General features: G+C 62.2%; 51 protein-coding genes, 1 other RNA gene and 1 riboswitch (1 of these 53 running past the window's edge). Of the genes, 26 read left to right on the top strand and 26 right to left on the bottom strand.

Annotated elements, in window-relative coordinates; translation table 11 throughout:
- The 4 genes from PQR40_RS32160 to PQR40_RS32145 form a co-directional block, all read right to left on the bottom strand.
- Positions 1–1,020, bottom strand: partial view of an ABC transporter ATP-binding protein gene (locus PQR40_RS32160; protein ID WP_408238340.1) — the 5' portion only. The gene continues 96 nt to the left of window position 1, outside the view; only the first 1,020 of its 1,116 coding nucleotides appear in the window; its start codon is at positions 1,018–1,020; its stop codon lies beyond the left edge, outside the window.
- A gap of 203 nt (positions 1,021–1,223) precedes the next feature.
- Positions 1,224–2,081: a carbohydrate ABC transporter permease gene (locus PQR40_RS32155; RefSeq protein ID WP_408238337.1), complete on the bottom strand. Its 858-nt coding sequence runs from the start codon at positions 2,079–2,081 to the stop codon at positions 1,224–1,226.
- Complete coding sequence (locus tag PQR40_RS32150; RefSeq protein ID WP_408238334.1) at positions 2,071–3,012, bottom strand: carbohydrate ABC transporter permease; 942 nt, start codon at positions 3,010–3,012, stop codon at positions 2,071–2,073. The genes PQR40_RS32155 and PQR40_RS32150 overlap by 11 nt, the downstream gene beginning before the upstream one ends.
- Positions 3,013–3,209: 197 nt before the next feature.
- On the bottom strand, positions 3,210–4,457 hold the full coding sequence (locus PQR40_RS32145) for an ABC transporter substrate-binding protein (protein ID WP_408238331.1): 1,248 nt from the start codon (positions 4,455–4,457) through the stop codon (positions 3,210–3,212).
- A 531-nt stretch (positions 4,458–4,988) separates the two neighbouring features.
- On the opposite strand from PQR40_RS32145, the gene zwf reads away from it, so the two are divergent.
- From zwf to PQR40_RS32125, 4 genes are all read left to right on the top strand, one after another.
- A complete protein-coding gene (zwf, locus tag PQR40_RS32140) occupies positions 4,989–6,452 on the top strand; it encodes a glucose-6-phosphate dehydrogenase (RefSeq protein ID WP_408332934.1) in 1,464 nt (487 codons plus the stop codon).
- 196 nt (positions 6,453–6,648) lie between these two features.
- Positions 6,649–7,371: a 6-phosphogluconolactonase gene (pgl, locus tag PQR40_RS32135; protein ID WP_408332937.1), complete on the top strand. Its 723-nt coding sequence runs from the start codon at positions 6,649–6,651 to the stop codon at positions 7,369–7,371.
- Complete coding sequence (locus tag PQR40_RS32130) at positions 7,349–9,265, top strand: bifunctional transcriptional regulator/glucokinase (RefSeq protein ID WP_408238322.1); 1,917 nt, start codon at positions 7,349–7,351, stop codon at positions 9,263–9,265. Before pgl ends, PQR40_RS32130 begins: the two co-directional genes overlap by 23 nt.
- Before the next feature lie 327 nt (positions 9,266–9,592).
- Positions 9,593–9,901, top strand: a complete 309-nt coding sequence (locus PQR40_RS32125) for a hypothetical protein (protein WP_408510645.1) — start codon at positions 9,593–9,595, stop codon at positions 9,899–9,901.
- A gap of 164 nt (positions 9,902–10,065) precedes the next feature.
- Here PQR40_RS32125 and PQR40_RS32120 read toward each other — a convergent pair whose 3' ends face one another.
- On the bottom strand, positions 10,066–10,455 hold the full coding sequence (locus tag PQR40_RS32120) for a hypothetical protein (RefSeq protein ID WP_408237548.1): 390 nt from the start codon (positions 10,453–10,455) through the stop codon (positions 10,066–10,068).
- On the opposite strand from PQR40_RS32120, the gene PQR40_RS32115 reads away from it, so the two are divergent.
- Positions 10,438–11,364, top strand: a complete 927-nt coding sequence (locus PQR40_RS32115; protein WP_408237545.1) for a bestrophin family protein — start codon at positions 10,438–10,440, stop codon at positions 11,362–11,364. The genes PQR40_RS32120 and PQR40_RS32115 overlap by 18 nt on opposite strands.
- Positions 11,365–11,472: 108 nt before the next feature.
- On the opposite strand, the gene PQR40_RS32110 is transcribed toward PQR40_RS32115, so the two are convergent.
- From PQR40_RS32110 to apbC, 5 genes are all read right to left on the bottom strand, one after another.
- Complete coding sequence (locus PQR40_RS32110; protein ID WP_408510644.1) at positions 11,473–12,207, bottom strand: lysozyme inhibitor LprI family protein; 735 nt, start codon at positions 12,205–12,207, stop codon at positions 11,473–11,475.
- 8 nt (positions 12,208–12,215) lie between these two features.
- Positions 12,216–14,501, bottom strand: coding sequence for an Orn/Lys/Arg family decarboxylase (locus tag PQR40_RS32105; protein WP_408237539.1), 2,286 nt, complete (start codon positions 14,499–14,501; stop codon positions 12,216–12,218).
- An 83-nt stretch (positions 14,502–14,584) separates the two neighbouring features.
- Positions 14,585–15,154 carry a dCTP deaminase gene (gene dcd / locus PQR40_RS32100; RefSeq protein WP_325044312.1) on the bottom strand — a complete coding sequence of 190 codons (570 nt, stop codon included), beginning with the start codon at positions 15,152–15,154 and terminating at the stop codon, positions 14,585–14,587.
- 387 nt (positions 15,155–15,541) lie between these two features.
- The gene (locus tag PQR40_RS32095) at positions 15,542–16,075 is read right to left on the bottom strand and encodes a superoxide dismutase family protein (protein WP_408237536.1); all 534 of its coding nucleotides are present in this window, start codon (positions 16,073–16,075) and stop codon (positions 15,542–15,544) included.
- A 130-nt stretch (positions 16,076–16,205) separates the two neighbouring features.
- Positions 16,206–17,294 carry an iron-sulfur cluster carrier protein ApbC gene (apbC, locus tag PQR40_RS32090; protein WP_408510643.1) on the bottom strand — a complete coding sequence of 363 codons (1,089 nt, stop codon included), beginning with the start codon at positions 17,292–17,294 and terminating at the stop codon, positions 16,206–16,208.
- A gap of 331 nt (positions 17,295–17,625) precedes the next feature.
- Between apbC and PQR40_RS32085 the strand changes: the two genes are divergently transcribed.
- Both PQR40_RS32085 and metG read left to right on the top strand, forming a co-directional pair.
- The gene (locus PQR40_RS32085) at positions 17,626–18,279 is read left to right on the top strand and encodes a YiaD family glycine zipper/OmpA-like lipoprotein (RefSeq protein ID WP_408237530.1); all 654 of its coding nucleotides are present in this window, start codon (positions 17,626–17,628) and stop codon (positions 18,277–18,279) included.
- 388 nt (positions 18,280–18,667) lie between these two features.
- On the top strand, positions 18,668–20,803 hold the full coding sequence (gene metG / locus PQR40_RS32080) for a methionine--tRNA ligase (protein ID WP_408510642.1): 2,136 nt from the start codon (positions 18,668–18,670) through the stop codon (positions 20,801–20,803).
- A gap of 110 nt (positions 20,804–20,913) precedes the next feature.
- Here the strand turns inward: metG and PQR40_RS32075 are convergent, their stop codons facing one another.
- The gene (locus PQR40_RS32075; RefSeq protein WP_408510641.1) at positions 20,914–25,347 is read right to left on the bottom strand and encodes a translocation/assembly module TamB domain-containing protein; all 4,434 of its coding nucleotides are present in this window, start codon (positions 25,345–25,347) and stop codon (positions 20,914–20,916) included.
- A 28-nt stretch (positions 25,348–25,375) separates the two neighbouring features.
- Positions 25,376–27,214, bottom strand: a complete 1,839-nt coding sequence (locus PQR40_RS32070; RefSeq protein WP_408237521.1) for an autotransporter assembly complex protein TamA — start codon at positions 27,212–27,214, stop codon at positions 25,376–25,378.
- Positions 27,215–27,623: 409 nt separating this feature from the next.
- On the opposite strand from PQR40_RS32070, the gene PQR40_RS32065 reads away from it, so the two are divergent.
- The 4 genes from PQR40_RS32065 to panD all read left to right on the top strand — a co-directional run bounded on the left by PQR40_RS32065 (position 27,624) and on the right by panD (position 30,144).
- On the top strand, positions 27,624–27,809 hold the full coding sequence (locus PQR40_RS32065) for a DUF3460 family protein (protein WP_408237518.1): 186 nt from the start codon (positions 27,624–27,626) through the stop codon (positions 27,807–27,809).
- A gap of 4 nt (positions 27,810–27,813) precedes the next feature.
- Positions 27,814–28,686, top strand: a complete 873-nt coding sequence (locus PQR40_RS32060) for a segregation and condensation protein A (protein ID WP_408237515.1) — start codon at positions 27,814–27,816, stop codon at positions 28,684–28,686.
- Positions 28,687–28,874: 188 nt separating this feature from the next.
- Positions 28,875–29,708, top strand: coding sequence for a pantoate--beta-alanine ligase (panC, locus tag PQR40_RS32055; RefSeq protein WP_408237512.1), 834 nt, complete (start codon positions 28,875–28,877; stop codon positions 29,706–29,708).
- Positions 29,709–29,757: 49 nt separating this feature from the next.
- The gene (gene panD / locus PQR40_RS32050) at positions 29,758–30,144 is read left to right on the top strand and encodes an aspartate 1-decarboxylase (protein WP_408394209.1); all 387 of its coding nucleotides are present in this window, start codon (positions 29,758–29,760) and stop codon (positions 30,142–30,144) included.
- Positions 30,145–30,203: 59 nt separating this feature from the next.
- On the opposite strand, the gene PQR40_RS32045 is transcribed toward panD, so the two are convergent.
- Positions 30,204–30,842: a ParA family protein gene (locus PQR40_RS32045; RefSeq protein WP_408237506.1), complete on the bottom strand. Its 639-nt coding sequence runs from the start codon at positions 30,840–30,842 to the stop codon at positions 30,204–30,206.
- A gap of 211 nt (positions 30,843–31,053) precedes the next feature.
- Between PQR40_RS32045 and PQR40_RS32040 the strand changes: the two genes are divergently transcribed.
- Positions 31,054–31,473 (top strand): PaaI family thioesterase, encoded by a 420-nt coding sequence (locus tag PQR40_RS32040; RefSeq protein ID WP_408394211.1) that lies wholly within the window; start codon positions 31,054–31,056, stop codon positions 31,471–31,473.
- A gap of 140 nt (positions 31,474–31,613) precedes the next feature.
- On the opposite strand, the gene PQR40_RS32035 is transcribed toward PQR40_RS32040, so the two are convergent.
- Together PQR40_RS32035 and PQR40_RS32030 are read right to left on the bottom strand one after the other, a co-directional pair.
- A complete protein-coding gene (locus tag PQR40_RS32035) occupies positions 31,614–32,030 on the bottom strand; it encodes a DoxX family protein (RefSeq protein ID WP_408332961.1) in 417 nt (138 codons plus the stop codon).
- Between the two features lie 141 nt (positions 32,031–32,171).
- Entirely contained in the window at positions 32,172–33,632 is a 1,461-nt protein-coding gene (locus tag PQR40_RS32030; protein ID WP_408394241.1) for a cobyric acid synthase, read from the bottom strand.
- A gap of 229 nt (positions 33,633–33,861) precedes the next feature.
- On the opposite strand from PQR40_RS32030, the gene cobU reads away from it, so the two are divergent.
- From cobU to PQR40_RS32010, 4 genes are read left to right on the top strand one after another with little or no spacing between them, the layout of a single operon-like run.
- Entirely contained in the window at positions 33,862–34,416 is a 555-nt protein-coding gene (cobU, locus tag PQR40_RS32025; protein ID WP_408237497.1) for a bifunctional adenosylcobinamide kinase/adenosylcobinamide-phosphate guanylyltransferase, read from the top strand.
- A complete protein-coding gene (gene cbiB, locus PQR40_RS32020) occupies positions 34,416–35,351 on the top strand; it encodes an adenosylcobinamide-phosphate synthase CbiB (RefSeq protein ID WP_408394213.1) in 936 nt (311 codons plus the stop codon). Before cobU ends, cbiB begins: the two co-directional genes overlap by 1 nt.
- The gene (gene cobD, locus PQR40_RS32015) at positions 35,344–36,381 is read left to right on the top strand and encodes a threonine-phosphate decarboxylase CobD (protein ID WP_408394215.1); all 1,038 of its coding nucleotides are present in this window, start codon (positions 35,344–35,346) and stop codon (positions 36,379–36,381) included. Before cbiB ends, cobD begins: the two co-directional genes overlap by 8 nt.
- Positions 36,378–37,289, top strand: coding sequence for a cobalamin-binding protein (locus PQR40_RS32010; RefSeq protein ID WP_408237489.1), 912 nt, complete (start codon positions 36,378–36,380; stop codon positions 37,287–37,289). Before cobD ends, PQR40_RS32010 begins: the two co-directional genes overlap by 4 nt.
- A gap of 12 nt (positions 37,290–37,301) precedes the next feature.
- Here PQR40_RS32010 and cobC read toward each other — a convergent pair whose 3' ends face one another.
- The 6 genes from cobC to PQR40_RS31980 are packed head-to-tail and all read right to left on the bottom strand — an operon-like array spanning position 37,302 to position 43,627.
- The gene (cobC, locus tag PQR40_RS32005) at positions 37,302–37,892 is read right to left on the bottom strand and encodes an alpha-ribazole phosphatase (protein ID WP_408237486.1); all 591 of its coding nucleotides are present in this window, start codon (positions 37,890–37,892) and stop codon (positions 37,302–37,304) included.
- Positions 37,877–38,653 carry an adenosylcobinamide-GDP ribazoletransferase gene (locus tag PQR40_RS32000; protein WP_408510640.1) on the bottom strand — a complete coding sequence of 259 codons (777 nt, stop codon included), beginning with the start codon at positions 38,651–38,653 and terminating at the stop codon, positions 37,877–37,879. Before PQR40_RS32000 ends, cobC begins: the two co-directional genes overlap by 16 nt.
- A 60-nt stretch (positions 38,654–38,713) precedes the next feature.
- Positions 38,714–39,775, bottom strand: a complete 1,062-nt coding sequence (cobT, locus tag PQR40_RS31995; RefSeq protein ID WP_408237480.1) for a nicotinate-nucleotide--dimethylbenzimidazole phosphoribosyltransferase — start codon at positions 39,773–39,775, stop codon at positions 38,714–38,716.
- A 37-nt stretch (positions 39,776–39,812) separates the two neighbouring features.
- Positions 39,813–40,652 (bottom strand): ABC transporter ATP-binding protein, encoded by an 840-nt coding sequence (locus PQR40_RS31990; RefSeq protein WP_408237477.1) that lies wholly within the window; start codon positions 40,650–40,652, stop codon positions 39,813–39,815.
- Complete coding sequence (locus PQR40_RS31985) at positions 40,649–41,704, bottom strand: FecCD family ABC transporter permease (RefSeq protein ID WP_408237474.1); 1,056 nt, start codon at positions 41,702–41,704, stop codon at positions 40,649–40,651. The genes PQR40_RS31990 and PQR40_RS31985 overlap by 4 nt, the downstream gene beginning before the upstream one ends.
- Before the next feature lie 27 nt (positions 41,705–41,731).
- A complete protein-coding gene (locus PQR40_RS31980) occupies positions 41,732–43,627 on the bottom strand; it encodes a TonB-dependent receptor domain-containing protein (RefSeq protein ID WP_408237471.1) in 1,896 nt (631 codons plus the stop codon).
- Between the two features lie 91 nt (positions 43,628–43,718).
- Positions 43,719–43,975: riboswitch (cobalamin riboswitch) on the bottom strand.
- Positions 43,976–44,182: 207 nt separating this feature from the next.
- Between PQR40_RS31980 and PQR40_RS31975 the strand changes: the two genes are divergently transcribed.
- The 5 genes from PQR40_RS31975 to PQR40_RS31955 all read left to right on the top strand — a co-directional run bounded on the left by PQR40_RS31975 (position 44,183) and on the right by PQR40_RS31955 (position 46,629).
- A complete protein-coding gene (locus PQR40_RS31975; RefSeq protein ID WP_408237468.1) occupies positions 44,183–44,542 on the top strand; it encodes an ATPase in 360 nt (119 codons plus the stop codon).
- The gene (locus tag PQR40_RS31970) at positions 44,539–44,853 is read left to right on the top strand and encodes a cell division protein ZapA (protein ID WP_064269037.1); all 315 of its coding nucleotides are present in this window, start codon (positions 44,539–44,541) and stop codon (positions 44,851–44,853) included. The genes PQR40_RS31975 and PQR40_RS31970 overlap by 4 nt, the downstream gene beginning before the upstream one ends.
- A 110-nt stretch (positions 44,854–44,963) precedes the next feature.
- Positions 44,964–45,145, top strand: a non-coding RNA gene (gene ssrS / locus PQR40_RS31965) — 6S RNA.
- A gap of 95 nt (positions 45,146–45,240) precedes the next feature.
- Entirely contained in the window at positions 45,241–45,699 is a 459-nt protein-coding gene (locus PQR40_RS31960; protein ID WP_408237465.1) for an EVE domain-containing protein, read from the top strand.
- A gap of 198 nt (positions 45,700–45,897) precedes the next feature.
- Complete coding sequence (locus PQR40_RS31955) at positions 45,898–46,629, top strand: SIMPL domain-containing protein (RefSeq protein WP_408510639.1); 732 nt, start codon at positions 45,898–45,900, stop codon at positions 46,627–46,629.
- Between the two features lie 101 nt (positions 46,630–46,730).
- On the opposite strand, the gene lgt is transcribed toward PQR40_RS31955, so the two are convergent.
- Together lgt and PQR40_RS31945 are read right to left on the bottom strand one after the other, a co-directional pair.
- A complete protein-coding gene (lgt, locus tag PQR40_RS31950; RefSeq protein WP_408394227.1) occupies positions 46,731–47,636 on the bottom strand; it encodes a prolipoprotein diacylglyceryl transferase in 906 nt (301 codons plus the stop codon).
- 133 nt (positions 47,637–47,769) lie between these two features.
- On the bottom strand, positions 47,770–48,753 hold the full coding sequence (locus PQR40_RS31945; protein ID WP_408510638.1) for a LysR family transcriptional regulator: 984 nt from the start codon (positions 48,751–48,753) through the stop codon (positions 47,770–47,772).
- Positions 48,754–48,968: 215 nt separating this feature from the next.
- Here PQR40_RS31945 and ilvD point away from each other — a divergent pair, with 215 nt between their 5' ends.
- Both ilvD and PQR40_RS31935 read left to right on the top strand, forming a co-directional pair.
- A complete protein-coding gene (gene ilvD, locus PQR40_RS31940; RefSeq protein WP_408394231.1) occupies positions 48,969–50,642 on the top strand; it encodes a dihydroxy-acid dehydratase in 1,674 nt (557 codons plus the stop codon).
- A 169-nt stretch (positions 50,643–50,811) separates the two neighbouring features.
- Entirely contained in the window at positions 50,812–51,153 is a 342-nt protein-coding gene (locus tag PQR40_RS31935; RefSeq protein WP_408394233.1) for a c-type cytochrome, read from the top strand.
- 87 nt (positions 51,154–51,240) lie between these two features.
- Here PQR40_RS31935 and PQR40_RS31930 read toward each other — a convergent pair whose 3' ends face one another.
- The 3 genes from PQR40_RS31930 to PQR40_RS31920 form a co-directional block, all read right to left on the bottom strand.
- The gene (locus PQR40_RS31930) at positions 51,241–51,924 is read right to left on the bottom strand and encodes a DUF2486 family protein (protein ID WP_408237447.1); all 684 of its coding nucleotides are present in this window, start codon (positions 51,922–51,924) and stop codon (positions 51,241–51,243) included.
- Positions 51,925–52,017: 93 nt separating this feature from the next.
- On the bottom strand, positions 52,018–52,434 hold the full coding sequence (locus PQR40_RS31925; RefSeq protein WP_408394235.1) for a DNA polymerase III subunit chi: 417 nt from the start codon (positions 52,432–52,434) through the stop codon (positions 52,018–52,020).
- 52 nt (positions 52,435–52,486) lie between these two features.
- Positions 52,487–54,013, bottom strand: a complete 1,527-nt coding sequence (locus tag PQR40_RS31920) for a leucyl aminopeptidase (protein ID WP_408394237.1) — start codon at positions 54,011–54,013, stop codon at positions 52,487–52,489.
- Between the two features lie 137 nt (positions 54,014–54,150).
- On the opposite strand from PQR40_RS31920, the gene lptF reads away from it, so the two are divergent.
- Genes lptF through PQR40_RS31905 form a run of 3 tightly spaced genes read left to right on the top strand, consistent with a single transcriptional unit; the run spans position 54,151 to position 56,792 of the window.
- On the top strand, positions 54,151–55,248 hold the full coding sequence (lptF, locus tag PQR40_RS31915; RefSeq protein WP_408237439.1) for an LPS export ABC transporter permease LptF: 1,098 nt from the start codon (positions 54,151–54,153) through the stop codon (positions 55,246–55,248).
- 3 nt (positions 55,249–55,251) lie between these two features.
- Positions 55,252–56,400, top strand: coding sequence for an LPS export ABC transporter permease LptG (lptG, locus tag PQR40_RS31910; protein WP_408237436.1), 1,149 nt, complete (start codon positions 55,252–55,254; stop codon positions 56,398–56,400).
- Positions 56,401–56,411: 11 nt separating this feature from the next.
- A complete protein-coding gene (locus PQR40_RS31905) occupies positions 56,412–56,792 on the top strand; it encodes a sirohydrochlorin chelatase (RefSeq protein WP_408394239.1) in 381 nt (126 codons plus the stop codon).
- Positions 56,793–57,671 lie beyond the last annotated feature (879 nt).

Raw genomic sequence — 57,671 nt, 5'->3', positions numbered from 1 at the left:
CGGGTGCACGCGACTCACAATGCGCTTGCCATTGACCTGCGCGAACACCAGCGTGTCCGGTCCGGTCGGCTCGATCACATCGACCTTGACTTCGATCGGCTGCAGATTCGCATTGTCGCCATGTGCGCCGCGCGCATCGGTAATCCGTTCCGGGCGCAGGCCCAGGATCACTTCGCGCCCCACGTGCGACTTCACCTTCGCGGAGTCGAACGGCAGGTTCAGCACGCCGCGCGAGCCGCCCGTATCCAGTTCGATGCCGACGCCCGAACCCTGCTCCACCAGCTTGCCCTGGATGAAGTTCATCGGCGGCGCGCCGATGAAGCCGGCTACAAACAGGTTCGCCGGCGAGTCGTAAATCTCTTGCGGCGCGCCGAACTGCTGGACGATGCCGTCTTTCATCACCGCGATGCGGTCGCCGAGCGTCATCGCTTCGATCTGATCGTGCGTCACGTAGACGATCGTCGTGCCGAGGCGTTGATGCAGCAGCTTGATTTCCGAACGCATCTCGATACGCAGCTTCGCGTCGAGGTTCGACAGCGGTTCGTCGAACAGGAACATCACCGGATCGCGCGCGAGTGCACGGCCCATAGCCACACGCTGACGCTGACCGCCGGAGAGCTGGCCCGGCTTGCGGTCCAGCAAATGCGTGATCTGCAGCGTGTTCGACACGCGATCGACGATCTGCGCCTGCTCCTGCTTCGGCACCTTGCGGATACCCAGGCCGAACGAGATGTTCTCGCGCACCGTCATGGACGGATACAGCGCGTACGACTGGAACACCATCGCGATGTCGCGATCTTTCGGCGACAGGTTGTTCACCGTCTTGCCGTCGATCTGAATCTCGCCCTTGGTCACGGTTTCGAGGCCGGCGATCATATTGAGCAGCGTCGACTTCCCGCAGCCCGAGCCGCCAACGAGAATCAGGAACTGGCCGTCTTCGATGTCGATATTGACACCCTTCAGAACCGGCACCCCGTTCGGGTAAGTCTTGTACACGTCACGGATGGAAAGGCTTGCCATGCTGTGAATCCTCTTGTCTCTGGTACTACTTGAAAGAGCCCCAAACCTGGCACTTCGTGCCAGGCCCCCTCGAGGGGGCTGAGAAAACTTGGGGCGGCCCGGCGTTTTCTCAGGAACATCTTGTCGGATGACGGCGGCGTTTCGTGCACTTCGTACGCCTCATGCAGAAAGCGCCGCCGCGATGCGTAGGGTCTAGCCCGGGTTTAGCCCTTCACTGCGCCCGCCGTCAGGCCGCGCACGAAATAGCGTCCGGCGACGATGTAGACGAGCAAGGTCGGCAATGCGGCGATGATCGCACCGGCCATGTCCACGTTGTATTCCTTCACGCCGGTCGAGGTGTTCACGAGGTTGTTCAGCGCCACCGTGATCGGCATCGAATCGACGCCAGAGAACACAATCCCGAACAGGAAGTCATTCCAGATCTGCGTGAATTGCCAGATCAGGCACACCATGAAAATCGGCAGCGACACCGGCATCAGAATCTTCGTGAAGATCGTGAAGAAACCTGCGCCGTCGATCCGTGCGGCTTTCACGAGTTCAGCCGGAATGCTCACGTAGAAGTTGCGGAAGAACATCGTCGTGAAAGCGATACCGTAGATCACGTGCACCACCACCAGACCGGTGGTCGTATTCGACAAACCGAGCATGCCTTCGAAGCGCGCCATCGGCAACAGGATCGCCTGAAACGGAATGAAGCAGCCGACCAGGATCATCGTGAAGATCGGATCCGCGCCGCGGAAACGCCAGTGCGTGAGGACATAACCGTTGAACGCGCCGATGATCGACGAGATCAGCACGGCCGGAATCACCATCCGCACCGAGTTCATGAAGAACGGCTGCATGCCGTCACAACGCACCCCCGTACAGGCACCGCTCCATGCCTTGATCCACGGGTCGATGGTCCAGTGGGTCGGCGGCGTGAGCAGGTTGCCGGTGCGCAGCTGAGCGATGTCCTTGAACGACGTGGACAGCATCACGTACAGCGGAAACAGGAAATACAAGGCGAACAGAATCAAGGCCGCATAAATGACGGCACGGCTGATCGTCATCTTAGGCTGCATTGCGGGTGCTCCTCGATTCCAGATACATCAGCGGCACGAGCACGGCCACAACGGTAGCGAGCATCATCATCGACGATGCCGCGCCGACGCCCAACTGCCCGCGATTGAACGAAAACGTGTACATGAAAATAGCCGGCAGCGATGAAGACGTACCCGGACCGCCCGCGGTCAACGCGACGACCAGATCGAAGGTCTTGATCGTGATGTGGCAGAGAATCAGCAGCACGGAGAAGAACACCGGGCGCATGCTCGGAATCACGATCTTGCGGTAGATGGTGGGCAAGCCTGCGCCATCCATCTGCGCGGCCTTGAAGATTTCACCGTCGACACCACGCAAGCCCGCGAGAAACAGCGCCATCACGAAGCCGGTGGATTGCCACACCGCCGCGATCACGACGCAGAAAATCGCCTTGTCGGGGTCGCCGAGCCAGCTGAACGAGAAGCTCGTCCAGCCCCAGTCGTGAAACACTTTCTCAAGGCCGACGCTCGGCGTCATGATCCATTGCCACGCCGTACCCGTCACGATGAACGAGAGCGCCATCGGGTACAGGAATACGGCGCGCAGCGCGCCTTCATTGCGAATCTGCTGATCGAGCAGGATCGCGAGGAACAGGCCGAGGCCGATACAGATACCGATAAAAGGAATGCCGAACCAGCCGAGGTTGGCAGCCGAGGTCCAGAACACATCGTTATCGAACAGTTCGCGATAACGATCAAGACCGACAAAGTCATAACGTGGCATCAGTCGCGAATTCGACAGCGACAGATAGCCAGTAATAGCAATGAAACCATACACGAAGATCAGGCTGATCACGACGCTGGGTGCGAGCACCAGCTTCGGAATCCAGCGATCGGCAAGGGCCGCCATCGGCGACGTGCGGCGGGTCACGGAAGCCGTGGATTTCCCGTTTCCGCTGATAGAAGCAGTCACTACTCGACTCCTGCTGAAACTGTACCGCCGGGGCGCTCACGCATGAAAAACGCGAGACCGGAACGGCGTAGGTATGACTCGATGAAACCAGGGGTGAAGTCTCTCGCCCTAAGTAACGCAACGGCTGCAAGCAATCTGAAGAGCGCGCCCAGCGCCCACGAGGGGAACCGCCAGGCGCGCCACTTCGCTTACTTCACTTACTTGGTCTTCGCTGCCTTCGCGAGCGCCGCAACCGCGGTCTTCGAATCTTCCTGCGAGTTCATGAACTTCGTGACCACGTCCGAGATCGCACCGGCAGCTGCATCCGGTTGCGCCATGCCGTGTGCCAGCGAAGGCACATAGCCGCCCGACTTGATCGCCACTTGTTCATCCGCGTACGACTTCTTCGCGCAGTCGTCGAACTTGGCCATCGACACGCCCAGACGAACCGGGATCGAACCCTTGTTCAGGCTGAACTGTTCCTGGAAGTCCGGCGACATGATCGTCTTCGCAAGTGCCAATTGACCCGGCGTTGCAGTCTTCTGGCCCTTCTGCTGGAAGAACACGAACGAGTCGACGTTGAACGTGTAAGCCTTCTCCGTGCCCGGAACAGCAGCACAGATGTAGTCCGAGCCTGCCTTCTTGCCGGCGTTGGCGAACTCGCCCTTCGCCCAGTCGCCCATGAACTGCATGCCGGCCTTGCCGTTGATGACCATGGCCGTTGCCAGGTTCCAGTCACGGCCCGTGCGGCCCGCGTCGAAGTAACCCTGGATCTTGCGTACCGTGTCGAACACGCCGACCATCTGATCCGACGTCAGTGTCTTTTCGTCGAGGTCGACCAGCGCCTTCTTGTAGAAGCCCGCGCCTTGCGACAGCACGACGTCTTCCCACAGCGTCAGGTCTTGCCACGGCTGACCGCCCATCGCGATCGGCTGAATACCGGCGGCCTTCATCTTGTCGGCCACAGCGAAGAACTCAGGCCACGTGGTCGGCGCCTTGCCGCCTGCCTTGTCCAATGCAGCCTTGTTGATGTACAGCCAGTTCACGCGGTGCACCGAGAACGGCGCTGCCACATAGTGGCCGTCTGCGTGCATGATCTTGTCGATTTCAGGCGGCAAGTTTTTCTTCCAGTCGCCGGCAGAGGCGTCGATCGGTACCAGCACGCCTTGCTGCGCCCAGTCCTGGATCAGCGGACCCTTGATCTGCGCAGCGCTCGGCGCGTTGCCCGAGATCACCTGCGTCTTGAGTGCCGTCATGGCAGCCGCACCTGCGCCGCCCGCAACCGCGAAGTCCTTCCAGGTGTAACCCTGCTTCGTCATGTCGTCCTTGAGGACACCGACGGCTTTCGATTCGCCGCCCGAAGTCCACCAGTGCAACACTTCGATCGACTCGGCGGCTTGCACAGCCGAGACGCCACACATCAGACCCGCGGCGCACAAAGCGCCCATGATCGCGCGAAATTTCATTGCTTATCTCCTCCAGACACCTGAACAAAAAACAAATGGCCCCTGATGTCGCCAGGGTGCTGTGGTTGGTTCAAACAGGCAAAACACTGGGCGATCGAACACGGTCGGGCACATGCTTAAGGCATGTGCCGGCGGACCGATATCCGGCCGCTGGAAGCTCAAGAGATGAGTGGTTCGGGATGCAACTGACTGTCTCCTCTTTTGATTTTTGCCTGCCCGCGTCGCGCGCGGCAGACTCGAGGTGCCTCACACGTTAACCCTGACACCAGATCAGCCTTCCGGCTTTCCGTAAGGACCGCCGGGGGCATGCTGGCACGTGCCCGCACGCAATGTCCGTTAACATGCAGGGAGCGCCTGCCGATTCGGGAAAACACGCATCCAGCCTTGCAACGCACGCTTTTTTCATCGAATTAGCGCTACCTCTTGATTTGGATTGTAGTTAAACTACAATTCAGTGTCAAAAATTATTTTATCGGACTACGGTCGCCCTTTTCGATCACCACGGCGACCCCAGGATATCGACGGAGACTCATGCAAACCGATTCAAGTTTCACCTTCGTCCTCTTCGGCGGAACCGGCGATCTGTCGATGCGCAAGATCCTGCCCGCACTGTTTGAAGCGCACCGTGCAGGTGGCATGCTGGCCGACAGCGGCAAGATCGTCGCAGTGGCGCGGCATATAGCCGATCGTGCTGCCTACATTGACTGGGTCAATGAGCATGTCAAGCCGCACGTGTCGAAGAACGGCGTGGATGAAACAGCATGGGCGAGCTTCCTCGACCGTATCGAGTTCGTGAAGATCGATCTCGGCAAACCCGAAGACTTCACGCTGCTGCGCGACGCCTTGAGCGGCAGGCCTGGCATCCGCGTGTTCTATCTGGCAACGGGTCCGTCGCTGTTCGTGCCGATCTGCCATGCGCTGGCCTCCGTTGGGCTCAACGAAAATTCGCGCATCGTGCTGGAAAAACCACTCGGCTACGACCTCAAGTCGTCCAATGCAATTAATGATGCAGTGGGCGAAATCTTCGCTGAAGAACAGATCTACCGGATCGATCACTACCTCGGTAAGGAGCCGGTGCAGAACCTGCTCGCGCTGCGTTTCGGCAATGTACTGTTCGAACCGTTGTGGCGCCGTGAATGGGTGGAAAGCATTCAGATCACAATTGCGGAAGAACTCGGCGTGGAGGCGCGCGGCGACTTCTACGACAACACCGGCGCCTTGCGCGACATGGTGCAGAACCATTTGCTGCAGCTGCTTTCCATCGTGGCGATGGAACCGCCGCATTCGATGGATTCCGACTCGGTACGTGACGAAAAGCTGCGCGTGCTGCGCGCGTTGAAACCGATCGATCCGCGCGATATCGGCAAGGTCGCCGTGCGCGGCCAGTATCATGCGGGCGTGATCCGCGGCAGCGCGGTGCCGGCGTATGCAACCGAGCCTGGCGTGAAGCAGGACAGCACGACCGAAACCTTCGTTGCGGTGAAGGTGGAAATCGAAAACTGGCGCTGGGCCGGCGTGCCGTTCTTCCTGCGCACGGGCAAGCGCCTCGCGGATCGGGTCGCTGAGATCGTGGTGAATTTTCGTGCAGTGCCGCATTCGGCACTTGGCGCGTCCGCATTGCGTGGCGGTGCGAACCGTCTCGTGATCCGTTTGCAGCCGAACGAAACCATTCGCCTCTACTGTCTCGCAAAGCAGCCGGGCGAAGGGATGAACCTCGCGAGCGTCCACCTCGACCTCGCCTTCGACCGGTTCTTTCGCGAAGGGCAGATGGAGGCATATCAGCGTCTGTTGCTCGACGTCATCAACGGCCGCCTCGCGTTGTTTGTGCGGCGCGACGAGCAGGAAGCGGCATGGCGTTGGGTCGAACCGATCCTCAACGAATGGGCTGCTTCCAACAAGCCGCCCAAGCCGTATGCAGCAGGCACATGGGGACCGGCTGCCGCGAGCGCGATGTTGGCGCAACACGGCACCTGCTGGCTCGAAGAAGAGAATTGAATCAACTGAATTACGGCGTCGTACCATGCCCGATCCCGATCGAAGCACGGCAGTGCGCCTGCAAGACCCACCGACGAACTGAACGGAATGGCGCCGGTATCACGAAGGCGCCTGCAAGTCATCCCGCTTGCAGGCGTCGCGTGAGAGCAGCACGGCATGTTCCGCAGATCTAACAAGAAAGCAGCACGGAGGAGAAGTGATCGAGCTTCACGCTTTCGACGATCAACGCGCCCAATCCGACGCGTTGGCGAAAGCGGTTGGCGACGCGTTACATGCGTCGCTCGCCGCACAGGCGGCCACGGCCGCAGCGGGCACGTTAACCACTAGCGCGCACCCGGCAATGCTTGCCGTGTCCGGCGGCACCAGTCCGCGTCCGTTCCTGCAGACGTTGTCCACACAATCGCTCGACTGGGCACGCATTGTCGTGACGCTGGTCGACGACCGTTGGGTGCCGGAAGCGGACGGCGCGAGCAATTCGCAACTCGTGCACGACACGCTGTTGCAAAACACTGCGACGAACGCCGCTTTCTGGCCGCTGGTCGACACGACGCAAGACCTGAACGCGCACGTTGCCGCGCTGAACGCCGACCCGCGCTTTAGCGCCGTGCCGGACGTCGCGATTCTCGGCATGGGCGAAGACGGCCACACCGCGTCGATTTTCGCGGACGCGCCCGAATGGGACTACGCGATCACCACCCCCGAGCGCTTCGTTGCCGTGCATCCCGGCAGCGCGCCGCATGCGCGCGTGAGCTGGTCGCTCTCGGCCTTGAAAGAAGTGAAGCACCTGTTTTTGCTGATCGCAGGACCGCGAAAGATGGACGTGCTGAATGCCGCCGCCGCTTCGCTACAAAAAAATGCCATCTCGCAGTTGGCAAACGACAAGGGAGTGAGACTCGATGTCTACTGGTGTGCAAACTAAGGCTGTTCCGGGCGCGGGCCAGCACGCCGATGGACCGAGGCTGCTCGCCGACATCGGCGGCACCAATGCGCGCTTCGCGCTCGAAACCAGCCCTGGCGAGATCAGCTCGGTGCAGGTCTATCCGTGCGCGGACTATCCGGGCGTTGCCGAAGTCATCAAGAAGTATCTGAAGGACACCAAGATCGGCCGCGTGAATCATGCGGCGATTGCGATTGCGAATCCGGTCGACGGCGATCAGGTCAGCATGACCAACCACGACTGGGGCTTTTCGATCGAAGCCACGCGCCGCGCGCTCGGCTTCGACACGCTGCTGGTGGTGAACGACTTTACCGCGCTGGCCATGGCCCTCCCCGGCCTGACCGACGCGCAGCGCGTGCAGGTAGGTGGCGGCTCGCGTCGTCCGAACAGCGTGATCGGCCTGCTCGGCCCGGGCACCGGCATGGGCGTGTCCGGCCTGATTCCGGCCGACGACCGCTGGATCGCGCTCGGCAGCGAAGGCGGCCATGCCACCTTCGCACCGGCCGACGAACGCGAAGACATCGTGCTGCAATACGCACGCAAGAAGTGGTCGCACGTCTCGTTCGAACGCGTGGCCGCAGGCCCTGGCATCGAAGTGATTTACCGTGCGCTGGCGGGCCGCGACAAGAAGCGTGTGGCGGCGAACGTCGACACGATCGAGATCGTCAAGCGCGCGATGGAAGGCGAACCGCTCGCGGCCGAATCCGTCGACGTGTTCTGCGGGATTCTCGGCACCTTCGCCGGCAATATCGCGGTGACGCTCGGCGCATTGGGCGGCATCTACATTGGCGGCGGCGTCGTGCCGCGACTCGGCGAGTTCTTTGCGCGTTCGTCGTTTCGCAAACGGTTCGAGGCGAAGGGCCGCTTCGAGGCGTATTTGCAGAGCGTACCGACTTACGTGATTACCGCTGAATACCCGGCGTTTCTGGGTGTTTCGGCAATTCTCGCGGAGCAGTTGTCGAACCGCACGGGCGGCAGCTCATCGGCCGTGTTCGAGCGGATTCGCCAGATGCGCGACGCGTTGACGCCGGCCGAGCGCCGCGTGGCCGATCTCGCGCTGAATCATCCGCGTTCGATCATCAACGATCCGATTGTCGACATCGCGCGCAAGGCCGACGTGAGCCAGCCGACGGTGATCCGCTTTTGCCGCTCGCTCGGCTGCCAGGGCTTGTCGGATTTCAAACTGAAGCTGGCGACGGGTTTGACCGGCACGATTCCGGTGAGTCATAGCCAGGTGCATCTGGGCGACACCGCGACGGACTTCGGCGCGAAGGTGCTCGACAACACCGTGTCCGCGATTTTGCAATTGCGCGAGCATTTGAATTTCGACCAGGTCGAGCGGGCCATCGATCTGCTGAACAGCGCGCGGCGGATTGAGTTTTATGGACTCGGCAATTCGAACATTGTCGCGCAGGACGCGCATTACAAGTTCTTCCGGTTTGGCATTCCGACGATTGCTTATGGCGATCTGTATATGCAGGCGGCCTCGGCTGCGTTGCTCGGCAAGGGCGATGTGATTGTGGCGGTGTCCAAGTCGGGACGTGCGCCTGAGCTGCTGCGTGTGCTGGATGTCGCCATGCAGGCGGGCGCCAAGGTGATTGCTATTACGTCCAGCAATACGCCTTTGGCCAAGCGGGCTACTGTCGCTTTGGAGACCGACCACATCGAGATTCGCGAGTCGCAGTTGTCGATGATTTCGCGGATCCTGCATCTCGTCATGATTGATATTCTTGCCGTTGGGGTGGCGATTCGACGCGCCGTGCCTAGCGCGGATGTGGCTGAGACGGTCGCTAAGGCGCGACAGGGCGCGGATGATGATGCTACTGCTGTGCTCGATTGGTTGAGTCATGGGGCGGCTTCTTCGGCACGGGATTAGGTTTTTTTGGGGGCCTTCGCGGCGGCCTGGTTGTTGGGTTGTTGGGTTGCCGCGGTGGGCTTTTGCTTTCGGCTTTTTTGACTGCTCGGCGCTTGTTTGTCTGTATGCCTGCGGCGTTGGCCTTTCCTTCGTCTGGCTACTTTGGCCTTTCCTTGATTTGTTATTGGTCTATTAGCGTTCGCCCCTGTGCGGGGCAGGCACTTACTTTCTTTGCCGCCGCAAAGAAAGATAAGCAAAGAAAGCGGCTCACACCGCTAATTCTTAAGCGGGTCCCCCGCGCAGCCACGGTAGTGGTGCATCTGGAATCAGTGTTCTCGCACACTCCACGTGAGTGACAAGGCAGTCATACTTACGGCGGCGCTGCGCGCGCCGCAGCAGTACTTCAGCAACCACGCGCTTTTGCCCACGCTCAGCGGCATTTCATCAAACCACACGCTTTTGCTCACGCCCAACGGCATTTCATCAAACCGCCCGCTGCGATTGACGCTCAGCGGTGGCTCATCAATTGGCATGCCGTTGTCGACGCTCAGTGGAAACTCCGCAAACTACAAACTGCCGTCGCAGCCCACAGCCGCTTCCTACACGAAGACCGGCGTCCTGGGGGACAGGGAAGCGCAAGCGCCGCTGGCCGCTTGATGTGCCGGCCGACGCTCCCTCACGAAACCATCCGGCATTTTCGGCGCCTCGCCGAGGCGAGGCGAAGCCGATGGCTCCCACCATGCCCAAACGAAGCCCATGTTTCCCGATGGCCCCTTCCGGCGAGCGCGTAGTGCGAGGCGGGAAGCATGACTGCCTTGTCACTAACGTGGAGTGTGCGAGAACACTGATTCCAGATGCACCACTACCGTGGCTGCGCGGGGGACCCGCTTAAGAATTAGCGGGGTGAGCCGCTTTCTCTTGCTTACTTCTCTTTGCGGCGGCAAAGAGAAGTAAGTGCCGCCCCGCACAGGGGCAACGCTAATACACCAATAACAAAACAAGGAAAGGCCAACGCCGCAGGCATACAGCGCCACGCAGGCAAACAAGTCAAGCAAAATCCAAAGAAGCCAGATCAAGAAAAAACCCATCGCCGTAGGCAACCAAACGAACAAACCCCGAGCACGCAAACCAAAACCCAAAAAAGCGATAATAGAACCCCACCCGCCGAAGGCAAAAACCAGAAGCAACCCCTGATGATCATCCGCCCACATCTCCATTGGTTCCGCATGCTGCTGGCCTGGCGGGGTTCTGTCCTCCCGCAGCTCCTGCCGCGTTTATTCCTGATCTTCTGCATTGCGATCGTCGCCGTAGCTGCCCATGACCATCTGCTGCCGGTCTCGCTCAACATCAACACCACCGCCCCGTTCTCATTGGTCGGCATCGCCTTAGCCGTCTTTCTGGGCTTCAGGAACAACGCCAGCTACGACCGCTGGTGGGAAGCCCGCAAACTGTGGGGCCAACTGCTGAACGACGCTCGTTCGCTGACCCGTCAAGCAGTAACGCTGCCAAACAAGCCACTGCCCAGAACAGAAATCGAGGCATTCACAGCGGTCCTCTGCGCCCTCCCCCATGCGTTACGTCACCAGCTCCGCAAGAGCGATCCGAGTCAGGATCTCGCCGCACGGCTCCCGAAACCATTATTCGACCGCGTCATGGCGTCGCGCTATAAACCGGCGACGCTGGTGCTCTGGCTAGGTGAATGGGTGCAGCGCCACGCACAAGCAGGCGCAATCGATCCCATGGCAGTACTCGCCTTCGATCGAAACCTGAATGGACTGTCGGATATCATTGGCGGTTGCGAGCGCATCGCGTCGACGCCGCTGCCTTTCGCATACTCGGTGATGATTCACCGCACGGTGTATTTCTTCTGCGCGTCGCTGCCGTTCGGACTGGTCGACAGTATCGGAATCTTTACCCCCGTATTCGCCGTGTTCGTGGCGTACACCTTCATGGCGCACGAGGCGATCGCATCGCAAATCGAAGAGCCATTCGGCACCGACGACAACGACCTCGCGCTCAACATGATGTCGGTTTATATTGAAGACGCCACGCGTGACCTGCTCGGCGAGCCGGCCCTGGAGATGCCCAAGCCGGAAGCTGAAGGCTACATGCTTAATTGATAGCGTCGCGGCGCAAGTGCGGCCGCATGGTCGGAAAAATGGCAGCAGGCGCTGCGCAAACGCGCCGATAAATCCCGGTGCTCGATCAAGCGGCCGGACCGGCAACGCTCAATCGTTGCCGACCGTCTCCGACAGGCGCTTGAGCGTCGCCACCCGCGCACCGATGATATCGATGCGACTGCGTTCATCGATCACCGGCGTAGTGGCGGCGAGATACGCGGTCCAGGCCCTTTGTGCGCGCACGAGCGTCGGACGCGAGCGCGCCGGCATCTTCGACTGCAAGCGGTGGTAATAGCGGTTCAGATCGAACATGGCGTGTTCGCATTGCGCGTCCGCGGTACAGGCGCGCGGACGATGCGGCGGGTCGCCCCCGGCGCTGATCCCGGCCACCGCGCTTCGCAACGAGAGTGCGCGGTCACGCACCGGCTGCAACTGCATGTCGGCTTCGGCCAACACATACATCGAGCCGCGCGTCGTCGCAAACACGGCCGCGAGCAACTGCTTCTCGACATCGCGCGAAGCCTGCCAACTCGCCTGACTCTTTTCCCACGGCTTACGCTGCGCCTGCGGCAACTTCGTCTGAAGCTGCTGCCATGCGCTGTCCAAAGCGGCCTTCCAGCCGATCCGCGCGTTGTCCATGCATTGCACCTGCCCCGCCGTCGACGACATATCGCTACGCGCAAGACAGGTGCGCATCGACGCGTCGATCGGATCGGCGGCGGCGACTTCGGCATGCGCCTGAAGCGGCACGACGCCGAGCACCGCCGCCGACATCGCCGACGCCAGGGTCAGCGCGCCAAACGCGCGCCGCCAGCCGTCAGCGCTCGGCAGAAACGTCACCATCCACATCGTCAGGCGCGCACGCAATCGACGAAGTATTCGATGCGCCCGTTGATGGTTTCGCCGACAAGCCCGTGGATATCCGTGTGGAAACCCGGGAAGCGTTCGTTGAACTCACGCGCGAAACGCAGATAGTTGACGATGGTCTTGTTGAAGCGCTCGCCTGGAATCAGAAGCGGAATGCCCGGCGGATACGGCGTCAACAGGATCGATGTGACGCGGCCTTCGAGTTCGTCGATCGGTACCCGGTCGATCTCGCGGTGCGCGAGCTTGGCGAACGCATCCGACGGCTTCATCGCCGGTTCCATGCTCGACAGGTACATCTCGGTCGTCAGGCGCGCAATATCGTTCGCGCGGTAGACGCTGTGGATCTGATCGCACAGATCGCGTAGCCCGACGCGTTCGTACATCGGATGATGCGAGACGAAGTCGGGCAGCACGCGCCACAGCGGCTGGTTGTTGTCGTAGTCGTCCTTGAACTGTTGCAGTTCGGTGACCATCGAGTTCCAGCGGCCCTTGGTGATGCCGATCGTGAACATGATGAAGAACGAATACAGGCCGGTCTTTTCGACGATGATGCCGTGCTCGGCCAGATACTTCGTGACGATCGCAGCCGGAATGCCGGACTCGCCGAAGCCTCCGTCCATGTCCAGACCCGGCGTGACGATAGTCGCCTTGATCGGGTCGAGCATGTTGAAACCTTCGGCGAGCGGGCCGAAACCGTGCCACGCGTCGTTCGGGCGCAGCATCCAGTCTTCGCGCGAGCCGATGCCTTCTTCTGCAAACTGGTCCGGGCCCCACACCTTGAAGAACCAGTCGTCGCCGTATTCGGCGTCGACCTTGCTCATCGCGCGCCGGAAATCGAGTGCTTCGGCAATCGATTCCTCGACCAGAGCAGTACCGCCAGGCGCTTCCATCATTGCCGCGGCCACGTCGCACGAGGCGATGATCGCGTACTGCGGGCTCGTCGACGTATGCATCAGATACGCTTCGTTAAAACGATGCTTGTCGAAGCGGCTGTTCTTCGAATCCTGCACGACGATTTGCGAGGCCTGCGAAATGCCGGCCAGCAACTTGTGCGTGGAGTGCGTGGCGAACACCAGCGCGCCGATGCGCGGACGGCCCGCGCCGATCGCGTGCATGTCCTGATAGAACTCGTGGAACTCGGCGTGCGGCAACCAGGCTTCGTCGAAATGCAGGGTGTCGAGCAGATCGCCCAGCATCTCCTTGATCATTTCGACGTTGTAGATCACGCCGTCGTACGTGCTTTGCGTGATGGTCAGAATGCGCGGTTTCAGATCCGGATTTCTGGCCAACGCTTCGCGGGCGAACGGATTCGCCAGAATCTTCTTGCGGATGTTTTCCGGCTCGAATTCACTGCGCGGAATCGGACCGATAATGCCGAAGTTATTGCGCGTAGGCGTGAGGAACACCGGAATCGAACCGGTCATGGTGATCGCGTGCAGGATCGACTTGTGGCAATTGCGGTCCACCAGCACGATATCGCCCGGCGCAACCGTGCCATGCCAGACGATCTTGTTCGAAGTCGACGTGCCGTTGGTCACGAAGAAGACGTGGTCGGCGCTGAAAATGCGCGCGGCGTTGCGTTCGGAGGCTGCAATCGGGCCGGTGTGGTCAAGCAACTGACCGAGTTCGTCGACGGCATTACAGACGTCCGCGCGCAGCATGTTCTCGCCGAAGAACTGGTGGAACATCTGGCCGAGCGGGCTCTTCAGGAACGCGACGCCGCCCGAGTGCCCCGGGCAATGCCACGAGTACGAGCCTTCGTCCGCGTACTGCACCAGTTCCTTGAAGAACGGCGGCGCGAGCGAATCCAGATACACCTTGGTCTCGCGGATGATGTGGCGCGCGACGAACTCCGGCGTGTCCTCGAACATGTGGATGAAGCCGTGCAGTTCGCGCAGGATGTCGTTCGGCAGGTGGCGCGAGGTGCGCGTTTCGCCGTACAGGAAGATCGGAATGTCCGCATTGCGGCGGCGCACTTCAGTCACGAACGCGCGCAACGCGATGATCGCCGCCGCCAGTTCCGGCGTCTCGCCTTCCACCACGACGTTATCGACGTACGGCAGCAGCTCGTCGTCGTCGATCGACAGGATGAAGCACGACGCGCGGCTCGATTGCTGCGCGAACGAAGTCAGGTCACCGTAGCTCGTCAACCCGAGCACTTCCGCGCCTTCTTTCTCGATAGCTTCGGCCAAAGCCCGGATGCCGGAACCCGAGATGTTCTCGGAGCGAAAATCTTCGTCGATGATGACGACGGGAAAACGAAACTTCATGGGCGATTCTCCAAAAAGAACGACCGCTGCATTTGACTAAGCAGCGGTCACCCGAATAGCTGGTGGGTCAGTGCCGCCGGGCGTCACGTCTTGGGTAACGTGACGCCGTGCTGACCTTGATATTTGCCGCCGCGATCCGCGTACGACGTTTCACAAATCTCGTCGCTTTCGAAAAACAGCACCTGGGCGACGCCTTCGTTCGCGTAGATTTTCGCAGGCAAAGGTGTCGTATTCGAGAATTCCAGCGTGACATGTCCTTCCCATTCCGGCTCGAACGGCGTCACGTTGACGATGATCCCGCAACGCGCATACGTGGATTTACCCAGACACACGGTCAGGACGCTGCGCGGAATACGGAAATACTCGACGGTGCGGGCCAGCGCGAACGAATTCGGCGGGATGATGCAGACATCGCCCTTGAAGTCGACAAACGACTTCTCGTCAAAGTTCTTCGGATCGACGATGGTCGAGTTGATATTCGTGAAGATCTTGAATTCGTCGGCGCAGCGAATGTCGTAGCCGTAGCTCGACGTGCCGTAGCTGACAATCTTCCGGCCGTCTTCGGTGACGCGGACCTGATCCGGTGCAAACGGCTCGATCATGTTGTGCGACGCGGCCATGCGCCGGATCCACTTGTCGGATTTGATAGTCATAGGTGAACGCTGCTCGACTTGAGTGACAGGTGTGTGACGGGTAACAACCCGGTAAGTACCGGGCAACTTATCGGCAAACTCTCGGGGAAGAGCCTGAGCGGAACGCCGTTCAACGGGCGCCGCCGGACTGTGCCCCGGCTATGCGTCCCGCAAGCTGGGTGCCTCAGCTACGTGCTCCGAGCCAGACGCCCTCAGCTACGCGCCCCGGCTAGGCACCCCCAGCTACGCGCCCCGGACTAGGCGCCCCCAACGAAAGGCGTTTATTTTACGCGATCGCGAGAATGCTGCTGCGGGTATGGCCTGGGAGCGCCGCAGCGCACGTCCAGAAGCCGTTGTGAGGCCGTCAAGCCGCTCCGCACGCAGATGGCACACACGACGGGTGGACAGTCACTGGCGAATCAGCCCGCACGCGAGCGCGGGGCCTGCCCCAAGTTGCGGATACGCGTAAGGGTCGGTCGCGTCGTGATGCAACAGCACCGCGCGTTGCAACACCGAGCGGATACCGTCCAGCGACACGTCCGGTGCAACGATGAAGCCGCTGGCCACACCGTTCGCGTCCGCGTGGATGTTGCCGAGATCGCCTTCGACCCGGGCACCTGCTCTCAGACGCTCGGCTGCCGGCGAGAACACCTGGCCGGCGCTGGAGCCGTCGGCGGCATTGCAGTCGCCGCGCTCATGCACTTGCAATGCGTGGTCGCTATTGGGCGGCAAGCCCGCGAGATTGTAGGTGACCTGCACACCATCCGAACGCTCGATGAACGTTACGAGGCCGCGCGCCTGATTGCCCACGGTGGGCAGCAATTGCGCGTCAGCACGCTTTTCCTGTGGTCTCAGGAACGTGCTGCAGCCGCATAACAGCATGCTGCTGGCAGCCAGAACGATGAACGCATGCACCGCCTGCCCGTCGATTCGTTTTCCCATGCGATCCTCTTGCCGGCCTGGCGGCCGCCCCTGCGGCCGCCGAGCCGAACTTGTGAAGTCGACATGATACCGCGAGACCAGGCGAAAATTGACGCCTTGGCCCCGCTTTGGCCCTCGTCCGAACGGCTACTCAGGTGTTCTGGACGACGATGCTGGGAAACTTCGAAGTCATGTCGCGAGCCCGCTCGGCGATATGGATCGCAACTTTACGCGCGATCGACCGGTAGATCTCGGCGATACGCCCTTCCGGATCCGCCACGACAGTGGGTCTGCCCGAGTCGGCCTGCTCACGGATAGCGATATCGAGCGGCAAGCTGCCGAGCACGTCGACGCCGTATTCCTTGCCCATCCGCTCGCCACCACCGGCGCCGAAGATATGCTCTTCGTGGCCACAATTCGAGCAGATATGCATCCCCATGTTCTCGACGATGCCGAGAATCGGGATGCCGACCTTTTCGAACATCTTGAGGCCCTTCTTCGCGTCGAGCAGCGCGATGTCCTGTGGCGTGGTGACGATCACTGCACCCGTCACCGGCACCCGCTGCGACAAGGTCAGCTGAATGTCGCCGGTGCCCGGCGGCATGTCGACGATCAGGTAGTCGAGATCTTGCCAGTTGGTCTGCCGCAGCAGTTGTTCGAGCGCCGAGGTGGCCATCGGGCCACGCCATACCATCGGGTTGTCCTGCTCGATCAGGAAGCCGATCGAGTTGGCCTGCAAGCCGTGGCCGGTCATCGGGTTCATCGACTTTTCGTCCGGTGATTCGGGACGGCCAACAATCCCAAGCATCATCGGCAACGAGGGGCCGTAGATATCCGCATCGAGGATGCCGACCGACGCGCCTTCGCTCACCAAGGCCAGCGCGAGGTTCACGGCGGTCGTGCTCTTGCCGACCCCGCCCTTGCCCGACGCCACCGCGACGATGTTTTTAACGTTCGGTAATAGTTTGACGCCGCGCTGGACCGTATGCGCCGCGATGTGCTGGGACACCTCGACGCGCGCGTTTGCCACGCCGGGAATGGCCTTCAGCGCGTCGGCGAATTGCGTGCGGATCGCTTCAAACTGCCGTTTGGCCGGATAGCCGAGTACCACTTCGAGGCTAACCGTGTCACCCTCCACGGCCACGTTCCTGATGTTCCTGGCAGCCGCGTAGGACTTGCCCGTGTTGGGGTCAGTGACGGCCGCGAGGGCGGCGTCGACCAATGCCCGATCGATACTCATTGACACTCCGTGGGGAACACTTGCGGCGCGGTGGAATCCAAGTTTCGGCCACACGCCGGAATTTGAAAAAAATTGTTAGACAGCATTGCTAAAACCTGATGCGCCGTGCACCCTTCGGGCAGGCGGGACGCCATGGGGTCGCATCGCTGCGTACTTCAGTCATCATTGTAGTGGTTGACGCCAAGCCTTGCCGGAAGACCCTTCTCCACTGTCGGACCGGGATCAGGGAAGGCGCAGGATTCTCGTATTGTCGAGTAGTGCGCTTTACGACCGTCACGTTTGGCGGATAGATTTATCGCTTCCACCCGCTTCACTCAAGAGGAATCAAAAAATGAATGCAAAAATCATGACTCGCCTTGCCGTTTTTGCCGTTGCCGGTTCGTTGCTGGCAGGCTGCGCAACCCAACAAGGCACTAACACGGCTGTCGGCACGGGCGTGGGCGCCGGCACCGGCGCGGCGCTTGGCGCGATCTTCGGCGGCGGCAAAGGCGCAGCGATCGGCGCGGGCGTCGGCGCTGCGGTGGGCGGCATTACCGGCTACAACTGGCAAGCCATTCACAACAAGCTGTCGGGCGCCACCAAGGGCACCGGTACGCAGATCACCGAGCAGCCGGACGGCTCGCTCAAGCTGAACATCCCGAGCTCGGTCACGTTCGACACCAACAGCTACGCAGTCAAGCCGTCGTTCGCGCCGGTCCTGGATCAACTCACGCAGACCATGCAGCAGAATCCGGAACTGATCGCCCAGGTGGTCGGCTACACGGATAGCACGGGTCAGCCGGCTTACAACCAGACGCTGTCGGTCAACCGCGCGCAAAGCGTGACGGGCTATCTGGGGCAACGCGGCGTGGCGCCGCAACGCCTGTCAGCTGAAGGCATGGGCCAGAACCAGCCGATCGCCGACAACAACACAGAAGCCGGCCGTGCTGCAAACCGTCGCGTGGAAATCTATCTGCGCGCTACGGCTCAGCACGCAACGCAATAACGGTCGAACTCGAACGGAGGTGAAGGAACCGGGCGCCGGGCATCCGGGCGCCCGGCTCTTGCCACAGGCGGCCGGTACACCGTAAAAAGCGGAGGAAAGGAAAACTCGCACGAGAACGAAAAAAATTTCGAACTCTGCCGAAAATCCGCGGTCTGTCTTTACGGTACGTGGCTGGCAATTGCCGTCGCGTCACCATTCTCCTCTTGTCGTTGTTGCTCCGGGGTTAATAGCCCCGGTTTTTTTTGGGCGCACGGTTTTCGCCTCGCAGGAAGTCCCTTTGGGGGACACACCTGCCCGCTCAAGCAACCACTCAGCCGGCCCAGCCCGCGCCGGGCGCCTGCCCTGCTAGAATCAACGTTTCGTCCCACCGCAGGCTCCCACCATCCTTATGTCAGCACCCGCAACCGATCTCTCCGCCGGCGCGCCGTCAGGCCGTCGCCAGGTTCTCGTCACGTCAGCCCTTCCGTATGCGAACGGGCAAATCCACATCGGTCATCTGGTTGAATATATCCAGACGGACATCTGGGTCCGGACGTTGCGAATGCACGGGCACGAGGTCTACTACGTGGGCGCGGACGACACACACGGCACGCCGGTCATGCTGCGCGCGGAAAAGGAAGGTCTGACGCCGAAGCAGCTGATCGATCGCGTCTGGCAAGAACACAAGCGCGATTTCGACAGCTTCGGGATTTCGTTCGACAATTACTACACGACCGATTCCGAAGAGAACCGCGTGTTGAGCGAATCGGTCTACCTTGCGCTCAAAGACGCCGGCCTGATCGAAGCGCGCGACATCGAACAGGCATACGACCCCGTCAAGGAAATGTTCCTGCCGGATCGCTTCATCAAAGGCGAATGCCCGAAGTGCGGCGCGAAGGACCAATACGGCGACAGCTGCGAAGTATGTGGTTCGACTTACCTGCCGACTGATCTGATCAATCCGTATTCGGTCGTCTCAGGTGCCACGCCGATTCGTAAGACCTCGACGCACTACTTCTTCCGTCTATCCGACCCACGCTGCGAGAATTTCCTACGCGCGTGGGTGGGCGGTCTGGCACAGCCGGAAGCCACCAACAAGATGCGCGAATGGCTCGGCGACGCCGGCGAAGCCAAGCTCGCCGACTGGGATATCTCGCGCGACGCGCCGTATTTCGGCTTCGAAATTCCGGGCGCGCCGGGCAAGTATTTCTACGTGTGGCTGGACGCGCCGGTCGGCTACTACGCAAGCTTCAAGAACCTGGCCGTTAAGCGCGGCCTCGATTTCGACGCGTGGGTCCGCAAAGGTTCGACCGCCGAGCAGTACCACTTCATCGGCAAAGACATTCTGTATTTCCACACGTTGTTCTGGCCGGCCATGCTCGAATTCTCGGGCCACCGCACGCCGACCAACGTGTTCGCGCACGGCTTCCTGACGGTGGATGGCGCGAAGATGTCGAAGTCGCGCGGCACGTTCATCACTGCGCAAAGCGTGATCGACACGGGCCTGAATCCGGAATGGCTGCGCTACTACTTCGCCGCCAAGCTGAACAGCACGATGGAAGACCTCGACCTGAACCTCGACGACTTCCAGGCGCGCGTGAATAGCGATCTGGTCGGCAAATATGTGAACATCGCGAGCCGCGCCGCCGGCTTCCTGATCAAGCGTTTCGAGGGCCGTGTGCAGGACAGCGCGATGCAACATCCACTGCTCGCCACGCTGCGCGCCGCCGTGCCGCAAATCGCCGCGAATTATGAGGCGCGCGAGTACAACCGCGCGCTGCGCCAGACCATGGAACTGGCCGACGCGGTCAATGCCTACGTCGACACCGCCAAGCCGTGGGATCAGGCGAAAGACCCGGCTAACGCCGTCGCGTTGCACGAAACCTGCAGCGTGAGCATCGAGGCGTTCCGTCTGCTGTCGCTGGCTCTCAAACCGGTGCTGCCGACGCTGGCGGAAGCGGTCGAAGCTTTCCTCGGCATCGAGCCGCTGGTGTGGGCCGACGCGAACGTGCCATTGAGTTCCACGCGTCCGATCAACCCGTACAAGCATCTGATGACACGCGTCGATCCGAAGCAGATCGAGGCGCTCATCGCAGCGAATCGCGATTCGCTGCAAGCCACGCCGGACGCTGCGGCCCCGGCAGATGCGAAAGCCAAGTCGAAGGTCGCGAAAGCAGTCGCCGCCGATAAGGAGGAAACGCCCGGCGTCATCTCGATCGACGACTTCGCCAGGATCGATCTGCGCATCGCGAAGATCGTCGACTGCAAAGCGGTGGAAGGCTCGGACAAACTGCTGCAACTGACGCTCGACATCGGCGAAGAGAAAACGCGCAACGTGTTCTCGGGCATCAAGTCGGCCTATCAGCCGGAGCAACTGGTCGGCAAGCTGACGGTGATGGTCGCGAACCTCGCGCCGCGCAAGATGAAGTTCGGCATCTCCGAAGGGATGGTGTTGGCGGCTTCGGCCACCGACGAAAAGGCCGAACCAGGTCTCTACGTACTCGAGCCGGATAGCGGCGCGAAGCCGGGCATGCGCGTGAAATAAAGCGCGCGGCATTGACCGCTGCAAGTACAAACGAAAACGGCACGCTTTAAAAGGCGTGCCGTTTTTTTTGCCGAGACGTTACTCAGCCCACTTCAATCACCGCCCTGCGATCACCACCGGATCCGGTCGAAGCGCCGCGTATAAAGCAGTTCCAAGCCGTCGAACGTGCCGCCATAAGCCGCAACCGACCAATAGCGCGTCAGATGGACTGTTGCCTTGATCGCATTGCTCGCCGACTGCAGGCCCTGCTCGTAGCCGAGCACGAGCCACTCGTTGATCGCTTTCGACACCATCACCACTTGCGGATCGGTCAGCCCGACTTCGCTTTGGCCGATCGAAAATTCGTCGAGACCGAAAGTCTGTGCAATCCGCTTGCCGCTCGCGCTGCCGAGCAAGGCGAGCGCAGTCGTCATGGTGCTTTGCTGCCCGAGGTTGTTGCCCTGATCCGTGCCGTGCCCGAACAGCAGCCACGAGAGCTTTTCGTTATCCGCCACGTTCGGCTCGGAGACCAGCTTCGCGACCGGGAACTGAACCGTGCCCGTGACCTGCACACCCGCCTCGACCTGCTGATTGCGACGCATTGCCAGGATGTTGATGCCTGGATTGGCCACCGGACCGTTGAACGTGAAGAAGCCGTTCTCGATGTTGAGCTTGCGGCCGAACGCAGTGTAGGTCGAGCCCTGCGTCACGCGGACATTGCCGACTGCGCGCAACGGCAGGTTCGGCGCGCTCATCGCAGTGATTGTGCCGCTCAGGCCGAGGTCCGCACCTTGCCCGCGAAAACGGAAGCTGTTGCCGAGACTGATGTCGATATTGGCGCGCGGCGCGAACGGACCGATCGGCTTGTTGGTGCCGGCGACCGCGGGTGGCGGCCGCTCGCCCGCCACCGTGCCGTCGGGACGCACGATCACCACATCGTCGCCAAGCTTTGGCGCGGACTGCTCGGGCATATCAAACAACGCGTGATCGACCACGAATTTGCCGTTGATTGCCATGCCGCCCTCTGCGCCGGCGTTCGCCACGCTCGCGCTGCCCGACAGCGACAGATTGCGGTCCGGCGCCGCGAACAACTCCAGCTTATCCGCGACGATGCTCGCGGACAGATCCGGTTCCGCGCCATCCAGACGCACGCGGCCGGTGGCGCGCAGCGTGCCGCTCGCACCGTGAAACTCGACCTGCTGGAAGTCCACCAGATTTTGCGACAGTGCGATACGTACGACACCGTCCTTCAACTGCACGCCCTGGTCGACCATCGTCGCCGACAGACCATCGCCGAGTAGTGACCCCGTCAGGTTCGGCTTGGCGACCGTGCCGCCGAGCGCGAGTTTCAACGCGAGGTGGCCATCGAGCAGATAGCTCGGGCCGAACAGGCCGCCGGTTGTTTTCAGCGACGGCACATTCGCATTCACATTGCCGCTGACCGCCCCCTCTTCGTTGACGCTCAGGAAGCCGTCGCGTATGACGAGCGTGGTGTGCGCATCAGCGTCGATTACGCCGATGCGGCTGGCTTGCGCGTGGACGGTCGCATTCAGCCGGTTGCCGCCGCTGAATTCAGCGCGCGCACTCATATCCGTAATGCCCAGCGAGGCCAAACCACGGCCAATTTCGACCGTGACGTCGCCGCCGCGGCGCTTCAACTGAATGTGGCCGCTCGCGGTGCTGCCGAGCGCGAAGTCCCAGTCGCTATCGAACACCAGATCGGTTTTGACGGCCGGCGGCGTGCCGGTAATTTCGCGCCGCAAATCCTGCAGGCGCGCGAGCGAAATGTCGGTCAGCGTGCCGGCGGACTGGATCTTGCCGTGATCGAAGGCGAACGATTTCAGGCTTAGCACTGCGCCTTCTAGCGTGAGGCGCGTCGCGCCGAGCGTCAGGCGGCTCGGCCCGGCGCTTACGGCGAGCGGCGACTCGAGATTCAACGCAGGGGTGCCGCGATTCTGCAGGCGGGTCACCGTGCCATCCCAGCGCGTGCCGTCGCGTGCTTCGGTCAGCTTGCCGTTGGCCGCGAGCGTCAGATCGAGCGGACGGTCCTGCAGCTTGCCGGTGGCCGCCGCTTCCAGCGTATGGCTTGCGCGCGTGCCGGACAGGCGCGCGGTAAGCGTGGTCAGATCGACGCCGCCGGCGCTGAGATTGCGCGCGTCGGTCGTGAAGACGAGCGCGCCGTTCGCACCGTCGCGCAGTTCGGCGTGACCTTCCGCATGGCCGATGCGGTTACTGCTGAACACCACACTGTCTGCCTTGTAGTTCAGCACCACATTCGGATGCGCGAACGAGCCGGTGACATCGCCATCCGCGGCGATGAGCCCGGCGAGGCCGAAACCGAGCCGCTCCAGTTCCGGCGCATCGACACGAAAACGCAGCCGGTCGCCTCGCGCACCGAAGCTGCCTTGCAAGTCCACCTGATTGCCCGCCACCGAGAGATTCGCGCGGCTCGGCAAAATCCGCGAACCGGCTAGCTGGACCACGCCGTTGCCCGTCAACGGCAGGCCGTCGTAGACGCTCGGGCCGAGTTTGAATTCGGCCTTGGTGGTAAAGACCGGGCCAAGCATACCGGCTGCGGTGAGCGTGCCGTTCACGCGTGCCTCGATCTTGCGGGTTGGCGGCGCTTTGGACGGCCTGGGCGGCGGTACTTTGCGCTGGACGACTTCGGTCCGCACCGCTGCCTTGGCCGTATTCTTGACCACCGCTGCGGCTTTGTCGCCGGGCGCCGCGCTTTTCGCGCCGGCCGTGCTGCCCGCGAGTGCCGCCGCTTCGTTCGTCTGAGTTGCTTTCGTGGCCCGAGACGCTTTGGTAGCCTGGGTCGCCTTCGTCACTCTGGCGGATCCCGCCGCGTTGGTCACCGGCGTGCGCGACGGCATCTGCGAAGTCAGCGTCAACGGATCGAAATCGGTCAGTTGCGCTTTCAGGCTATAGGTGGAATTCGCGTCGTGTTTAAGCGCGCCGGACAGATCGATGCGGCCTTTGCCCGACGTGACGCGAACGTCGTTGAAGCTCATTCGCGCGGGGTCGAAGGTCACTTTGCCTTGCGCGCGCAACCCTGCTTTCGGGTCGGCGAGATCGAGGGTCAGGCTTTGCACGTCGTCGTTCAGACGGATGCCGATCGGACCGGAAAGCTGGGTGGGCCGCACGGTCGCTTCGAGCGCGTTCAGATCGAGCCCGGCGACTTGCAGATCGAACTGGCCGCGCTTGCCGGTCAGCACGCCACCACCGGTGAGCGTGGCGCTCTTCACGAGCCGCACCTTCAGGTTCGAGATGCGCTGCGCCTCGGCGTCGAGACGCACATCGGTTTGCGCGTCGATCAGAGGCAGCAGGTTCTGGTCGATCGCACCAGGTTTGGCGTTGACGATCGAGACGTGGCCGGCGACGGCGAAACCTGCGGCGGCCTTTTCTGACGCATCGGTGTTGACGCCGCCTTTGCCGTTTTTGACGACGGGCGGCCGGGCCATGCCGGCAGCGTTGTCCTGGCCCGCGCTATTGCGACTGGCCGCGCTGCTGGCACTGGCGGTGCTCGCGGCGCCAGAAGCGCCGGCGGGACTCGCCGTACTTGCTGCGCCCAACACCACCGTCCCTGCCGCATCCTGCCCCACGGGCGCCAGTTCCGCCCGCACCGCCAGATCCGCCAGCGGCGCGCCGGGCGCAAAGGCCTGCGGATTGACGTGGTCGAAAGTCAGCGTGGCGCGTTGCAACGGCACGTCGCCGAATGGCGTCGCCTCGACCCGCGCATGGCCGGCGAGCTTCATGCCGCTGGCATCGAGTTCGGCGACGAGATTCTCCAGCGAGCCGCTCAGATGGCCACCCACCTGCACCGCCTCGTTATTGACCTTGCCGGAATAGCCTACATCGCCGGTCAGCGGAAACGGCCGCGCCCCGTCAAGCTTCGCCGCCGCCGTTACCGCGCCGAACGGCGTGTCCAACCGCTCGATCGCGGCCTCATGGTGCCGGCCGTCGCTGCGGCCATGGAACATGAAACGGGAAAGCTCGGTAGTCGACCCGCCCTGGCGCAACAGCAGTTTGTCGACCTGCACGTCGCGCACCTCGAGTTGCATCGGCAAGCGCAAGTCTTGCGGCAGTTTCAGCGGTCCGCTGCTACTCGACGACGAAGAACCAATGCGAGCGTCGATCGTACCGATATGCAGATAGTCGATCGTGAAGCGCCAAGGCTTGTGCGTCAGTCCCCAACGACCGGCCACGCGGTCGATCTGGATATCCGTGCCGCTGCCGTCGAGACTACGCCAGCGCACCTGCCGGAGTTGGACGCCATTCGAAATCGCGCCGCTCTCCAGGGTGCCGGTCAGTTTTCCGCCGAGCAGTTTGACGGCCGCCTGCCACGCGTAAGCCGTCCCGCGCTCAGTCGTCAGTGCGCCGTACAGCAGGCCGATTGCCACGGCGACCAGCAGCACGAGCACGGCTACCGTCCACGCAAGCGCTTTCAGCAGCACCCGGCCGCGCCGGCGCGCAGGCGGCGGCGCGTCGGGCGGAGGCTGCTGTCCTGGCGGATGAGCGCCGGGCGGCTGCGCAGGTGGTTGGGCGGAAACGTCCGTGGTCATGCGTGGATCATGTAAGAGCAGGTTTCCATCAGAAGGCAATGCCGAGCGTCAGGTACGGCCGCACGCTCCTGTTGCGGATCCCGTAGGCGACATCGACATTGACCGGGCCGACCGGGCTGCGCCAGCGCGCTCCGACGCCGACGCCGGGATAAAAAACTTTCTCGCCCCAGGTATCGGTGGCGGTGCCGACGTCGAAGAACGCGGCTGCACCCCAGTCGTGACTGAACCAGTGCTGATACTCCGCCGCCGCCGTCACGAGATACTTGGTGGGCAGCACCGAACCGTCGACGTCGTTACCGATGCTTTGATAGCCATAGCCGCGCACCGAATTCGAACCGCCCGCGCGAAACAGCAGCGAAGCCGGAATGCCGCTCGAACTGCCGCTCGTGAACACGCCGCCGAGCTCTGCACGGAACAGCACAAGATCTTCCTTGCCGATCGGCAGGTACTGCTGGCCGCGGGCATAGCCGCGCGCGAACGTCTGGTCGGTCAGCACGCCTTTGACCGCGAAGCCGGCTTCGACGTGAATCAGATTGCCCGAGCGCGGGAACAGTGGATCGTCGGTATTGCGGCGGGTCCATGACCATGACGGCACCAACGCGCGGCTGGTGGTCGGCGCAATCGCGTTCTGGTCGAGCCGGTCCTGGTAATAAAGGATCGAGTAGTTGTAGTCGATGAATTGCGACGTCCGGGCTCGCTGCAAGCCGCCGCGAATGCTGTAGATGCGCGTGTCGGACACGTCCGTGGTGGTGTAGGACGCCAACACACTATTGGTCCATCCACGCGGCCCTGGCGGCATAGCGAGCTGGATTTGCCCGTATTGCTGAATCTGATCGAGGCGCCCGTCGACCGTGAACGGCCACGCCTTGCCGAAGGTGTCGAGATACGAATACGAGCCCTGGACCAGCGGGCCGTTGTCGGTCGAATAACCGACCCCGCCGCGGATACTGTTGTACGGATATTCCGACACTTTCACGTGCACCGGCGTGTCGACCGGCTTGGCCGGATCGCTATCCACGTCGATTGCAACGCTCGCGTAGTAAGGCGTGTTCTGCAACTGCCGCTGCAATTCAGTGACGCGCTGTACGTCATAGATGTCGCCGACCGAAATCGGATTCACATTGTCGACAATCTGTTCCGGATAGCGCCGCGTACCGGACACGTCGAGCTTGCCCATCGTGAAGGTCGGGCCGCTCTCGTATGTAACCGACAATTTCGCTTCGTGCGTGCGCGGGTCGATTCGCGCCTCGGAATGGTAGACCTTTGCGCCCAGGTAACGGCGCGCCTGCAACGCCTTGAGCGATGCGTTTTTCGCGTCGTCCCAGTCGCCTTGCGAAAACGGATCGCCTTCATGCAGTGAAAACGCAAAGCGCGCGGCGTTTTCCTGTGCCGGGTCTTCGGTCAGCACTGGGCCGCGAAACGACAGTGAAATCGACGTGATAAGGGTTTGCGGGCCGGGATCGACGCTCACCGTCACGCGCTTTTTGTCGTCGACGGTTCGCACGTCAGTACGCACGACCGGCGTGAAATAGCCCTGCGTGGCGGCCAGATCGCGCACCTGCTGGGGGGTGGCGGTGATCAGAAACTCGAACTGGTCGTCGCTGATGTCGGGGCGTTTGGCGAACCGCGCAACGTCCAGGTGCGCTTCGAGCAGCTTGCGCAGCGAGCGCGGCGTGGCTTCGATATCGACCTTGTAGCTGGCGGCCGCGCGTCGTGCTGCGTGCGCGTCGGCCGCGGCAAGCATGAGCATGACGACGCCGAATGCCAGCCACGCGCGCAGCCAGCGCCGCACAGGCATGAGATGCCCGCGCTTAGTACCGGCATTGTCGCGCCGCCCACACGGCTTTTCGATCGCACATACCGCCAAACAGGACCTCCGGCCGTAGTTGATGAATTCTGTCGCTCGAGCTCGCCGCAGCGGTCGAAGCTCGCTATTTGACCACATCGGCGAGACCGCGCCATCTCTAAAAAGGGCGTTTGCAGGGTGACGCATGGCGCCCCCTCCGGCTTGTGCACCGCACCCCATGCGGCATGCGTAGTGACGCCCGCCCGGCCGCGCAACCCGGATTCGCACACCACCCCGCCAGCCACGCGCCCGCCTTTGACGCATCGCGTTGGCGTGGGTTCCGGGTGTTTTCTGCATACCGGCCGCGCGCGCCGCCGCGCCATTTTTCGACCACGCGCGGCGCATGCGGTAAAATTATGGAATAGGAGCGATGCCGCGCGGGGGATCCCCGCTGGGCAGCCGCCATTCCCCACACCACGGACGTCTAGCCATGTATCAATCGGACATCACCCAGTTCCTGAACCAGCTCAAGCAACAAAAACCGAATCTGGAAGCGGAGCAGCGCCGTGGCCGGTCGCTGCTGTGGGACAAACAGCCGATCGATCTCGAAGAAAGCGCCGAGCAGAAAGCCTCGCGCGTAGAGCAGACGCCTTACTCGTACTATCAAAACTTCTAAGCGCGTGAGTCACGCCAACGAGGCAAAGGGCGCCACGCCGGCACCTGACGCCGCGCTTGCCGCGCCCACTACCGATTCGACGCCGGACACCGTAGACGGCATCGCTTTCGCACGCCTGTACGGCGAGCCGCTCTTCAAGCTGCCGACGGATCTGTACATTCCGCCGGACGCGCTCGAAGTGTTTCTCGAAACGTTCGAAGGCCCGCTGGATCTGTTGCTATACCTGATCCGCAAGCAGAACTTCAACGTGCTCGACATCCCGATGGCGGACGTCACGGTCCAATACCTCGGCTACGTCGACCAGCTGCGCCAGACCAATCTCGAACTCGCGTCCGAGTATCTGCTGATGGCCGCCATGCTGATCGAGATCAAGTCGCGCATGCTGTTACCAGTGAAGAAGGCCGACAGCGGCGACGAAGCCGAAGATCCGCGTGCCGAACTGGTGCGCCGCCTGCTCGAATACGAGCAGATGAAGCTCGCCGCACAACGCATCGACCATCTGCCGCAGCTTGGCCGCGATTTCCTGCGCGCCGAGGTGTACATCGAGCAAAGCATCACGCCGCGCTTTCCGGACGTGGATAGCGAAGACCTGCGCGCGGCCTGGGCCGACGTGATCAAGCGCGCCAAGCTCGTTCAGCATCACAAGATTTCGCGCGAGGAATTGTCGGTGCGCGAGCATATGAGTACGATCCTGCGGCGACTGCAAAACGCGCGTTTCATCGAATTCTCGGATCTGTTCGATACGAGCAAAGGCGTGCCGGTGGTCGTGGTGAATTTCATCGCCATGCTCGAGTTGTGCCGTGAGTCGCTCGTTGAAATCACGCAGGCCGAGCCGTTCGCGCCGATCTATGTGCGCCTCGCCTATCTGCCGGCCTGACGCCGCAAAACGGGGCTTGCGTGCGCCATCGCTGCAGCAGACGCCTCGTTTCGGTGCACCCCCTGAGCAAATCCACTACAATCCGGCGCTCCGAACCTGTCATTACCAGTGAGGCCACGGGCCACGCGAAAACCTGAGTTTTTGCGTCAACCGGGTCTCGCGCCGCGCGAGGAATTCCCTGTCCGATCATGAAAGTCATCAGCTCGATCCATGAATTGCGCGACCAGTTGCGCGGCCAGAATCGCACCGCCTTTGTGCCGACCATGGGAAATCTGCACGAGGGCCATCTGTCGCTGATGCGCCTGGCGCGCCAGCACGGCGATCCGGTGGTGGCGAGTATCTTCGTCAACCGCTTGCAGTTCGGCCCGAACGAAGATTTCGACAAATACCCGCGCACGCTCGAAGCTGACATCGACAAGCTTCAGAAAGAAGGCGTCTATGTGCTGTTCGCGCCGACGGAACGGGATCTGTATCCGGAGCCGCAGGAGTACCGCGTGCATCCGCCGCACGATCTGGGCGACATTCTCGAAGGCGAATTCCGGCCTGGTTTCTTCCAGGGTGTGTGCACGGTGGTGATGAAGCTGATGTCGTGCGTGCAGCCGCGGGTCGCGGTGTTCGGCAAGAAGGATTATCAGCAGTTGATGATCGTGCGCAGCATGTGCCACCAGTTCGCGCTACCGACCGACATCATTGCCGCGGAAACCGTGCGTGACGCCGACGGCCTCGCGCTCAGTTCACGCAACCGCTTTCTGCAGACGGCAGAGCGTGCCGAGGCGCCGATGCTGGCCGCCGAGCTCAATCGTGTGCGCGATGCGGTGCTCACCGGCGATCGCGACTTCGCAAAACTCGAACAGGCGGCAATGGGGGCACTGGCCGCGCGCGGCTGGCAACCTGATTACATCGCCGTGCGCAAGCGTTCGAATCTGCTGCCGCCGAGCCCGCAAGATGCGAATGCGGAGTTGGTCGTGCTGGCCGCCGCCAAGCTCGGCACCACTCGTCTCATCGATAACCTCGAAATCTGAAGCAGTCTTAGGCTGCACAAACACGCGTCAGAAGCACAAGGGATTGGTCATGCAACGCAACATGCTGAAGTCGAAAATCCATCGCGTCGCGGTCACGCACTGTGAACTGCACTACGAAGGCTCGTGCGCAATCGACGAGGACTTGCTCGAAGCCTCGAACATCGTCGAAAACGAACGGATCGACATCTGGAACATCAACAACGGCGAGCGTTTCTCGACGTACGCGATCAAGGGCGAACGCGGCAGCGGCATGATTTCGCTGAACGGTTCAGCCGCGCGGCGCGCGCAGTTGGGCGATCTGGTGATCATCGCGGCGTTCGCAGTGGTCGACGAAGCGGAACTGAAGGCAGGCTGGAAGCCGGATCTGGTGTTCGTCGACGACAACAACAAGATCAAGGGCAGCCGCGATCACGTGCCGACCCAGAACTGGACCTGAGCCGGCCTTTCGCCGCACGGTTCCATGCGGCGGGCGGCCACGCCGCCTGCTGATTCACATCACGCCTTCTTGCTGGCGCCGTTGGTCCATTGGATGATCGGCTGCCACTGCTCCAGATCCTTCTCCACGCGGCTTTTCGCCACGTCCCACAAGGTCAGGCCGTGCGCCGCCAGCTGCACGTAATTCTGCGTGTCGCGCAGGTAACCCAACACGGGCAGCTTCAATCCCTCGACAAAGCGGTGCAGTTGCTCCGCTGAGCGCGTGCGGGCGTCGACGCGCATACCCACGACACCGATCTCGATCGTGCCTTTCCTGACCGCCTTCTCCTTCGCCAGCCGCTCGAGGAATTCCTGGGTCGCGAGAATATCGAACATCGACGGCTGCAGCGGCACGATCACCTTGTCGGCCAGATCCAGCGCGATATTCAGGCGGTTGCCGTGCAATCCGGCCGGCGTGTCGATGACCGAGTGCTCCAGACCTCTGGGCGGTTTGACGGGATTTTCCGGATCGACCTCCCAGATCTCGATGGGCGGCAGCGCAGGGGGCCGCAGTGACAGCCACGCGTGTGAGGACTGCTGTTTGTCGAGGTCCGCCAGCGCGACCCATTCCCCGAGCGACGCGAAATAGCCGGCCAGATTGGTGGACAGCGTGCTTTTACCCACGCCGCCCTTCGGATTCGCCACCACGATCACCGTCATGAATTCTCCCGGAAAGAAGGCTGGGCGCCGCCAGCCGGTTTGCCGCGCAGTTTGCTCTGACTTGCGCCGATGTGTCCTGATCCGTGCCGGTTTCAGGTTCACCCGCCGATCCAGCCGTTGATAATATCGGCAAATGCACCGGGGTCGAAGCCCCCAAACGGCTAATTAGCTGCCCAACACCCCTGTTTTTTCCATCGAGGACCCGAATCTCATGAGCAAACTCCGCCCGGAATACACCATCGAGCGCCTGCATGAACGTCAGAAGGGCAAGTTGCCCGGCTTGCTGGGCGTGCATGTTCTATCGCTGGAACAAGGCGCCTTGACCGCGGAATTGACCGTGCGCGACGAATTGCTCGCGCCGAACGGTTTTTTGCATGCCGCCACCGTGATTGGCCTCGCCGATACGGCCTGCGGCTATGCATGCCTCGCCCACCTGCCCGAGACGGCGCGCAATTTCACAACCGTCGAGCTGAAAAGCAATTTTGTCGGCACGGCGACAGAAGGCACGATCCGCGCGGTCGCCAAGGCCGTGCATCTGGGCCGCAGCACGCAGGTGTGGGATGCCACCGTCACCGATCCGAACGGCAAGACGATGGCGTTGTTTCGCTGCACGCAGATCGTGTTGTATTGACTGAGTGACGCGGGGGCGCGGCGAAGGACTCGAAATGTCCGAAGCGCCTTGGCTCAGGCCATAAAAAAGCACGCGGCCTTACGGCGCGTGCTTTTTTGTTATCCGGTGAGATGGGATGCCGGCGTCCCGGAGTGACCTGATCAGGCCGCCGCGGCACGCGGCGTCTTCGCACCGCCCAGCGCCAGCGCGCCGCCGCCGAGCAGCGACTGCACGGCCAAAGTCACCGCCCAGAAAGCCGGATATTCCCAGCCGCCGTTCGGCGACGCGAACCCCCAACCGTTATGCAAATGCGCCGACATCGCGCCAAGCATGAACGGCAGCAGCGTCAGCGCGACCCAGCGGACCCGCACGCCAAGCAGCAACGCGATGCCACCGATGAGTTCGACGAACGTCGTCACATAGCCGAGCCATCCCGGCAAGCCGAGCGAGACGAAAAACTGCGCCGTTCCCGGTAGCGTAAAAACAAAAATCTTCTGCAAGCTGTGTGCGAGATACAGGACACCCAGGGCCAGACGAAGAATCAAGGCAGCCAGATCGGCTAAGCGGTTCGAGTTCATGACGAGTCCTTTACGAGAAAGACGGCCCGCGTCGGCCGACGATGTCAGGACTGTATTCGAACCATATGAGACGAAAAACCGCCGTTCAGGCTTTGATTGTTTCCCAGAAAGATTTAATCACTATCGTCCGATTGATCTTCGTCAGCCAATTGCAGCAAAAAGCTTCGCGAGATCAAGATGCTCGGCGAGCGTGTCGGCCAGACGATCCAGCGACGCCTCACGCAGCACCGGGTAGTCGATCTTCTCGGCGTCGCTTAAGCCCGCCCACGCCAGCAGTGCGGCGCATGCGGCCGGCGTGTCGAACAGACCGTGCACGTAGGTGGCGAGGATTTGGCCATCAGCCGAGATCGCGCCGTCGGGATAAGCGTCTGGCGCAACGCCCAATTGCAGCGCGGGCGCGCTCAACGCCGGACCTTGCGTCTCTCCCATGTGAATCTCGTAGCCGGCAACCTCGGGCGAACCGGGCAACGCGAGGCGGCCCGTCACATTCCTGAGCGTTTTTTCGCGCGTCAACACCGTCGAGTAATCGAGCCAGCCAAGGCCCGTGCTCGTTCCGGGCACACCTTCCACGCCGTACGGATCGGCCACTTCGCGTCCGAGCATCTGCATGCCGCCGCAAATCCCGATGACGCGGCCGCCGTAACGTAAATGCCGTTGCAACACCGCATCCCAGCCTTGCGCACGCAGAAAAGCCAGATCGCCCGGCACGTTCTTCGACCCAGGCAGGATGATCAGATCGGCGGGCGGAGGCGGCGTGCCGCTTCGCACGTAATGGAAATCGACCTGCGGATGCGCGCGCAGCGCGTCGAAATCGGTGTGATTGCTGATGTGCGGCAACACCGGCACGATCACCCGCAACATCCGGCCCGTATCGCTGCTTTGCGCGGCGCGCAGTTCGGGGGGCAGCATGTCTTCGGCGTCGAGCGTCAGACCGTGCAGGTAAGGCACCACGCCGAGCACCGGTTTGCCGGTTTTCGCTTCGAGCCAGTCGAGCCCGGGCTTCAGCAGACTGACGTCGCCGCGAAAGCGGTTGATGATGAAGCCGCGCACACGCGCCTGCTCGCTTTCCGACAGACACGCGAGCGTACCGGTCAAATGCGCGAACACCCCGCCACGGTCGATGTCGGCCACCAGCACGACCGGACAGTCGACCGCTTCAGCAAAACCCATGTTGGCGATATCGCGGTCGCGCAGATTGATCTCGGCGGGACTGCCCGCGCCTTCGACGAAAATCGTGTCGTACGCCGCCTGCAGACGCGCATACGATTCCAGCACGGCCTCGAAGGCGACCGGCTTGTAGTCGTGATACGCGCGTGCATCGAGATTCATGCGCGCCTTGCCGTGGATGATCACTTGCGCGCCACGGTCGCTCGTCGGCTTGAGCAGCACGGGGTTCAGGTCGGTATGCGCGGCGATGCCCGCGGCCACCGCCTGCAAAGCCTGCGCGCGACCGATCTCGCCGCCGTCGATCGTCACCGCGCTATTGAGCGCCATGTTCTGCGGCTTGAACGGCGCGACCCGCACGCCGGCGCGCCGCGCCAGCCGGCACAAACCCGCGACGAGCGTGCTCTTGCCCGCATCGGACGTGGTCCCCTGAATCATCAGCGTGCCGCGCGGCACAGGTACGGCGTCATGCGGGGTCGAAGTCGTGGTCACGGAATGTCTGGCTCGGCGGTGAATGGGCAATGAAGTGGCAACTCAGCAACAACCCGGCGGCAACGACGCCGCGATACGCAATAGCACCGTACCGCAGCGAAACCTCAAAGCGGCGAATTGAACGCGGCATTATCCCATCGTGCCGGCACGCGCTGCACGCCGGTACAATCACGCGATGATTCCCCGCGACCTCACCTTCGTTCTCGGCGGCGCCCGTTCGGGCAAGAGCGTGCACGCCGAACAACTGGCGAACAGCAGCGCCCTTCCCGTCACATACATCGCCACCGCACGCGTGGCCGACGACGCCGAATTCAGCGCGCGCATCGCGCATCATCGCGAGCGGCGTCCGGCGCATTGGCAGTTGCAGGAAGCAGGTGTCGATCTCGCCGGCGTCGTGGCGCAAATCGACGCGCCTGACCATTGCATTCTGATCGACTGCCTGACGCTGTGGCTCGCCAACCTGCTGTGCCCGCCTGACGGCGACGGCTTGCCCGTCGATCACTATCAGGTGCACTTTGCCGCTTTCGAAGCGGCGCTCATCAACGCCAAAGGCAAGATCATCGTGGTCAGCAACGAAATTGGCCTCGGCGTAGTGCCGCTCGGCGCGGAGACGCGCCTCTATGTCGACGAACTCGGGCGGCTCAATCAGCGCATCGCCGCGTTGAGCACCCAGGTCACGATGATGGTCGCGGGCCTGCCGCTCGCCCTGAAAACAGCGGGCAGCGCGTGATGCTGTCGCTCCCGCTGATCGTTACGCTGGCAACGGCAGGCGTCGCCGTTGACCGTTGGCTCGGTGAGCCGCGCACCGCGCATCCATTAGTCGGTTTCGGCAAATGGGCGAAGCGCCTCGAAGCACGCTATAACACCGGCCGGCGCTTACGGGTCAAGGGGCTGCTCGCGTGGTCGCTGGCGGTCATGCCGCCTGTGCTGATCGCCTGGTGGCTGGTCGCCGTGCTGCCGTTTTTTGCGGCCTGCGCAGTGCATGTCGTGTTGCTCTGGTTCGCCCTCGGCGCACGCAGTCTGCACGATCACATTGCGCCGATCGCACAGGCACTGGCGAAACGCGACCTGGCGCAAGCACGCCTCCTGACCGCGCGCATCGTGTCGCGCGAAACCGCTCATGCCGACGAAGCGGCGCTGTCGCGCGCCGCCGTCGAATCGGCACTGGAAAACGGTAACGACGCGATTTTCGGCGCACTGTTCTGGTTCGCGATTGCAGGCGGTCCAGGCGCACTGGGATTTCGTCTGGCCAACACGCTCGACGCCATGTGGGGCTATCGCACGCCGCGCTATTTGCGCTACGGCTGGGCCGCCGCACGGATCGACGATGTGCTCAACTGGATTCCCGCGCGCCTCACCGCAGTGAGCTACGCCCTGCTCGGCGACACACGCACCGCGCTACGTTGCTGGCGCGAACAGGCACCCCGTTGGGACAGTCCGAACGCCGGGCCGGTGATGGCGTCGGGCGCGGGTAGTTTGAACGTACTGATTGGCGGGCCCGCGGTGTATCACGGTGAGCTTGAGCACAGACCGGCGCTGGGCTTCGGACACCCCGCGAACGCCACTCATGTCACGGCGGCATTGATGCTGGTCGAACGCACAGTCATTCTCTGGCTGGCGGTGCTGATCGTGCTGGCTTTGCTGAGTGTGCCCTTTCATGGTTGATCGAACGGATGGTCATAAAGCGGATACCGGCACCGCGTTCAACGCCATGGTTCACGGCGGCAATCTGCACGAAGCGGCCGAGCGTTACGGCATTCCGTACGCGCAATGGCTCGACCTGTCGACGGGTATCAATCCGCATGGCTATCCGGTGCCGCCGGTTCCAGCCGATGCCTGGCGCCGCCTGCCTGACGAAGGCGACGGCTTTGCCGCCTGCGCCGCGCACTATTACGGCGCGCCCGATGCCGCGCACGTGCTGCCCGTGGCGGGAAGCCAGGCGGCGATTCGCGCGCTGCCCTCACTGCTGCCTCGCGCCCAGGTGGGCATCGCGCCGCTCACGTACAGCGAATATGCGCCCGCATTCGAGCGGGCCGGTCATGAGCTCGTGCCACTGCATGTGTCCTGGGACACCTTGCCCGATACGCTCACGCACGTGGTCGTCGTGAATCCGAACAATCCGACCGCGGAGCATCTGAGCGCCGGCAAGCTGCTGCACTGGCATGCGCAACTCGCCGCGCGTGGCGGCACGCTGCTGGTCGACGAAGCTTTTGCCGATACGATGCCTTCGGCGTCGCTCGCGGCAAGCACCGATCGCGATGGCCTGGTCGTGTTGCGGTCGCCGGGGAAGTTCTTTGGACTTGCCGGCGTGCGCGCCGGCTTCGTACTCGGTGCGCCGGCTTTGCTCGACGCATTGCGTCGTACGCTTGGGGCGTGGACGGTCGGCGGTCCGGCTCGTCATGCTGTCAAAGCCGCATTTGAGGATGAATTGTGGCAACAGCAGATGCGTACGCGGCTCGATGCCGAAAGCGCCCGTCTGGCGAATCTCCTGCGTGCACAAGGTCTTGCCACTCGAAGCACGCCGCTCTTTGCATGGACCGACGATGCACGCGCCGCCGCCCTGCACGAGGCATTAGCGCAACGCGGCGTGTGGACACGGCTCTTCGCGGCATCGGGCAGTGTGCGCTTCGGGCTGCCCGCGAGCGACGCGGAATGGGCACGCCTCGAGGCGGGTTTGCGCGAGGCTGTCCGATGATTCGACTTCTCCGCTTCGCCACCGCCGCAGCACTTTGCGCGAGCACGCTGCATGCGCACGCCACCATCACTGTCACCGACGACACCGGCGCAACGGTCACCTTGCCTGCGCCCGCACAACGCGTCGTCAGTCTCGCGCCGCACGTCACCGAATTGCTCTACGCCGCGGGCGGCGGCGCGAAACTGGTCGGCGCCGTGTCTTACAGCGACTATCCGCCTGAAGCGAAGCAACTGCCACGCGTCGGCGACAACAAGGCGCTCGACCTCGAACGGATTGTCGCGTTGAAGCCCGATCTGATCGTCGTCTGGCGGCATGGCAATGCGCAGCGCCAACTTGATCGCCTGCGCGAGATGCATGTGCCACTATTCTTCAGCGAACCGCATCATCTCGATGACGTTGCCGTGTCGCTGATAAAGCTCGGGCAATTGCTCGGCACTTCGCCGACTGCCGATGCAGCGGCGGCCGCATATCGCCAGGACATCGCGCGATTGCGCACGCAGTATGCGAGCCGTGCGCCTGTCAGCGTGTTCTATCAGGTATGGGATCAGCCGTTGATGACGCTCAACGGCGAACATATGGTGAGCGACGTGATTGCGCTATGCGGCGGCCGCAACGTGTTTGCGAAACTCGAACCGCTGGTGCCGACCGTCTCGACCGAAGCGGTGCTCGCAGCGAATCCGGAAGCGATCGTCACCGCCGCGCCCGGCGCCACCAAACCGGACACGACTTTGCCGCAACTTGGCACATGGCGCGCATGGCCGAGTCTGACGGCAGTGGCGAACAACAATCTATTCGCCATCGACGGCGATCTGATCAACCGGCCAGCGCCGCGTATTGCACAAGGAGCGAAGCAGATGTGCGAAGACCTGGAGCTGGCGCGCTCGCGGAGGAAGAGCGGCGCACAGTGACGCCCCTACCCCTCACGCATTCCACCTCACCAACGACCACTGCTGCGCCGCCTCATCCCTGCGCAACCACACAACCCCGGTCATTTCCAGCGACCACCGCAGACTGCGTTCCAGCGGCACGTCCAGCACCAGCGACGCGATCACCCGCATCACCCCGGCATGCGTAACCACATACGCGGGCGACAGCTCACGCGTCAACGCGAACGCGTCGAACCATGCCCGCACCCGCGCGACGAATTGCGCGACGCTCTCGCCGCCATGCGCCCGCGCGTGCTCGAAGTTAGCCGCCCAATCATCGAGCAAGCCGCGATCGATCGCATCCCAGCGCTGCTGCTCCCAATCGCCAAAGTCCATCTCCTTCAGACGATCGTCATGACTGAGCGCGCAACCAAAATCGTTCGCCATGACCGCTGCCAGCGTCGCGCAACGCGTCAGCGGGCTCGACATCAGCACACGCGGCGGCGGCACCTGCAAGGTCGCAAGTTTCAGTGCAAGGACACTCGCGGATATTTCGACGTCCTCGGCAAGCGCCACGTCGCTGTGGCCGTAGCACACACCCGAATCGAGCGCGACGGCAGGATGACGAATCAGGACGATATCCATGCGAGCCCCACGAGGTAGATGCTCAGTTCAAAGATCTGTTGCGCGAAGCCGAGGCAGTCACCGGTGTAGCCACCGATGCGCCTGACGAAATAGCGGCCCAATGCAAAACGCAGTGCGACCAGTACGGCGAGCGTCACACAAGCGAAGCGCCAATTCGGCGAATCGAACCAGTTCGGCCAGAACAACCATGGCAAACCGAACGCTGCCGCGCAGAGCAACGCGGGACCGCTCAAGCGCTGCGCAACCGGTTTGGCTTTGCCTTCGGCACGCACATAGTCGAGTGTGGCCAGATAGCTGATTGCAAACACGCGGCTCGCCGCATGCGCAGCAATCATCAGACTTGCGGCGCGCACGGGCGGTAACGCGGCGAGCGTTTGCCACTTCAATGCGAGTGCGACCACGAGCGCGATGGCGCCAAAAGCACCGATGCGCGAATCATGCATGATGCGCAACACGTCGTCGCGCGTATAGGCGCCACCGAACGCATCGACGCAATCGGCGAGGCCGTCCTCGTGAAACGCGCCGGTCACGAGAAGCGACACAGCCATTGACAGCAACACCGCCACGCCCGCTGGAAAGACGTGCAACGCCGCGAGATAAACCAGCGCGCTCAACCCGCCGATCAATAGGCCGACGAGCGGAAAATAGCGCGCCGCCGCATTCAGATAGTGCGGCTCAAAGCCGACCCAACGCGGCACCGGCACGCGCGTGAAATAGCCAAGCGCCGTGAAGAAATAGCGTAGTTCAGCGAGCGGGTTCATGAGCAAGCAAGGCGCATGCTTCTATAGGGCGGCACTTTGCATGACAGCGCCTTTGACAGATCACACATCACGATTCGCGACGCCGGCCGATTCGAAGCTCGCCATTTCGTTGACGAACGCCACCGCCGCGCGCAGCAGCGGCACCGCGAGCACCGCGCCGGTGCCTTCGCCGAGGCGCATATCGAGCGAGAGCAACGGCAGCGCGCCGAAATGATCGAGCATGCGCCGATGCCCCGCCTCGTTCGACGCATGCGCGAACACGCAATATTCGCGCACCTTCGGCGCGAAGGCGTCGGCCACCAGCAATGCCGAGGTCCCGATGAAACCGTCGACCAGGATTGTCATACGGGCTTGCGCGGCAGCAAGATACGCGCCCGTCATCATCGCAATTTCGAAGCCGCCGAACGTGGCGAGCACGTTGAGCGGATCGTTGAAAACGGCGTGATGCGTGAGCGCCGATGCGAGTACGTTGCGCTTTTTCGCGAGCCCCGCGTTGTCGAGACCGGTCCCGCGGCCAACACATTCGTCGATCGGCACGCCGCACAGGCGACTCATCAGACAGGCGGCCGACGACGTATTTGCGATGCCCATCTCGCCGAAGCCAATCACATTGGTGCCGAGCGCCGCGTGATACCGCACGCGAGCCGCGCCTGCCTGCATCGCGGCAAGCGCCTGTTCGTGCGTCATCGCGGGTTCGTGTGCGAAGTTGCGCGTACCGGCGGCAACCGGAATGTCGATGAGACCTTCAGTCGACGGCAACGGCGTCGCAATGCCCGAGTTGACCACTTCAAGCTCGACGCCGGAGACGCGGCTCAAGGCATTGATCGCCGCGCCGCCCGCGAGAAAATTAGCGACCATTTGCGCGGTCACGGCTTGCGGATAAGGACTCACGCCCTCCTGCGCAATACCGTGGTCGCCGGCGAACACGATCATCGCTGGACGTTCGACCGTGGGGTGCGTCGTCCGCTGGATCAACCCCATCTGACGCGCGAGCGTTTCGAGTCGCCCAAGACTGCCAGGTGGCTTGGTCTTGGTATCGATGATGTGTTGCAGTTCGGCACGCAGCGTTTGATCGAGCGGTTCGACTTCGGTCAATCCCGACAAACCTGGCAAAGAAGTCATAGACGTTTCTAAAAGAGAGAATGTTTTGATGAAGCGGTTAGCTTGCCGGTGTGTCATAGCCCGCAGGCGATTCGTGACGCAAGCGCGGCGCGGGAATCAGCGCCTCATGCTCACCGTCGCGAATCAGAATCAGCGGATAGCCGAACGCGCGGCTCGTCAGCGTGGGCGTCAACACGTCGCGCACCGGTCCAGCATACGCGCCGCCGTTGCCGTCGAGCAGCAGCGCATGCGTCGCGAAGCGGCGCGCGAGGTTCAGGTCGTGACACGAAAACACCACTGTACGCCGAGGCTCGTGCGTCCAGGCGCTCAGGGCTTCGAGACAGTCAATCTGGTGGTGCAAGTCCAGATGCGAAAGCGGTTCGTCGAGCAGCAACAACGGCGCCTCCTGGCACAACACCGCCGCCAGCGCGACGCGTTGCCGTTCGCCGCCCGAAAGCGACAGCACGTCGCGCGCAGCGAATGCGGCAAGACCCAATGCGTCCAATGCAGCGTGCGCGGCTGCACGATCGCCCTCGCCCTCCCAACCCCAGCCGGTCAGATGCGGAAAGCGGTTCAGCATCACGATATCGAGCACGCTCGCGCTGAACGCATCCGCGGCACTTTGCGGCATCAGCGCGCGACGCTGCGCGAGCGGCAACGGCGGCCAGTCGGCGAGACGCACGCCGTCGAGTTCGACATGACCCGCTGCGGGTTGCGCCAGACCGGCCAGCGTGGATAGCAAGGTCGTCTTGCCCGCTCCGTTGGGCCCGGCGACACACCAGATCTCGCCTGCGTAGAACGTATGCGTGAACGCGTCGAGCAAGGTGCGCATGCCCGCACGCAAGGTCAGACGTTGCGCGCTGAGCGCCGAATGCGGGGCGTTGTGTGCGTTCATCATCGGCGCCTGCGCAACAGCATCCACAAAAACACCGGCACGCCGACGATCGACGTGATCACGCCGACCGGCAATTGCGCCGGCGCAATCACGGTCCGCGCGATCAGGTCCGCGCCCATCACCGCGACACCGCCGCCGAGCGCCGCAGCGGGCAGCAGCATGCGCTGATCGTTACCGAACGCGAGCCGCAGCATGTGCGGCACCACCAGACCGACAAAACCGATCGTGCCCGCCGTGGTCACCGCCGCGGCGGCCGCCAGCGACGCCACCAGATACACGCGCAAACGCAGCGGCATCACCGCGACGCCCAGCGCCTGCGCGGCGGCGTCGCCTCGCAGCAGCACATTCAGACGGGGCGCAACGGGCACGATTGCCACCAGCACGACGACGAGCGCGGCGAGCGCCGTCCACGGCATCGCGCCGCCGTTCAGATCGCCGGTCAGCCAGAACAGCATGCCACGCAGACGATTGTCCGGCGCGAGATTGAGCAGCAAGGTAATGACAGCGCCCCAACCGGCCGCGATCACCGCGCCGGTCAGCAGCAAACGCGGCGACGTGTCTTGCGGCTCGCCGCGCCACAACTCGCGGCGCGCAAGGCCAAGCACCAGCAGGATCGACACGAAAGCGCCGGCGAACGCGCTGGCATCGACGATCCACCACGCGCAACCGGCGATCATCGCGACCAGCGCGAACGTCGCCGCGCCGCCCGACACGCCTAACACGTAGGGTTCGGCCAAGGGGTTGCGCAACAGCACTTGCAGCAGCGCACCCGCCAGCGCAAGCAGTGCGCCGCATGCGAAGCCCGCGACCGCGCGCGGCAAGCGCAGCTTGCGCACGATCTCACCGGCAAGATCGGCGGACTCGATATGCGCCCCGTGCGACGGAACGAGCGCCGCCAGCACGCGCGCCGGCGCCAGCGACACGCTGCCGAGCGCGAGCGACGCCATCAGCACCGCCAGTGCGATTCCCGCGAGCGCGAGCCAGATCGCGGCTGCGCGCTTCGCGCTCATGACGTGCAACGTGGTCGTGGGCATCGGGCTCGAGCTGCGGTTCATCAGCGCCTTCTCACGCACGGATGTCCGTCACTGCTGCTGCCAGCCGACCGTGACATACGCACCGCGCCGCGGCGAATTATACGAATAGGCCGTTTCATAGTCCTTGTTCAACAGGTTCTGGATTTGCGCGGCGACGTACCACGCCTTTGTGATGTTGTAGCGCGCCGACAGATTCACCACACCGTAGCCGCCCAGTGTGCCGCTGCTATCTTCACGGGCGCCGCTGACGATCCACTCGCCGCCGACGCGCCACCCCGCAATGCTGCGGTTCACCGCCAGCGAGGCGAAGCGCCGTGCACGCCGCACGAGATCGGTATCGCTATCGAGGTCGACCGGATTTTGCAGCGTCACCGACGCGCGCACATCCGTCTTGCCGACATGGCCGCTCCACGACCCTTCGAGCCCCTGCACCTTCGCACGGCCGACGTTCTCGGCCAGATAAATGCCGGGCGTCACCTGCTGGTAGTCGATCAGATTCGAATAACGCGTTTGAAACGCGCTCAGACGCATCACGCCAAGCGCATGCGACGCGTACTGCAACGCTGCTTCGATCGAATGGCTGCGCTCCGGCTGGATCGACGGATTGCCGCTGATCGGATAGTACAGATCGTCGAAGCTCGGCGCGCGGAACGAATCCGAATAGCTTGCAGTCGCCTTCCAATGCTCGGTGATGTCGAAACCGTAGCCGAGATAGTAACTGTTCGCCCCGCCGAAATCGGAATACTGATCGTGCCGGACATTGGCCTGAATCTGGTTGCGCCCGAAGCGCCCTGTATAGCCGACAAAACCCGAATCAACATGCCGGTCGGGCGCCGCAAACGTATCCGAGTCGAGGCTTTGATCGAGATGCTCGTAGCCGACCTGCAGTTTCTGTTGCGCGGCGAGCGCGAAATCGTTTTGCCACGTGTACTGGCGATTGTCGGTATCGAAGCGGCCGTTGTAGATGCCATTGGTATTCGACACGCTGCGGTCGTCGCCTTCGGAAACGACGAAGTGCGTGGTCCACCAATCGGTCAGCTTGCCGTTCGCGAACACCGACACCTGGCGCACTTTGCTATACAGATTGTTCAGATCGGTCGGCACGCCGTACGCGTTGTCGTAGCTGTTATTGCCGTTCGACTGGAGATAGGTGACGCCCGCGTCCCATTTGTCGTTGAACTTGTGGCGCAGCGAAGCCGAGATGCTTTCGTTCAGATAGCCGTTCGCATTCGGATTTGCATTGGGCGCCTGTGCCGGATTGAGCGAGGAGAAGCCGTCGTCTTTCGAGCGCGCAAGCGAGATGCTGAAGGTCGTGTTGCCGTCTTTATCCAGCGCGCCGTTCACGCCCACCTGCTGCGTCTGCGTGTGATAGCTGCCGTAGCCCACCGAAAAATTAAAGCGCGGCGGATGATCGCCGCCGTCTTTCGTGAATACCTGTACCACACCGCCGATCGCGCCGGAGCCGTAGAGCGCGGACACGTTGCCGTTCACGACTTCGACGTGATCGATCTGGTCGAGCGGAATCTGCGCGAGTTGCGGCGCGCCAAGACTCACCGAATCGACCCGTACGCCGTCGATCAGCAACAGCGATTGCGTCGACGATGCGCCGCGCAGAAACAGGCTCGCGGTGGAACCCGGGCCCCCAGTGCGCGAGATTTGCGCACCGGGGGCGAGTTGCAGCAGACCGGGCAAATCGGTTGCGGTCGTATCGGCGACGTCCTGCTGATCGAACAGCGTGGTCTGCGGGATCGCATCGGCGAGCGGTTGCGGTCCACGCTCCGCGGTTACGACAACGGGCGACAACACCGCGGGAGACGAACCGGCAGCCCCCGAATCGGCAGAAGAAGATGAAGACGGCGACGGAGAAGACGCAGCTTGAGCATGCACGACGAGCGGCAGGCTCGCAAAGGCGAGCAACGCCGCGCGAGCGATAGGGGACAGCATGGGGTGGCATTCCTGTTGATAGCGTGCGCGGCCCGCTTCCCCGCGGGCCGATGCGTAACGAGGCGCCCGCGCTGTTTTACGTTTGCGTGGGGGCGATCCTCTCCCTCTGGCCGGTATCCGGGCTAGCGACACATCGATCCCGCCTTCCCACGCGTGACGCGCAGTGGCACACTCGCGTGTTCAGCTTCAAACACGCGATCAGGATCAACCTGCATGACGTATGCGGTCGCTTACCGTTGCGGGGGCAGCGCAGGTTTGCGCGTTCTGGCGAACGGCGCACCCTGCTTCCCGTTTAACTGCGCGCACTATGGAAAAGCACGCGCGGGCACCAAAGTGCGGCCAGTTTAGGAGCGGTCCTCCAGTCCGTCAAGAATGGTTAATCCGTGCGCAATCTGTTCTGTTATGTGCAGGTTATTGTCCGATGCACGAGTCGTTTTTCATCATATGGTCGATAAAAGCCTGCACAAAGCGATGTTGTTACGTCTCGAAACGAGACAATTGTCGGAACCTGCGACATTCCGCGCTAAAATGCGATGTCTTTAGAGGACGCAGCAGATGCTCACCGAACTCGAAACACTTTCACAGAATATCGGCAAGCTGATCACGATCAGCCAACGCCACAATGAAGCGCGGCTCGCGCTCGAAGATCAGCTCGCCCAAACGCGTGCCGAAGCTGAGGCCACGCGCACTGAACTCGCGTTGATGCGCGAGGAGCGCGATACGCTGCAAGCGGAACGCGACGCGCTGTCGGCAAAGATCGACGACGCCCAGGTACGCCTGAATGCGATCCTCGAAAAGCTGCCGCGGGCTCGTGCGCAAAGCGAGCCGGACAATCAGCTCGATCTGCTCGAGGCCGCCGCGCCGCATGAGGTCGAAGCGGAGAGCGACGCCACCCGCCATGGAGAAAATGCATGACCACCAAGCAGATCGAAGTATCGATTCTCGGCGTGCCTTATCGGCTCGCCTGCTCGCCGGAAACAGAAGGCGCGCTGCTTGAAGCGGTTGCACGCGTCGACGCCGAGATGTCGAAGATCCGCAACAACAGCAACGTGCGCGGCACGGATCGCATTGCCGTCATGGCTGCGCTGTCGCTGGCATCGGAACTGCTTAAGCTGCAAACGAGCGTGCGACACGGAGAAGCATTTCCCGCCGAAGAAATCCGGCGTACAATGCATCAAATGAACGAACAACTGGGTACGGTGATTCAGCAGTACAGCATGCAGTAAGCACCCAGCAGTCTCGAACAATTTCAAGTGGCCGGTCCTGAGATCGGCTGCGAATTCAAGCGGAATGCATGAGCAAAAACTCACGCAAACAATTGAGTTCAATCGGTTTGACCTCCCTGCCTGGTTCGCCAAGGTCATATATTCCTTGAACCAATGCCATGTGCACGGTTGTGGAAATTTGTAGCACGGGTGTGCGCGTCACTCTGTCTGATGTACCCGAAGTGCTGCTAACTGCGACCAATTCTGAACCCCCGGTTCAGGATGCCGGCCTAGCGGCTAAGGCGGGGACCTTATTCAAAACGGCATCGGACTTCGGTCCGGTGCCGTTTTTCTTTGGGTCTCGGTTTTTCTTCTGTATTCTCAAACCTTTAACGTTCAATTCGATTCATGCGCTACTGGCTAATGAAGTCCGAACCGGACGAAGCAAGCATCGACCATCTCGCCCAGGCACCGCAACACACGTTGCCGTGGACCGGCGTGCGCAACTATCAGGCGCGCAACTTCATGCGCGACATGATGCAGGTCGGCGACGCTGTGCTGTTCTATCACTCGAGTTGCCCTGAGCCGGGCATTGCGGGACTCGCGGAGGTGTCGTCCACCGCCTATCCGGACCCCACTCAATTCGATAAGAAGAGCCCCTACTACGACCCGAAGTCGTCGCAGGAAACGCCGCGCTGGCTGCTCGTCGATGTGGTGTTCAAGAAGAAAATCCCGTTGATTCCGCTTTCCGCATTGCGCGAGCATGAGGAATTGAAGGACATGCGCGTGCTCGCCAGAGGCAACCGCCTGTCGATCACGCCGGTGACCGAAACCGAATGGCGCTTCATCACCAGGCATCTTGTTTGACGCTGCATACGCACATGCGGCCCGCCGCTGCTGCAATCATGTGCAAATCTGCGCGCGGATGAAGTCAAACGTTGAAGCAAACGTCAAATTAGGGAACCAAGCCCAGGTTACAAGCGCCTAACGGACTCGCAAACGTCGTGCCATTGCACGGCGCTCGCTCCAATCGTGCACAAACCTGTTCAAGCAAGGAGTCCAAGAATGACGAAAAACACCGCACGTGCACTCGCTCTCGCTCTCGTATGCGCCGCTCCGGCAGCGCTCGCGCTAACGCCGGCCATGGCCCGCGCGCAAGGCGTGACGCAGTATCAGCCCGCGGGCGTGCTGTCGCTGAATGCGCAGGCAAGCACGGAAGTGCCGCAAGACGTCGTCGATATCACGCTGTTCTACGAACAGGAAGCGAGCGATCCGTCCGCGCTTACCTCCACGCTGAATCAGCGCGCCGATGCGGCGCTGCAAAAAGCCAAGGGCGTGAACGGCGTAACGGCCCGCACCGGTTCCTTCTCGATCTACCCGTCCACCGATCGTGACGGCCGCATTTCCGCATGGCGCGGCCGTACCGAAGTTGTGCTCGAATCGCACGACTTCGCCGCAGCGTCGAAACTCGCAGGCCAGATGGCATCGATCATGCAGGTCGGCAATGTGCAGTTCTCGCTGTCGCCTGAAGCGCAGCGTGCTGCTGAGCAGAAGCTCACCGGCGAAGCCATCAGGTCGTTCCGCGAGCAGGCGGCTTCGTCGGCGCAGGCGTTCGGCTACAGCAGCTATTCGATTCGTGAAGTCAACGTCGGGCACAACGGCGTCATGCCGCGTCCGATGATGATGATGAGCGCACGCGCCATGGGCGCCGATGCGAAGGCATCCGCGCCCGTGCCGCTCGAAGGCGGCACGTCGACTGTGACGGTCAACGTGTCTGGCTCGGTGCAGATGAAGTAACGCGTTTTACGCTTGACGCACTGCTGTGAGGCAGCAGAGTAAAAAGCCACGGCATGCCGTGGCTTTTTACATTGGGTGTTCACTACGATAAAACGTAGCGATCAGTTCGCGCCGACCGCTTGCGCCGGTTGACGCCGCGCACGGCGATAGGACCACACCAGTATCCCGATGCCAACCAGGATCATTGGCAGCGAGAGCCATTGGCCCATCGAAAGCCCCATTGCGAGCAAGCCAAGGAAATCATCCGGCTCACGCGCGAATTCCACCGTGAAGCGTGCGAGACCGTAGCCGATCAGGAACACCGCGGAAATCGCGCCCAGCGGCTTCGGTTTGCGCGAGAAGAAGAACAGCACGAAGAACAGCGCCACGCCTTCGAGCGCAATCTCATACAACTCCGACGGATGCCGCGGCAGCATGTGATATTGCGCGAACACTTCGTTCAGATGCCATTGGGCGGCCAGTTGCGGATGCGTGGTGAGCCAGGTGGCGTCGTCCGGTGCGGCGCCGGGAAAGAGCATCGCCCACGGTGCCGACGGATCGGTCACACGCCCCCACAACTCGCCGTTGATGAAGTTGCCGAGGCGCCCTGCCGCGAGCCCGGTCGGCACCATCGGCGCGACGAAATCGGTGACCTGCAGCCACGAGCGTTTGCGCTGATACGCGAACAGCACCATCGCCAGCGTTACGCCGAGGAAGCCGCCGTGAAACGACATGCCGCCTTCCCACACCTTGAAGATGTCGAGCGGATGCGTGAAGTAAAAGCTCGCCTTGTAGAACAGCACGTAGCCGAGCCGGCCGCCGAAAATCGTACCGAGCACGCCGTAGAACAGCATGTCGTCGATGTCCCTGGCGGTCCAGCCTTGCGCGGCGACGTACGGCAAACGCAGCCGCAGCCGTCCGACGACGATCGCCGCGATGAACGCGACGAGGTACATCAGTCCATACCAGCGCACAGCAAGCGGCCCCAGATGAATGGCAACGGGGTCGAAATTCGGGTGAATGAGCATCGTGTTGTTATGGGCAGTTCAGGTTCAGAAGCGGATTTCTAGTCGATTTTCAAGCAGCAGCCAGCGGTTTGCACACCATGCGGCGCATGCGTTGGACGGTTCGGTTTGCAATGCGTTCGCGGCAGCATCGAGCCTAATCGCGAGGCGCCGCAACCTGCGCCTCAACGGTGGCCGCATGTGCTCGCACGATTTCGATGAACCCGGCCAACACCGGACCCACCTCCGCCGTGCGCCAGACCAGCCCCGTCTCGATCGCCGGCACCGATTCGGCGAACGCCCGGTACACGACGCCAGTGCGGCGCAAGTTACGCAACGATTGCGGCACCAGTGCGACGCCCATGCTGGCCGACACGAGGCTCACGATCGTCTGCATCTGGATCGCCTCCTGGCCGACCCGGGGTACGAGGCCCGCCACGCCGTAGCAATCCATAATGATGTCATAAAAGCCCGGCGCCAAACGTCTTGGGAAGATCACGAGCGGTTCGTCGGCGACGTCGCGCAGGCTAATCGGTGTGTCCAGCCACTCGGCGCGCGGGTCGCCGTCGGACCCGACGGCGCTGCCTGCGCGCGCCGCCGTTTCCGTCGACATCGCGATCACCAGCGGCTCGCGGGCGATCGGCAACCACGAGAGCTGGGTGGCATGGCGCGACGGCAGCGGGGCGATCACGAGGCCCGCGTCGATACGCCCGGCCACGAGTTCTTCCACCTGCACATCGCTGGTGGCTTCCGTCAATTCGAGGCGCACCCGTGGATGCCGCGCGCCGAAATCACGCAGCAGCAACGGCAGCAAGCCGTAATCGGCCGTGGAGACAAACGCCAGCGACAGCGCTCCCGCCTCGCCTCGCGCGAGGCTCTGCGCCAGCGGCCGCAGCCCCTCGGCACTCGACAGCAGGCGCTGCACTTCCGGCAGCAGGTCGGCGCCCACCGGAGTGAGCTCCACCGAACGCTTGGTCCGCGCGAACAGCGCCACACCAAGCGTCCCCTCCAGTGCGCGAATCGCTTGCGACAACGGGGGCTGCGTCATGGAAAGGCGTGCGGCCGCTCGTCCGAAGTGCTTTTCTTCGGCGACGGTCACGAAATAGCGCAACTGGCGCAGATCAGGGATAGCGGGCAACATGATTAATACATTTTACGACCTAATCGAGCCTGAATAATATATTGGACACACGCCTGGCAAAACTGCATCCTTGCGCGACGCGTCGGAACTAAACTGGACTGAAGCGCCGTCGTACCTGCCGGCAAGCGCATTGGCGGCGTCGGCATAGCGCCTGCCGCACCAACTGGGCGGCAAACACGCAGCACGGATCAAAACAAAACAGATTGGAGTCCCCCATGGCATACAACCGTCGTTCGAAGAACATCACGCAAGGCGTGGCGCGTTCACCGAACCGCTCGATGTACTACGCACTCGGCTACGAAAAGGCCGACTTCGACAAGCCGATGATCGGCATCGCCAACGGCCACTCGACCATCACGCCGTGTAACGCCGGCCTGCAGCGTCTGGCCGACGCGGCCGTTGCCGCGGTCAAGGGCGCCGACGCGAATCCGCAGATCTTCGGCACGCCGACGATTTCGGACGGCATGTCGATGGGCACCGAAGGCATGAAGTATTCGCTGGTGTCGCGCGAAGTCATCGCCGACTGTATCGAGACCTGCGTGCAAGGTCAGTGGATGGACGGCGTGGTCGTGATCGGCGGCTGCGATAAGAACATGCCAGGCGGCATGATCGGTATGTTGCGCACCAACGTGCCGAGCATCTACGTGTACGGCGGCACGATCCGCCCGGGCAACTGGAAGGGCACCGACCTGACCATCGTGTCGTCGTTCGAAGCAGTGGGCGAATTCACGGCCGGCCGGATGTCGCAGGAAGATTTTGAAGGGGTCGAAAAGAACGCGTGCCCGTCCACGGGTTCATGCGGTGGCATGTACACCGCCAACACGATGAGCTCGTCGTTCGAAGCGCTGGGCATGTCGCTGCTGTATTCGTCGACGATGGCCAATCCGGACCAGGAAAAGGTCGACTCGGCCGCCGAATCGGCACGCGTGCTGGTCGAAGCGGTCAAGAAGGATCTGAAACCGCGCGACATCGTCACGAAGAAGTCGATCGAAAACGCCGTAGCCGTCCTGATGGCGACGGGCGGCTCGACCAACGCGGTGCTGCACTTTCTCGCCATCGCGCACGCGGCTGAAGTGGAATGGACCATCGAAGACTTCGAGCGTATGCGCAAGAAAGTGCCAGTGATCTGTAACCTGAAGCCGTCGGGCCAGTTCGTGGCAACCGATCTGCATAAGGCCGGCGGCATTCCGCAAGTCATGAAGATTCTGCTCGACGCAGGTCTATTGCACGGCGATTGCATCACGATCACCGGCAAGACGATCGCTGAAGAACTGAAGGACGTGCCGAGCAAGCCGCGCGCCGATCAGCAGGTGATTTTTCCGATCGAACAGGCGCTGTACAAGGAAGGCCACCTCGCCATCCTTAAGGGCAACCTGGCCGTTGACGGCGCCGTCGCCAAGATCACCGGCCTGAAGAACCCGGTCATCACCGGCCCGGCCCGCGTGTTCGACGACGAGCAAAGCGCGCTGGAAGCGATTCTGGCCGACAGGATCGTCGCCGGCGACGTGGTCGTGCTGCGTTACCTCGGCCCGAAGGGCGGCCCCGGCATGCCGGAAATGCTCGCGCCGACGTCGGCGATCATCGGCAAGGGGCTCGGCGAAAGCGTCGGCCTTATCACCGACGGCCGTTTCTCGGGCGGCACGTGGGGCATGGTGGTCGGCCACGTCGCACCGGAAGCATTCGTGGGCGGTACGATCGCGTTCGTCCAGGAAGGCGACTCGATCACGATCGACGCACACAAGCTGCTCCTGCAACTGAACATCGACGACGCCGAATTGCAACGCCGCCGCGCTGCATGGCAGCAACCGAAGCCGCGTTACACGCATGGCGTGCTGGCGAAATACTCCGCGTTGGCACTACCGGCCAACAAGGGCGCAGTGACGGGCTAAGCACGCATTAAGCGGCCGATTCGCCCGGGTTCCCCGGACGAACCACGCGCGCGGCTCAAAGCCACATAAGCTACGTAAAAGCGCAAAGGGGCGCACGGGAAACCGTGCGCCCCTTTCCTTTTATAATGCGTGCACCACGAGTCGGGCACCTGCACCGACGGAGACCAGAATGAAATCAATGTCGTACGCAGCGCTTGCAGCGGCCGGTGTGCTGAGCGCTACATTAAGCGTCAGCAGTCCCGCGGCGCACGCGGAGGCCTCCGTTGGCCTTGCGCTAGCGCAGCAGCAGAACTGCATGAGCTGCCACTCGGTGACGCGTCCCTTCATGGGACCGGCGCTGCATGACGTCGCCGAAAAATACGCCGGCCACGAAGACGCCATTACCTATCTGAAGCGCAAGATTCTGGATGGCAGCACGGGGGTGTGGGGCACGGTGCCGATGCCCGCGAACACGCAGCTCACGCCCGATCAGGCGGCTACGCTGGCGAGCTGGGTGATGACGCTCAAATGACGATACTTCTTAAATGAATACTCAAATGAACGCGCCCCTGGTGAAAGTGGTGAGAGCGCCCGGATAAAAGTGCGCCCTCTTCCCTGATCAAGCGCTGCCCGAGCGCCGCGCGATCTCCTGATCGACCGCTTCCCTTACCCAGCCGGTCAATTCAGTCTCCAGAGCCAGCGCCACTTCGCGCGTGATCTGGTTGACGAGCCATGAAGTGTGATCCTGCAGCGCGTCGCGGCAGCGTGCTTCGATGATGCCGCGCCCCTCGCCCGTCAGAAAACCCGCAAACCGTCCACGCAGACGTTCGGCGATGACATCCGCATCGAGATTAGGCCGCGGCTGCGCGAGCGCCTCATGAGCGATATCCGGCGGCACGATCGCGCCCGCCTCGATCGGCGCATGCGGTTCAACCCGATCGAAGACGCCCGCCGACGGCGCAAAATCAGATTCATGCCCGTGCCGGTGATCGGCGGCATGGTGTGACCTCGAGCGTTTCTTCGGATGCGCGGATTCTTCCGGATGCGCTGGCTCCGCCACATGCACAGGCTCCGGCGCGAGCGTCGGCTCCTCCCGCGCATGCGCGGGTTCTGGCGCAAGCACCGGCTCAGGCTCGTGCCCGGGTTCCGGCGCGAAGACCGGTTCTTGCGCAGTCTCGGGATCAAACACCAGCTGCGTAGCCGGCGTTGCCGCGTTACCTGGCGCATGGCGCGCCTGAGCAGGATTGCCCGGTACGATAATCTCGTGCAGAACCGGGATCGAACTGTCGTTAGGATCGGACACGTGCACTCTCCGCGTTTGAGTCCAAGCTGAAGCAGGCCGCGTACGCGTCGAATCCATACGACAAAACACCACGCGACGCGGGCGGAATGAAACCTAGCTGCCTTGCTTGTAGTTGTTCAAAGGATAGCCGCGATCGCGATAGAAACGATAGCGTTCGCGGCCCGCCGCGAGTTCGTCGTGTGCGTTACCGACCACTTCCAGCAATCTTTCGAAGCGCGCGAATTGCGCGGGCACCGTGACGCCGAGATTGAGCAGCACCTGATGGTGCGGCACATCATCGAGGCTCGAAGCCAGCACAATCGGTGTTTGCGAGGCGAGCTTCGTGCCCGCCATGCAGTGCGGCACGAAGTCGAGTGGCGAGAACGTCCACAACTGTTCGTCGAAAGCCCGCAGGCGCTCGGGCTCGGCCAGCACGATGGTCGGCTGGCCCGCCTGATACGCCTTGCGGATCAGGCGGCACGCATACAGCAGCGAATCGCCGACGTTCGAGTGAAAATCGATTCTCGTCATCGGCGGCTCCGCTTTGCGTCTACAACAATGCCTGCAACCTTACTGCAACGCGTCATTGTGCAGCGCGACCGTCCGCGGCCCTATCGATAAGGAACTGCGCGAGCAAGGGCACCGGACGGCCGGTAGCGCCCTTCGCCGCGCCGCTCTTCCACGCGGTGCCGGCGATGTCCAGATGCGCCCACGGGTACGCTTCGGTGAAGCGCGACAGGAAGCACGCCGCCGTCACGCTGCCCGCCGGACGCCCGCCGATGTTCGCCAGGTCCGCGAAATTCGACTTGAGCTGATCCTGATACTCGTCGTCGAGCGGCAGGCGCCAGGCCGGGTCGGAAGCTTCACGCGATGCATCGAGCAGTTCGCCCGCCAGCGCGTCGTCTTTCGAGAACAGGCCGCTGTTGTGATGACCCAGCGCGATGATGCAAGCGCCCGTCAGCGTGGCGATGTCGATCACCGCTGCCGGCTTGAAGCGCTCGGCGTAGGTGAGCGCGTCGCACAGGATCAGCCGGCCTTCGGCGTCCGTGTTCAGCACTTCGATCGTCAGGCCCTTCATGCTGGTGACGATGTCGCCCGGCTTGGTGGCGGTGGCCGACGGCATGTTCTCCACCGCCGGGATGATGCCGACCACGTTGATTTTCAAGCCCATTTCGGCGACGGCGCGCAACGTGCCCAGCACCGAACCGGCGCCGCACATGTCGTACTTCATCTCGTCCATGCCTTCGCCCGGTTTCAGCGAAATGCCGCCGGTGTCGAACGTGACGCCCTTGCCGACCAGCACCACCGGCGCGGCTTTCGCGGCCCCGCCCTGATACTGCAGCACGATGAACTGAGCCGGTTCGACCGAGCCGGCCGTGACCGACAGGAACGAGCCCATCTTCAGCGCTTCGCACTGCTTTTCGCCGAGCACTTCGACCTTCAGCTTCCAGTCTTTGGCGAGCTTCCTGGCCGTGTTGGCGAGGTAGGTCGGCGTGCAGACGTTGCTCGGCAGGTTGCCGAGGTCGCGCGTCAGGTCCATGCCGTTGGCAAGTGCGGCGCCCTGCTTCGCGGCAAGCTTGGCGGCCTTCTCGTCGCCGGTATTGACGCTGAAGACGATGCGCTTCAACGCACGCGTCGAGTTGTCCGGCTTGCTCTTCATCTGCGTGAACTTGTAGGTCAACTCGCGCAGCGCGATGATCGCGGCGCGCACGCCCCAATCGGCCGAACGTTCGAGGATTGGCAGTTGGGCGAGCGTGAAGGTGACCTGGACGATCTTGGTGGGGAGCAATGCGCGCCAGGCGGCCCGCACGGCTTCGCCGTAGGCTTTCTGGCTGAAAGCATCCTGCTTGCCGAGGCCGACCAGCAGCACGCGTGACGCGCCGATGCCCGAGACTTCGTGCAGGAACAGCGTGGCGCCGGCCTTGCCGTCCATGTCGCCGGCCTTGATGATGCGGGTCAGCAGGCCCTTGGTGGCCGCGTCGATCTCCAGCGCAGCGCCCGAGAGCGTTTGCGACTCGAACACGCCGATTACGATGCAATCCGATTTCCCGGTCAGGAAACCGTTTGACGAGCCTTTGGTCCAATCACAGGCTTTTATGCTAAAGTCCATCGCGCTTGTCCTCGGATAAAATCTGGGCTTAGGATGAAAGCCGCAATTATCCGCTATTTTTCCCGCGGCGGCTGCACCGGAGACGTGACGGGAACCAATCCGTGCGTCACTGAGAGCGCCCCCTCTCATCATCAATAATGATCTTCGAACGCTCCCTCCAGCGCGAACTCGCGTATACGGCTGGTGCCGTGTTCATGGTTCTCCTCACGCTCGTGCTGACGACGATGATGATCCGCATCGTCGGCTTCGCGGCTTCGGGCGAGATCGACCCGCGCGACGTGCTGGTCCTGATCGGCCTGACCGTGATCGGCTACCTGGCCATCATGCTCGTCGCGACCCTGTTCGTGTCGATTCTGTTCGTCCTGACCCGCTGGTACAAAGACTCCGAAATGGTCGTCTGGCTCGCCTCGGGTGTCAGTTTGACCCGCTTCATCAAGCCAATCGGTATTTTCGCCACGCCGATCATCATTCTCATCATGTTCTTCGTGTTCGTCGGCTGGCCGTGGTCGAACCAGCAGAGCAAGCTGATCCGCGCGCGCTTCCAGCAGCGCGACGAAGTCTCGCTGCTCGCCCCGGGTCAATTCCGCGAGTCGGCGACCAGCCACCGCGTGTTCTTCATCGAGAAGATGTCGCCCGACCAGGCGCGCGTCGAGAACGTGTTCGTGACCAGCACGGAAAACGGTAAGGTCAACGTGGTCGTGTCGAAAACCGGCCACACCGAAACACACAAGAACGGCGACCGCTTCGTCGTGCTGGAAAACGGCCGCCGTTATGACGGCGAACCGGGGCACCCCGATTTCCGCATCATGGAATTCGAACGCTACGGCGTGAAGATCCAGAGCCAGCCGGTCATCAACACGCCGACTACCACCGGCTTGCCTACGCTCACGCTGCTGCGCAACCCGACCAAGGACAACCTCGCCGAATTCGCGTGGCGCGCGGGCCTGCCGCTGATTGCGATCAACCTGATGCTGCTGGCGATCCCGCTCGCGCACCAGAACCCGCGGCGCAGCCGCACGATCAATCTGGTGATGGCTGTTCTGATTTATCTGACGTATTCGAATCTGTTAAACGTGATCCAGTCGTGGATCGAGCAAGGCAAGATGTCGTTCGGAGTTGGACTGGTGGGCCTGCATATCATCGTGGCGGCGATCGTCGCATTCATCTTCTGGCTGCGCGTGCGCAACCGGCCGCTATTCACGCGGGCGATGTTCGGCCGTGCGAAGGGGGCCTGACCGATGCGGATCTATGAAAGGTACTTCGCGCGTCAGATCTACCTCACGTTCGTCTTTATTCTGTTCGCGTTTTCAGGTCTGTTCTTCTTCTTCGACCTGATCAACGAACTGAACTCCGTCGGCCACGGCAATTACAAATTCCAGTACGCGGTGCTGCGGGTCGCTTTGCAAACGCCGTCGCGCTTTTACGAAATCATTCCTGTCGCCGCGTTGATCAGCGCGATCTACGTGTTCGCGCAAATGGCGGCGAACTCCGAGTACACGATTTTCCGCGTGTCCGGCCTCGCCACCAATCAGGCGCTGCGCTCGCTCATGAAGATCGGCATTCCGCTGGTGTTCCTGACTTACATCATCGGCGAAGTAGTCGGTCCGTACACGGATCAGTTGTCGGAACGCGTGCGGCTCGAAGCACTGGGGTCGTCGGTATCGACCAACTTCGAGTCGGGTGTGTGGGTGAAGGACACGCTCACCGCGCGCGCGGACGGCGAGCAGGTCACGCGTTTCGTGAACGTCGGCGAATTGAAGCCGGACGCTACGATCAGCAACGTGCGGATTTACGAATTCGATTCGAAGTTCCGCCTCTCGAATGTGCGGATTGCGAAGAGCGGCAGGTATCAGCCGCCGGGGCATTGGCAACTGACCGACGTGACCGATACGCAATTGATCGACGTCCCCCCTCCTCCGGGCACGCCGACCGACGCCTTGAATCCAGTGTACCGCGCGACGCAGGTGGCGTTGCCTGAGTATTCGCTGCGCTCGGAATTGACGCCGCAGATCCTGTCGGTGCTGCTGGTGTCGCCGGATCGGATGTCGATGTTCAACCTGTTCCGCTACATCCAGCATTTGACCGAGAATCATCAGGACACGCAGCGGTATGAAATCGCGCTGTGGCGCAAGCTGCTGTATCCATTCGCGGTGTTCGTGATGCTGGTGCTGTCGCTGCCGTTTGCGTATCTGCATACGCGCGCCGGTGTGGTGGGTGTGAAGGTTTTCGGCGGGATTATGCTGGGGATGAGTTTCCAGCTGTTCAACACGCTGTTCTCGCATATTGGCACGTTGAATACGTGGCCCGCGCCGTTGACTGCGGCTACGCCTGGGCTCGTTTATCTCGTGCTCGGGCTGGTCGGATTGAAGTGGGTTGATCGCCATTAGGAGCCGTTGCCATGGCTACGCATGGGTTGGTGCTGTTCGGGCACGGCGCGAGAGACGTGCGATGGCGCGAGCCGTTTGAGAGGCTTGCCGATAAGTTGCGGGCTGCCCGTGGTTCTGATGCTGGCACTGGGTCGGTTTTGCTGGCTTTTCTTGAGTTGATGGAGCCGGATCTACCTACCGCTGTGGGTGCTCTTGTCTCCGACGGGTGTTCTGTTGTGACTGTTGTGCCTGTTTTTTTTGGGCAAGGCGGGCATGTTCGGAAGGATCTGCCGGATGTGATCGAGCGATGTCGTGGGTTGTATCCGGGTGTGGAGATCAAGTGCGCTACGGCAGTCGGCGAGGATGAAGCTGTGTTGGATGCAGTGGCGGAGTATTGCCTTCGGCAGGTTTGATTTTGGTGTTTGTCTTTTCTTGTTTTCTTGCTGTGCAACTGCGGTGGTGGCCTTTCCTTGAACTGGCTGCTTTGGCCTTTCCTTGAATTCTTAGTGGTTTATTAGCATCGCCCCTGTGCGGGGCAGGCACCTACTTTTCTTTGCCTGCTGCAAAGAAAAGTAGGCAAAAGAAAGCAGCTCAAACCGCTAGCTCTTAAGCGGGTCCCCTGGCTTGGAGGGGATAGTGGTACATCTGGAATCTGTGCTCTCGCACATTCCGCCTTAGCGACAAGGCCGTCATACTTCCGGCGGCGCTACGCGCGCCGTAACGGTACTTCTCAACACCGATGGTAAATATATGTGCGCGCCCGGCATCACGCTTCCCGGTCCGTACTTCGTGCATCGCCACGAGTCTGCCAGGGAAACCGCCGTTCGGTTGAGCAGTGAGCGCCATCAGCTTCGCCTCGACGAATGCGAACGACCCCAGACATAGCTAGCGGCTGGACGCTGAAAGCGGCAAGCGGCAAGCGGCAAGCGGCAAGCGGCAAGCGGCAAGCGGCAAGCGGCAAGCGGCTTTGAAGTGTCGCATGCTTTCAGTACGACAGACGGCATTGTGAATTACTGCTGCGTGCGAAAACGGCTGGTGGCAGACGAAATACGGCTGGGAGCTGAAAACGGCAAGTCGGTTTTTGAGGTGCCACGCGCATTCAACACAACAGGCGCTAATGTGAATTACCGCTGCATACGAAACGGCTAGCGGTTTAACGAAGTACCGCGTCGGCGCGCGCAGCGCCGCCGGAAGTATGACGGCCTTGTCACCGAGGCGGAGTGTGCGAGAGCACAGATTCCAGATGCTCCACTACCGCAACTGTGCGGGGGACCCGCTTAAGAACTAGCGGT

Origin of the sequence: Paraburkholderia sediminicola, from assembly GCF_046026855.1 — a bacterium.
Lineage (GTDB): Bacteria > Pseudomonadota > Gammaproteobacteria > Burkholderiales > Burkholderiaceae > Paraburkholderia > Paraburkholderia sediminicola_A.
The sequence above is the reverse complement of the archived record's forward strand: the minus strand, read 5'-3'. Positions and strand labels throughout refer to the sequence as shown.

Coding starts and splice junctions, on each gene's coding strand:
- PQR40_RS32155 (WP_408238337.1), bottom strand. CDS start 2,081: ATGCAGCCTAAGATGACGATCAGCCGTGCCGTCATTTATGCGGCCTTG.
- PQR40_RS32145 (WP_408238331.1), bottom strand. CDS start 4,457: ATGAAATTTCGCGCGATCATGGGCGCTTTGTGCGCCGCGGGTCTGATG.
- zwf (WP_408332934.1), top strand. CDS start 4,989: ATGCAAACCGATTCAAGTTTCACCTTCGTCCTCTTCGGCGGAACCGGC.
- PQR40_RS32130 (WP_408238322.1), top strand. CDS start 7,349: ATGTCTACTGGTGTGCAAACTAAGGCTGTTCCGGGCGCGGGCCAGCAC.
- PQR40_RS32115 (WP_408237545.1), top strand. CDS start 10,438: ATGATCATCCGCCCACATCTCCATTGGTTCCGCATGCTGCTGGCCTGG.
- PQR40_RS32120 (WP_408237548.1), bottom strand. CDS start 10,455: ATGTGGGCGGATGATCATCAGGGGTTGCTTCTGGTTTTTGCCTTCGGC.
- PQR40_RS32110 (WP_408510644.1), bottom strand. CDS start 12,207: ATGGTGACGTTTCTGCCGAGCGCTGACGGCTGGCGGCGCGCGTTTGGC.
- PQR40_RS32105 (WP_408237539.1), bottom strand. CDS start 14,501: ATGAAGTTTCGTTTTCCCGTCGTCATCATCGACGAAGATTTTCGCTCC.
- dcd (WP_325044312.1), bottom strand. CDS start 15,154: ATGACTATCAAATCCGACAAGTGGATCCGGCGCATGGCCGCGTCGCAC.
- PQR40_RS32095 (WP_408237536.1), bottom strand. CDS start 16,075: ATGGGAAAACGAATCGACGGGCAGGCGGTGCATGCGTTCATCGTTCTG.
- apbC (WP_408510643.1), bottom strand. CDS start 17,294: ATGAGTATCGATCGGGCATTGGTCGACGCCGCCCTCGCGGCCGTCACT.
- PQR40_RS32085 (WP_408237530.1), top strand. CDS start 17,626: ATGAATGCAAAAATCATGACTCGCCTTGCCGTTTTTGCCGTTGCCGGT.
- metG (WP_408510642.1), top strand. CDS start 18,668: ATGTCAGCACCCGCAACCGATCTCTCCGCCGGCGCGCCGTCAGGCCGT.
- PQR40_RS32075 (WP_408510641.1), bottom strand. CDS start 25,347: ATGACCACGGACGTTTCCGCCCAACCACCTGCGCAGCCGCCCGGCGCT.
- PQR40_RS32065 (WP_408237518.1), top strand. CDS start 27,624: ATGTATCAATCGGACATCACCCAGTTCCTGAACCAGCTCAAGCAACAA.
- panC (WP_408237512.1), top strand. CDS start 28,875: ATGAAAGTCATCAGCTCGATCCATGAATTGCGCGACCAGTTGCGCGGC.
- panD (WP_408394209.1), top strand. CDS start 29,758: ATGCAACGCAACATGCTGAAGTCGAAAATCCATCGCGTCGCGGTCACG.
- PQR40_RS32045 (WP_408237506.1), bottom strand. CDS start 30,842: ATGACGGTGATCGTGGTGGCGAATCCGAAGGGCGGCGTGGGTAAAAGC.
- PQR40_RS32040 (WP_408394211.1), top strand. CDS start 31,054: ATGAGCAAACTCCGCCCGGAATACACCATCGAGCGCCTGCATGAACGT.
- PQR40_RS32035 (WP_408332961.1), bottom strand. CDS start 32,030: ATGAACTCGAACCGCTTAGCCGATCTGGCTGCCTTGATTCTTCGTCTG.
- PQR40_RS32030 (WP_408394241.1), bottom strand. CDS start 33,632: ATGATTCAGGGGACCACGTCCGATGCGGGCAAGAGCACGCTCGTCGCG.
- cobU (WP_408237497.1), top strand. CDS start 33,862: ATGATTCCCCGCGACCTCACCTTCGTTCTCGGCGGCGCCCGTTCGGGC.
- cbiB (WP_408394213.1), top strand. CDS start 34,416: ATGCTGTCGCTCCCGCTGATCGTTACGCTGGCAACGGCAGGCGTCGCC.
- cobD (WP_408394215.1), top strand. CDS start 35,344: ATGGTTGATCGAACGGATGGTCATAAAGCGGATACCGGCACCGCGTTC.
- PQR40_RS32010 (WP_408237489.1), top strand. CDS start 36,378: ATGATTCGACTTCTCCGCTTCGCCACCGCCGCAGCACTTTGCGCGAGC.
- cobC (WP_408237486.1), bottom strand. CDS start 37,892: ATGGATATCGTCCTGATTCGTCATCCTGCCGTCGCGCTCGATTCGGGT.
- PQR40_RS32000 (WP_408510640.1), bottom strand. CDS start 38,653: ATGAACCCGCTCGCTGAACTACGCTATTTCTTCACGGCGCTTGGCTAT.
- cobT (WP_408237480.1), bottom strand. CDS start 39,775: ATGACTTCTTTGCCAGGTTTGTCGGGATTGACCGAAGTCGAACCGCTC.
- PQR40_RS31990 (WP_408237477.1), bottom strand. CDS start 40,652: ATGATGAACGCACACAACGCCCCGCATTCGGCGCTCAGCGCGCAACGT.
- PQR40_RS31985 (WP_408237474.1), bottom strand. CDS start 41,704: ATGAACCGCAGCTCGAGCCCGATGCCCACGACCACGTTGCACGTCATG.
- PQR40_RS31980 (WP_408237471.1), bottom strand. CDS start 43,627: ATGCTGTCCCCTATCGCTCGCGCGGCGTTGCTCGCCTTTGCGAGCCTG.
- PQR40_RS31975 (WP_408237468.1), top strand. CDS start 44,183: ATGCTCACCGAACTCGAAACACTTTCACAGAATATCGGCAAGCTGATC.
- PQR40_RS31970 (WP_064269037.1), top strand. CDS start 44,539: ATGACCACCAAGCAGATCGAAGTATCGATTCTCGGCGTGCCTTATCGG.
- PQR40_RS31960 (WP_408237465.1), top strand. CDS start 45,241: ATGCGCTACTGGCTAATGAAGTCCGAACCGGACGAAGCAAGCATCGAC.
- PQR40_RS31955 (WP_408510639.1), top strand. CDS start 45,898: ATGACGAAAAACACCGCACGTGCACTCGCTCTCGCTCTCGTATGCGCC.
- lgt (WP_408394227.1), bottom strand. CDS start 47,636: ATGCTCATTCACCCGAATTTCGACCCCGTTGCCATTCATCTGGGGCCG.
- PQR40_RS31945 (WP_408510638.1), bottom strand. CDS start 48,753: ATGTTGCCCGCTATCCCTGATCTGCGCCAGTTGCGCTATTTCGTGACC.
- ilvD (WP_408394231.1), top strand. CDS start 48,969: ATGGCATACAACCGTCGTTCGAAGAACATCACGCAAGGCGTGGCGCGT.
- PQR40_RS31935 (WP_408394233.1), top strand. CDS start 50,812: ATGAAATCAATGTCGTACGCAGCGCTTGCAGCGGCCGGTGTGCTGAGC.
- PQR40_RS31925 (WP_408394235.1), bottom strand. CDS start 52,434: ATGACGAGAATCGATTTTCACTCGAACGTCGGCGATTCGCTGCTGTAT.
- PQR40_RS31920 (WP_408394237.1), bottom strand. CDS start 54,013: ATGGACTTTAGCATAAAAGCCTGTGATTGGACCAAAGGCTCGTCAAAC.
- lptF (WP_408237439.1), top strand. CDS start 54,151: ATGATCTTCGAACGCTCCCTCCAGCGCGAACTCGCGTATACGGCTGGT.
- lptG (WP_408237436.1), top strand. CDS start 55,252: ATGCGGATCTATGAAAGGTACTTCGCGCGTCAGATCTACCTCACGTTC.
- PQR40_RS31905 (WP_408394239.1), top strand. CDS start 56,412: ATGGCTACGCATGGGTTGGTGCTGTTCGGGCACGGCGCGAGAGACGTG.